The organism is Kitasatospora sp. SC0581, assembly GCF_048159585.1.
GTDB lineage: Bacteria > Actinomycetota > Actinomycetes > Streptomycetales > Streptomycetaceae > Kitasatospora.
The window spans coordinates 1-57,133 of record NZ_JBLRWA010000042.1; the positions used below are offsets into that span (position 1 = coordinate 1).

General features: G+C 72.8%; 47 protein-coding genes and 1 pseudogene (1 of these 48 cut by a window edge). 28 read left to right on the forward strand and 20 right to left on the reverse strand.

What is annotated here, in order from left to right; translation table 11 throughout:
• The first annotated feature begins 489 nt into the window (after nt 1-489).
• The 10 genes and pseudogenes from ACLWS4_RS35000 to ACLWS4_RS35045 all read left to right on the forward strand — a co-directional run bounded on the left by ACLWS4_RS35000 (nt 490) and on the right by ACLWS4_RS35045 (nt 14,791).
• The gene (locus ACLWS4_RS35000) at nt 490-2,439 is read left to right on the forward strand and encodes an FtsX-like permease family protein (RefSeq protein ID WP_416876247.1); all 1,950 of its coding nucleotides are present in this window, start codon (nt 490-492) and stop codon (nt 2,437-2,439) included.
• Nucleotides 2,436-3,710, forward strand: coding sequence for an MFS transporter (locus ACLWS4_RS35005; RefSeq protein ID WP_049659081.1), 1,275 nt, complete (start codon nt 2,436-2,438; stop codon nt 3,708-3,710). The genes ACLWS4_RS35000 and ACLWS4_RS35005 overlap by 4 nt, the downstream gene beginning before the upstream one ends.
• Complete coding sequence (locus ACLWS4_RS35010) at nt 3,703-5,796, forward strand: prolyl oligopeptidase family serine peptidase (RefSeq protein WP_416876248.1); 2,094 nt, start codon at nt 3,703-3,705, stop codon at nt 5,794-5,796. The genes ACLWS4_RS35005 and ACLWS4_RS35010 overlap by 8 nt, the downstream gene beginning before the upstream one ends.
• Before the next feature lie 35 nt (nt 5,797-5,831).
• Entirely contained in the window at nt 5,832-6,659 is an 828-nt protein-coding gene (locus ACLWS4_RS35015; RefSeq protein WP_079271858.1) for an ABC transporter ATP-binding protein, read from the forward strand.
• Nucleotides 6,660-6,699: 40 nt separating this feature from the next.
• Nucleotides 6,700-6,858 (forward strand): annotated as a pseudogene (locus ACLWS4_RS35020) (DUF255 domain-containing protein); the annotation flags it as partial.
• A 504-nt stretch (nt 6,859-7,362) separates the two neighbouring features.
• Complete coding sequence (locus ACLWS4_RS35025; protein ID WP_416876249.1) at nt 7,363-8,625, forward strand: DUF3696 domain-containing protein; 1,263 nt, start codon at nt 7,363-7,365, stop codon at nt 8,623-8,625.
• Nucleotides 8,615-9,640 carry a hypothetical protein gene (locus ACLWS4_RS35030; protein ID WP_416876250.1) on the forward strand — a complete coding sequence of 342 codons (1,026 nt, stop codon included), beginning with the start codon at nt 8,615-8,617 and terminating at the stop codon, nt 9,638-9,640. Before ACLWS4_RS35025 ends, ACLWS4_RS35030 begins: the two co-directional genes overlap by 11 nt.
• A 38-nt stretch (nt 9,641-9,678) precedes the next feature.
• On the forward strand, nt 9,679-11,316 hold the full coding sequence (locus ACLWS4_RS35035; RefSeq protein WP_416876251.1) for a DUF262 domain-containing protein: 1,638 nt from the start codon (nt 9,679-9,681) through the stop codon (nt 11,314-11,316).
• A gap of 465 nt (nt 11,317-11,781) precedes the next feature.
• Nucleotides 11,782-13,821 carry a thioredoxin domain-containing protein gene (locus ACLWS4_RS35040; protein WP_416876252.1) on the forward strand — a complete coding sequence of 680 codons (2,040 nt, stop codon included), beginning with the start codon at nt 11,782-11,784 and terminating at the stop codon, nt 13,819-13,821.
• A gap of 109 nt (nt 13,822-13,930) precedes the next feature.
• Nucleotides 13,931-14,791 (forward strand): GNAT family N-acetyltransferase, encoded by an 861-nt coding sequence (locus ACLWS4_RS35045; protein WP_416876253.1) that lies wholly within the window; start codon nt 13,931-13,933, stop codon nt 14,789-14,791.
• Nucleotides 14,792-14,796: 5 nt separating this feature from the next.
• Here the strand turns inward: ACLWS4_RS35045 and ACLWS4_RS35050 are convergent, their stop codons facing one another.
• On the reverse strand, nt 14,797-15,165 hold the full coding sequence (locus ACLWS4_RS35050) for a hypothetical protein (protein ID WP_416876254.1): 369 nt from the start codon (nt 15,163-15,165) through the stop codon (nt 14,797-14,799).
• Nucleotides 15,166-15,233: 68 nt separating this feature from the next.
• Here ACLWS4_RS35050 and ACLWS4_RS35055 point away from each other — a divergent pair, with 68 nt between their 5' ends.
• A complete protein-coding gene (locus tag ACLWS4_RS35055) occupies nt 15,234-16,961 on the forward strand; it encodes an alpha/beta hydrolase (protein ID WP_416876255.1) in 1,728 nt (575 codons plus the stop codon).
• The gene (locus ACLWS4_RS35060) at nt 16,958-17,578 is read left to right on the forward strand and encodes a hypothetical protein (protein WP_416876256.1); all 621 of its coding nucleotides are present in this window, start codon (nt 16,958-16,960) and stop codon (nt 17,576-17,578) included. Before ACLWS4_RS35055 ends, ACLWS4_RS35060 begins: the two co-directional genes overlap by 4 nt.
• Nucleotides 17,579-17,589: 11 nt before the next feature.
• Here the strand turns inward: ACLWS4_RS35060 and ACLWS4_RS35065 are convergent, their stop codons facing one another.
• The gene (locus tag ACLWS4_RS35065) at nt 17,590-18,522 is read right to left on the reverse strand and encodes a hypothetical protein (protein WP_049658495.1); all 933 of its coding nucleotides are present in this window, start codon (nt 18,520-18,522) and stop codon (nt 17,590-17,592) included.
• A 284-nt stretch (nt 18,523-18,806) separates the two neighbouring features.
• Here ACLWS4_RS35065 and ACLWS4_RS35070 point away from each other — a divergent pair, with 284 nt between their 5' ends.
• From ACLWS4_RS35070 to ACLWS4_RS35080, 3 genes are all read left to right on the forward strand, one after another.
• Nucleotides 18,807-19,547: a papain-like cysteine protease family protein gene (locus tag ACLWS4_RS35070; protein WP_416876257.1), complete on the forward strand. Its 741-nt coding sequence runs from the start codon at nt 18,807-18,809 to the stop codon at nt 19,545-19,547.
• 8 nt (nt 19,548-19,555) lie between these two features.
• Entirely contained in the window at nt 19,556-20,476 is a 921-nt protein-coding gene (locus tag ACLWS4_RS35075; protein ID WP_380779144.1) for a hypothetical protein, read from the forward strand.
• A 283-nt stretch (nt 20,477-20,759) separates the two neighbouring features.
• Complete coding sequence (locus ACLWS4_RS35080; protein ID WP_074001321.1) at nt 20,760-21,401, forward strand: hypothetical protein; 642 nt, start codon at nt 20,760-20,762, stop codon at nt 21,399-21,401.
• 60 nt (nt 21,402-21,461) lie between these two features.
• Here the strand turns inward: ACLWS4_RS35080 and trhA are convergent, their stop codons facing one another.
• On the reverse strand, nt 21,462-22,136 hold the full coding sequence (gene trhA, locus ACLWS4_RS35085; RefSeq protein WP_049659028.1) for a PAQR family membrane homeostasis protein TrhA: 675 nt from the start codon (nt 22,134-22,136) through the stop codon (nt 21,462-21,464).
• Nucleotides 22,137-22,420: 284 nt separating this feature from the next.
• Here trhA and ACLWS4_RS35090 point away from each other — a divergent pair, with 284 nt between their 5' ends.
• Nucleotides 22,421-24,247, forward strand: a complete 1,827-nt coding sequence (locus tag ACLWS4_RS35090; RefSeq protein WP_049659026.1) for a phosphoenolpyruvate carboxykinase (GTP) — start codon at nt 22,421-22,423, stop codon at nt 24,245-24,247.
• Between the two features lie 202 nt (nt 24,248-24,449).
• Here the strand turns inward: ACLWS4_RS35090 and ACLWS4_RS35095 are convergent, their stop codons facing one another.
• Nucleotides 24,450-25,664, reverse strand: coding sequence for a pyridoxal phosphate-dependent aminotransferase (locus ACLWS4_RS35095; protein ID WP_416876258.1), 1,215 nt, complete (start codon nt 25,662-25,664; stop codon nt 24,450-24,452).
• 249 nt (nt 25,665-25,913) lie between these two features.
• On the opposite strand from ACLWS4_RS35095, the gene ACLWS4_RS35100 reads away from it, so the two are divergent.
• A complete protein-coding gene (locus tag ACLWS4_RS35100) occupies nt 25,914-26,633 on the forward strand; it encodes a hypothetical protein (protein WP_079271861.1) in 720 nt (239 codons plus the stop codon).
• A 242-nt stretch (nt 26,634-26,875) separates the two neighbouring features.
• Here the strand turns inward: ACLWS4_RS35100 and ACLWS4_RS35105 are convergent, their stop codons facing one another.
• Entirely contained in the window at nt 26,876-28,489 is a 1,614-nt protein-coding gene (locus tag ACLWS4_RS35105) for a chitinase (protein ID WP_416876259.1), read from the reverse strand.
• A 410-nt stretch (nt 28,490-28,899) separates the two neighbouring features.
• Here ACLWS4_RS35105 and ACLWS4_RS35110 point away from each other — a divergent pair, with 410 nt between their 5' ends.
• From ACLWS4_RS35110 to ACLWS4_RS35125, 4 genes are all read left to right on the forward strand, one after another.
• Entirely contained in the window at nt 28,900-29,694 is a 795-nt protein-coding gene (locus tag ACLWS4_RS35110) for an isoprenyl transferase (RefSeq protein WP_181970663.1), read from the forward strand.
• 329 nt (nt 29,695-30,023) lie between these two features.
• Nucleotides 30,024-31,358: a PhoH family protein gene (locus ACLWS4_RS35115; protein ID WP_049657856.1), complete on the forward strand. Its 1,335-nt coding sequence runs from the start codon at nt 30,024-30,026 to the stop codon at nt 31,356-31,358.
• A 431-nt stretch (nt 31,359-31,789) separates the two neighbouring features.
• The gene (locus tag ACLWS4_RS35120; protein ID WP_181970664.1) at nt 31,790-32,548 is read left to right on the forward strand and encodes a transglycosylase SLT domain-containing protein; all 759 of its coding nucleotides are present in this window, start codon (nt 31,790-31,792) and stop codon (nt 32,546-32,548) included.
• Between the two features lie 532 nt (nt 32,549-33,080).
• The gene (locus ACLWS4_RS35125; RefSeq protein WP_416876260.1) at nt 33,081-34,634 is read left to right on the forward strand and encodes an AI-2E family transporter; all 1,554 of its coding nucleotides are present in this window, start codon (nt 33,081-33,083) and stop codon (nt 34,632-34,634) included.
• Nucleotides 34,635-34,730: 96 nt separating this feature from the next.
• Here ACLWS4_RS35125 and ACLWS4_RS35130 read toward each other — a convergent pair whose 3' ends face one another.
• Together ACLWS4_RS35130 and ACLWS4_RS35135 are read right to left on the reverse strand one after the other, a co-directional pair.
• A complete protein-coding gene (locus ACLWS4_RS35130) occupies nt 34,731-35,273 on the reverse strand; it encodes an alkyl hydroperoxide reductase (RefSeq protein ID WP_049659817.1) in 543 nt (180 codons plus the stop codon).
• A gap of 3 nt (nt 35,274-35,276) precedes the next feature.
• Nucleotides 35,277-35,828, reverse strand: a complete 552-nt coding sequence (locus ACLWS4_RS35135) for a peroxiredoxin (RefSeq protein ID WP_074001325.1) — start codon at nt 35,826-35,828, stop codon at nt 35,277-35,279.
• Between the two features lie 191 nt (nt 35,829-36,019).
• Between ACLWS4_RS35135 and ACLWS4_RS35140 the strand changes: the two genes are divergently transcribed.
• Entirely contained in the window at nt 36,020-36,970 is a 951-nt protein-coding gene (locus ACLWS4_RS35140; protein ID WP_082346232.1) for a LysR substrate-binding domain-containing protein, read from the forward strand.
• Between the two features lie 13 nt (nt 36,971-36,983).
• Here ACLWS4_RS35140 and ACLWS4_RS35145 read toward each other — a convergent pair whose 3' ends face one another.
• Nucleotides 36,984-37,643, reverse strand: coding sequence for a TetR/AcrR family transcriptional regulator (locus ACLWS4_RS35145; protein WP_074001327.1), 660 nt, complete (start codon nt 37,641-37,643; stop codon nt 36,984-36,986).
• A gap of 124 nt (nt 37,644-37,767) precedes the next feature.
• Between ACLWS4_RS35145 and ACLWS4_RS35150 the strand changes: the two genes are divergently transcribed.
• Complete coding sequence (locus ACLWS4_RS35150; RefSeq protein ID WP_416876261.1) at nt 37,768-39,951, forward strand: MMPL family transporter; 2,184 nt, start codon at nt 37,768-37,770, stop codon at nt 39,949-39,951.
• A 51-nt stretch (nt 39,952-40,002) separates the two neighbouring features.
• On the opposite strand, the gene ACLWS4_RS35155 is transcribed toward ACLWS4_RS35150, so the two are convergent.
• From ACLWS4_RS35155 to ACLWS4_RS35165, 3 genes are all read right to left on the reverse strand, one after another.
• Nucleotides 40,003-41,727: an ATP-binding SpoIIE family protein phosphatase gene (locus tag ACLWS4_RS35155; RefSeq protein ID WP_416876265.1), complete on the reverse strand. Its 1,725-nt coding sequence runs from the start codon at nt 41,725-41,727 to the stop codon at nt 40,003-40,005.
• Between the two features lie 269 nt (nt 41,728-41,996).
• On the reverse strand, nt 41,997-42,668 hold the full coding sequence (locus ACLWS4_RS35160) for a class I SAM-dependent methyltransferase (protein ID WP_380737674.1): 672 nt from the start codon (nt 42,666-42,668) through the stop codon (nt 41,997-41,999).
• A gap of 573 nt (nt 42,669-43,241) precedes the next feature.
• Entirely contained in the window at nt 43,242-46,196 is a 2,955-nt protein-coding gene (locus ACLWS4_RS35165) for an AfsR/SARP family transcriptional regulator (RefSeq protein ID WP_049651713.1), read from the reverse strand.
• A 214-nt stretch (nt 46,197-46,410) separates the two neighbouring features.
• On the opposite strand from ACLWS4_RS35165, the gene ACLWS4_RS35170 reads away from it, so the two are divergent.
• Nucleotides 46,411-46,695 (forward strand): hypothetical protein, encoded by a 285-nt coding sequence (locus ACLWS4_RS35170; RefSeq protein ID WP_416876262.1) that lies wholly within the window; start codon nt 46,411-46,413, stop codon nt 46,693-46,695.
• 253 nt (nt 46,696-46,948) lie between these two features.
• On the opposite strand, the gene ACLWS4_RS35175 is transcribed toward ACLWS4_RS35170, so the two are convergent.
• Nucleotides 46,949-47,152 (reverse strand): hypothetical protein, encoded by a 204-nt coding sequence (locus ACLWS4_RS35175; protein WP_416876263.1) that lies wholly within the window; start codon nt 47,150-47,152, stop codon nt 46,949-46,951.
• Between the two features lie 137 nt (nt 47,153-47,289).
• On the opposite strand from ACLWS4_RS35175, the gene ACLWS4_RS35180 reads away from it, so the two are divergent.
• Nucleotides 47,290-48,048, forward strand: a complete 759-nt coding sequence (locus ACLWS4_RS35180; RefSeq protein ID WP_049651716.1) for a GntR family transcriptional regulator — start codon at nt 47,290-47,292, stop codon at nt 48,046-48,048.
• Between the two features lie 24 nt (nt 48,049-48,072).
• Here ACLWS4_RS35180 and ACLWS4_RS35185 read toward each other — a convergent pair whose 3' ends face one another.
• The 3 genes from ACLWS4_RS35185 to ACLWS4_RS35195 all read right to left on the reverse strand — a co-directional run bounded on the left by ACLWS4_RS35185 (nt 48,073) and on the right by ACLWS4_RS35195 (nt 50,420).
• Entirely contained in the window at nt 48,073-48,333 is a 261-nt protein-coding gene (locus ACLWS4_RS35185; RefSeq protein WP_049651717.1) for a Txe/YoeB family addiction module toxin, read from the reverse strand.
• Nucleotides 48,330-48,602, reverse strand: a complete 273-nt coding sequence (locus ACLWS4_RS35190; RefSeq protein WP_387968461.1) for a type II toxin-antitoxin system Phd/YefM family antitoxin — start codon at nt 48,600-48,602, stop codon at nt 48,330-48,332. Before ACLWS4_RS35190 ends, ACLWS4_RS35185 begins: the two co-directional genes overlap by 4 nt.
• 150 nt (nt 48,603-48,752) lie before the next feature.
• Complete coding sequence (locus ACLWS4_RS35195) at nt 48,753-50,420, reverse strand: fumarate hydratase (RefSeq protein ID WP_049651719.1); 1,668 nt, start codon at nt 50,418-50,420, stop codon at nt 48,753-48,755.
• A gap of 146 nt (nt 50,421-50,566) precedes the next feature.
• Between ACLWS4_RS35195 and ACLWS4_RS35200 the strand changes: the two genes are divergently transcribed.
• Complete coding sequence (locus tag ACLWS4_RS35200; protein WP_234348375.1) at nt 50,567-51,337, forward strand: DUF1707 SHOCT-like domain-containing protein; 771 nt, start codon at nt 50,567-50,569, stop codon at nt 51,335-51,337.
• A 316-nt stretch (nt 51,338-51,653) separates the two neighbouring features.
• Nucleotides 51,654-52,031 (forward strand): WhiB family transcriptional regulator, encoded by a 378-nt coding sequence (locus ACLWS4_RS35205; RefSeq protein WP_049651731.1) that lies wholly within the window; start codon nt 51,654-51,656, stop codon nt 52,029-52,031.
• Between the two features lie 131 nt (nt 52,032-52,162).
• Here ACLWS4_RS35205 and glpX read toward each other — a convergent pair whose 3' ends face one another.
• Entirely contained in the window at nt 52,163-53,203 is a 1,041-nt protein-coding gene (glpX, locus tag ACLWS4_RS35210; RefSeq protein WP_049651720.1) for a class II fructose-bisphosphatase, read from the reverse strand.
• Between the two features lie 215 nt (nt 53,204-53,418).
• Here glpX and ACLWS4_RS35215 point away from each other — a divergent pair, with 215 nt between their 5' ends.
• Entirely contained in the window at nt 53,419-53,955 is a 537-nt protein-coding gene (locus ACLWS4_RS35215) for a DUF4245 domain-containing protein (RefSeq protein WP_338016246.1), read from the forward strand.
• A gap of 106 nt (nt 53,956-54,061) precedes the next feature.
• Here ACLWS4_RS35215 and ACLWS4_RS35220 read toward each other — a convergent pair whose 3' ends face one another.
• The 4 genes from ACLWS4_RS35220 to ACLWS4_RS35235 all read right to left on the reverse strand — a co-directional run.
• Nucleotides 54,062-54,664 (reverse strand): malonic semialdehyde reductase, encoded by a 603-nt coding sequence (locus tag ACLWS4_RS35220; RefSeq protein ID WP_049651722.1) that lies wholly within the window; start codon nt 54,662-54,664, stop codon nt 54,062-54,064.
• A 110-nt stretch (nt 54,665-54,774) separates the two neighbouring features.
• Nucleotides 54,775-55,032 (reverse strand): exodeoxyribonuclease VII small subunit, encoded by a 258-nt coding sequence (locus ACLWS4_RS35225; RefSeq protein ID WP_049651723.1) that lies wholly within the window; start codon nt 55,030-55,032, stop codon nt 54,775-54,777.
• Between the two features lie 32 nt (nt 55,033-55,064).
• The gene (gene xseA, locus ACLWS4_RS35230; RefSeq protein WP_387968459.1) at nt 55,065-56,279 is read right to left on the reverse strand and encodes an exodeoxyribonuclease VII large subunit; all 1,215 of its coding nucleotides are present in this window, start codon (nt 56,277-56,279) and stop codon (nt 55,065-55,067) included.
• A gap of 99 nt (nt 56,280-56,378) precedes the next feature.
• A protein-coding gene (locus ACLWS4_RS35235) for an APC family permease (RefSeq protein ID WP_416876264.1) crosses the window boundary here: on the reverse strand, nt 56,379-57,133 show its 3' portion. 622 nt of this gene lie beyond the right edge of the window; the window shows 755 of its 1,377 coding nt (coding positions 623-1,377); its start codon lies off the right edge, out of view — the gene reads right to left on this strand; its stop codon occupies nt 56,379-56,381.

The following is a 57,133-nucleotide window of genomic DNA, read 5'->3' on the forward strand; positions in this document are numbered from 1 at the left end:
AGGTGATTGTGATGGCCGACATTCTGGCGCTTCAGGAGCTCGACGAGGAGATCGTCGTCGACGCCCCGTTCAGCTCGCTCAGCTACTGGAGCTGCTGATCCCGGCAGCCCGGTGCCGTGTACCGGCGAGGCGGTGAGGAGGAGGTGATTGTGATGGCCGACATCCTGGCGCTTCAGGAGCTCGACGAGGAGATCGTCGTCGACGCCCCGTTCAGCTCGTACAGCGCGTTCAACTGCTGACCCCTGTGGCCCGGTGCCGCGTTCCGGCGAGGCGGTGAGGAGGAGGTGATTGTGATGGCCGACATTCTGGCGCTTCAGGAGCTCGACGAGGAGATCGTCGTCGACGCCCCGTTCAGCTCGTACAGCGTGTTCAGCTGCTGACCCCCTGGGTCCGGCAGTACCGGGTGACAGAGAGGGGAAGGCCGCGGCACATGCGGCCTTCCCCGGCTCTGCATTCTGTTTACCGTTTTGGGGTGAGTTAACCGTGGCCGTGGCATCAGAACCGACTACCCGTCCGAGCGGACCGCTCGGCGCGCTGCGACTGTGCGTCGCCGAGGTACGGGCGTACCCGGGGCGGGTCATAGGTGTCGCGGTCGCCTGCGCGCTCACCGCCACCGGCGTGGGCGCCTGCCTGCTGCTGCTCGCGGCGGTCAGCGGCCCGTCCTACCCGGAGGGTTCGTCCGCCGCGGCGGCGGCCAAGGACGCGCAGAACCTGCTGGGCCTGCTGCTGACGATGCTGCTGATGTCGGCGGTGCTGGTGACGGGGTCGACGGTCGCGCTCTGGACCAACCAGCGGCTCGGGCAGTTCGCCGTGCTGCGCGCCCTCGGGGTGACGGCCGGCCGGCTGCGGGCCCTGGTCGTCGCGGACGTCGCGCTGGTCGCGCTGGCCCCCTCCGCCGTCGCCGCGGTGGCCGGGACGGTCCCGGTGGCCGGGTTCGGCCGGCGCCTGCTGATCGAGCGCGAGCTGTTCCCCGCCGCGGTCGACCTGCCCTCCGCCGGGCAGACCTGGGCGATCGCGGTCGGCGCCTGCCTCGGCACCTGCGCGGTCGCGGTGCTGGCCGCGCTGGCCAGCGTGCTGGCGGCCGGCCGGGTCCAGCCGATCGACCTCCTCAAGGACCAGTCGCTGGCCCTGGCCCCGCCCCGCCGCAACGTCGGCCGACTGGTGGCGGGCATCGCCATGGTCCTGATGCTCTGCGGGCCGCTCGTGGCCCTGATGGTCGTGATGGACCTGCCGCCGGTGCTCCAGGGCGCGCTGGTGATGGGCCTGGCCACGGCCGTCATCCCCACGCTCGCGGTGCTCGCGCCCTGGTTCGTGCCGCTGCTCGTCGGCCCCTGCTGCGCGGTGCTGCTGCTGCTCGACCGCAAGGCCGGCCGGATCGCCGCCGCGGGGCTGCGGGCCGCGCCCGCCCGGACGGCCGCGATCGCGGTGCCCGTCCTGCTGGCCGTCGGCACCGTGGTCTGCCTGCTCGGTTCGGGAGCCACCATCGGGGCCGCCGTGCAGCAGCAGACCGAGCAGGCACTGCGGGCCGACGCGGTGGTGACGGCCGAGCCGGGCCGCCAGCTGCCCGCCCGGCCCGCCGGCCTGCCCGGCGGGACGGCCGTCGCGCCGATCGCGACCAAGGTGACCGCGCCGCCCAGCTTCTACGACGACAAGCCCAAGCCCACCCGCGCCTGGGGCGTCGACGGGGCGGCCCTGCGGAGCGCCCTGGACCTCGGCGAACAGCAGGGCCGGCTGGACGAGTTGGCTCCCGGCACGTTCGCCGCGGGCAGCACCGAGGCCACCGCGCGCCACTGGAAGCTCGGCCAGGACGTCACCTTCACGCTCGCCGACGGACAGCAGGCGCAGCTGCGGCTCGTCGCCGTCTACCAGCGGGACCTGGCCTTCCCCTCGTACGTCCTCCCCGTCGACCTCGCCCTCGAGCACACCCCGGCCCCGTACGCCGACCGGGTGCTGCTCCGCGGTGACCCGGGCGCCTGGGAGCTCCGGCCCGGCCAGCGGCTCGCCACGCGGGCCGACTACCTGGCCCACCTGCGGCCGCGCAACGTGCAGGACGACATGGCCTCCCGGCTGATCGTCGCCGTGGTGGGCGGGTACGCGCTGCTCGCCCTCGCCAACACCTGCGCCATCGCCCAGCGGGACCGCCGTTCCCAGCGCGCCCACCTGCGGGCCCTCGGCCTCGGCCGCGGGCAGCTGCTGCGCTGCGTGGTGTACGAGGTGCTGGCCTCGGCGCTGGTCGGGACGGTCCTGGCGGTGGCGACGGCCGGGATCTGCCTGGTGCCGCTGGCCCGGGCCGTCGGGCAGGGGGTGCTGCCCGCCCTGGACGTGCCGTGGACGGTCGGCGTCCTGGTCGGGGTGCTGGTCGCCACCGCCGTCCCGGCGGCGCTGGCGGCCCGTCCGCTGCGCGGCATCCGGCGACAGTTCGCGACGGGGTCGGCGTGAGCGCGGCGGCCGCCGGAGGGCTGGGGCGGTCGTTCTGGCTGCTCTACGGCGGCGAGTCCGCCTCGGCCCTGGGCACCGCCGCCTCGGTGATCGCCCTCCCGGTGGTCGCGCTGCGGGCCGGCGGTGACATCCGGCAGGCCGGACTGGCCGGTACGGCGCTCTCCGTCGGGGTGCTGCTGGCCCGGCTGCCGGCCGGCGTCCTCGCCGACCGCCGCGAGCGGCGGACGGTGCTGCTGACCGGCAACGCGGCCGGCGCACTCGTCCTGGCCGCGCTGGCCCTGTCGGCCTCCGGCGGCATGCCGCCGCTGTGGGCGGTGCTGGTCGCCGCCCTGCTGCTCGGCGCGGTGGGCAGCACCCTGGCACCCGTCGAGAACGTGGTGGTGCGGTGCTTCGTGCGGCCCGAGCACCTTCCCCGCGCGGTCGGCCTGCTGCAGAGCAGGACGGCCGTCGCGGCGATGGCCGGCCCGGTGGCCGGCGGTGCGCTGCTGGCCGTCCACCCGTCCTGGGTGTTCGCCGTCGACGCCGGCAGCTACCTGGCGGCCGTCTGCTGCGTGGCACTGCTGCCGAAGGGCAGGCGGGAGCGCCCCGGGGACGAGCCGGCCGCGCCCGGCGTCCGGGCCGCGCTGGCCGAAGGCGTCCGGTTCATCTGGCGGGTGCCCTTCCTGCGCTACGCGGTGGTCAACGCGGCCGTGCTCAACCTGGTGTTCAACGGGCTGCTGATCGTGGTGGTGGCCTCGGGCGGGGGCGCCGTGCACATCGGGGTGCTGACCGCGGCCCTGGGCACCGGCGGGCTGGCCGGATCGCTGCTCGCACCGGCGCTGGCCCGGCGGCTGCCGCCCGCCCGGGGCATCGCCCTCGGCACGGCCGTGGTCGCGCTCGCCCTGCCCGGCTTCACCCTGGCCCAGGGGCACTGGACGGCGGTCCTTCCGCTGGCCCTCGCCGCGGCTGCCGGGCCGGTGGTCACCGTGCTGATCGCGGTCACCCAGATGGAGGTGACCCCGCCGGGTCTGCAGGGCCGGGTGCACAGCGGCATCGGCTTCCTCGCCCAACTGGTCGCGCCCGCCGGGCCGACCCTCGCGGGCCTGTGCGCCCACGCGTTCGGACTGACCGGCACGGTGGCCGGCGCGGCCGTGGTCGTGGTGGTCCTCGCCGCAGTCGGGCTGGCCGCCACCGCGGGCCGGACCGGTGGTGGGCCCGCCGCCGGTCCGACCGGGGCCGGGGGTGCCCCGGAACGACGGAACGACAACCCCGCGGAGGCCGTCCATGGCTGACCTCGCCCACCGGGCCGCGCCCCCCGGGCCGGCGGCGCCGAACCCCGCGCCGGCGGACCCGCACCTCACGCCGGCGGACCCGTACCGCTGGCTGGAGGAGGCGGATACCCCGCGCACCCGGGCCTGGCTCGCCGAGCAGCGGCGCCTGCTGGCCGCCCGCCCGCAGCGCTCCGACGAGCCCGCCTGGGCCGCCCTGCTCGACCGGGTGGAACGGGAGGCGCCCGACCGGACGCCCACCCCGCCCGCCGAGGCCGGCGGCCTGCTCTTCCGCCACGAACGCGGCCCGGACGGCGACGTCCTGACCGTCCGGCACCCCGACGGCACCCGTCGGACGCCCACCGAGGGCGTCATCGGCCCCGGCGACCGGATCGCCGGCTGGCAGCCCGAGCCGCACGGCCGGTTCATCGCCGTCCAACTGCACCGGGACGGAGCCGAGAACGGCGGACTGCACCTGCTCCCCACCCGCCCGGGCGACCGGCCCCACCACCTGCCCGACGCGGCCCCGTACGCCACCCTCGCCTTCACCGGCGAGGCGCTGGTGTACACCGCCGGCACCCGCACCGAGCACACCCTGGCGGCCCGCCACCCGGACGGCGGCCCGGCCCGCCGGCTCGCCCTGCCGGTGCCCGGCCCGGTCCGGCTCACCCTCCACGGCGGTCCCGGCGGGAACCTGCTGCTGCGCACCCGCCCGCAGCCGTCCGGCCCGGTGCGCTGGTGGGCCACCCGGTGGACCGGCCGGGCGGTGCCCGACTGGCAGCCGCTCGACCTCGACGGGCGGCGGGTCACCGCCCTGGACCTGAACGAGACGGTCTGCTTCCTCGCCGCCGACGAGCTGCTCGCGCTGGACCTGGACGAGCTGGCCCGGGGCGCCACCCGCGGGCCCGCCGTGGTCGCGCCGCTCGCCGTCGGTGAACCGCCCGCCGCCGGTGAAGCACAGGCGGGCCCGGTCACCGCCCTGCGGGTGCTCGGCCCCGGCCGGAGGCCCGGCCTGGCGCTGCTCCGCCGGCTGGGGACCACCCACCGGCTCGACCTGCACCAGCCGGGCGGGGCGCCGGGCGAGGCACCTGGCGGCGGAGCCACCGCACTGCACTGGCCCGCCCGGCTGCGCCTCGGCGCCACCCCGTACGACCGGCACGGGCGGGTCGGCGGGTCGGTCTGGCTGCTCGCCGACGACCCCCGGTACGGCACCTGGACCAGGAGCCTGGACGGCTCCGGCCCGGTCGAACCCCCCGAGCGCCGCGCCGCGCTGCGCACCCTCACCGCCGTCGGCCGGGACGGCGCGCCCGTCCCGGTGACGGTCTGCGACCCCGGGCCGCGGGACCGCGGCCGCCCCGCGCCCACCCTGCTCACCGTCTACGGGGGCTTCGGCCTCCCGCTGGAACCCTCCTGGGACCCGGCCATGGAGGCCTGGCTGCGGGCCGGCGGCCGGATCGCCTGGGTGCACGCGCGCGGCGGCGGCGAGCTCGGCCCCGCCTGGGCGGCCGCCGGCCGGGGCCCCGGCAAGAGCGCCACCGTGGACGACTTCCGGGCCGCCGCCGCGATGCTGGTCGAACACGGCGAGGCCCCGGCCGGCGGGCTGGGCGCACTGGCCGCCAGCAACGGGGCGCTGGTGGTCGCCGCCGCGCTCACCCGGGAGCCCGGTCTGCTGTCCGCCGCGGTGTGCGTGGCCCCGCTCACCGACCTGGCCCGCTACCAGGTCGGCGGCCTCGGCCGGCTCTGGGCGGAGGAGTACGGCGATCCGGCCGACCCGCGGGCGCTGCGGGCGCTGCTCGACTACTCCCCGTACCACCGGGTGGTGCCAGGGACGGCCTACCCGGCGGTGCTGCTCGCCACCGGGGCGAACGACGCGCGGGTGCCGCCCTGGCACGCCTGGAAGCTCTGCGCGGCGCTCGGACAGGCCTCCACCGGGGCGGCGCCGGTCCTGCTCGACCACCACGACAGCGGCGGCCACCAGGGCCGTCCGGCCGCGGCCGGACGGGAGCTCGCGGTCCGCTCCCTCGCCCTGCTGGCCGCCGGCACCGGCCTGCTGCCACCCGCCGACCTGCCCGCCGGTCCGCCCGGCCCCCGGCCCAGACCGCAGTCCTGACCTCAGCCCGTGTCCAACCGAGGAGAGCACCACCGATGACCGAGCCCCAGTCCCTCGCGGGAGGCCCGTCCCGTCCCGGAGGCCCCCGGGCCGCCGCGAACCACGCCCCGGCCGCCGCGTCGGCCGTCGACCTGACCAAGGTGCACGGGTCGGGCGACGCCCGGGTGGTGGCACTGGAGCGGGTCTCGGTGTCCTTCCGGGAGGGGGAGTTCGCGGCGATCATGGGCCCGTCCGGCTCCGGCAAGTCCACCCTGCTCCAGTGCCTCGCCGGACTGGAGTCCTGCACCTCGGGCGCCGCCCGGATCGGCGACACGGACCTCACCCGGCTGAGCGACGGCCAGCTGACCAGGCTCCGCCGCGACCACGTGGGCTTCGTCTTCCAGGCCTTCCACCTGATCCCCACCCTGACGGTGTCGGAGAACATCGCCCTGCCGCTGACGCTGGCCGGCCGCACCCCCGACCGGCAGTGGCTGGACACCCTGGTCGAGGCGGCCGGCCTCGGCGCCCGGCTCGGCCACCGCCCGGCCCAGCTCTCCGGCGGCCAGCAGCAGCGCGTCGCCTGCGTCCGGGCGCTGGCCGGCCGGCCCCGGATCGTCTTCGCCGACGAACCGACCGGCAACCTGGACTCCCGCTCCGCCGCCGAGATCCTCGCGCTGCTGCGCCGGTGCGTCCGGGAACTCGGCCAGACCGTCGTGATGGTCACCCACGACCCGGTGGCGGCCTCGTACGCCGACCGCGTCGTCTTCCTCGCCGACGGCCGCATCGTCGACGAACTCCTCGGCCCGACCCCCGACCAGGTGCTCGGGCGGATGCGCACCTTCGACGCCAACCTCGGCATCAGCTACTGGTCCGGACCGGCCTGACCTGCCGCACGCCGACCCCCGGATGCGCGAGGATGGGGGCATGCCGAACCGTCTCGCGGACGCGACCTCGCCGTACCTGCTCCAGCACGCCGACAACCCCGTGGACTGGTGGCCCTGGGGAGCGGAGGCTTTCGAGGAAGCAGGGCGGCGCAATGTGCCCGTTCTGCTGTCGGTCGGTTACGCCGCATGTCACTGGTGCCAGTGACCTCGTCAACCGAGTAGTCCGCAGCTCTCGCGTCCGTCTGAGACGCGGGGCGACATACTCAGGAGGTGGCGGCCACCCGGAGGTGGACATGCTGAGCCCAAGCGGACCGCAAGTTGACGGATGTGGCAAGGCAATTCGACGCAAGCCGCATCAAGGGGGCGGAGCTGTTGCTGGCTGCAGGTGATGACGACCGTGCCCTTACCGGGAGGTCCAAGGGTCGGGCCCGGCCGCGGTCCCGGGAAAGCTGATCGGCCCGCTGCCCTTCCTGGCGCTCAGGCCCACAGCTGCGCGCAGCACCTCTGCCGCCCAGGGGTTGTTGTGTGGAGGCTCACGGTCTCGCCGGATAGCTGGACTCCGAGGCGGACCTCGGGTAACTCCGCAGCGGGAAGAGCGAAACTCGGGTGCCGAGCTTCCACCGTCTGAGAGTATTGCCGCAGCTACGCCGACGCGCCGCTGGGGCGGTGTGCGCCGGACATGGTGTGAGCGAACGGAGCCCAGGTGTCATTGGAGAGGTTCTCGCTGGAGAACTATCGCTGCTTCAGAGAGAAGCAGGAGGTGGAGCTCGGCAAGATCACCATCGTCCTCGGCCGGAACAACTCCGGCAAGAGCGCCGTCGTACGAGCGCTCCCGCTCCTCTCCATCGGTATCCGCGGCGACTCCCCGTGCCCGCTGGACCTGGACCTGATCCAGGGCTTCACACCTTCGTTCGCCGATCTGATCCACGGCTCATCACCCCATGGGCACATCCGCCTGGGCGCATCGATCGGGTGCGAGGACGGCGAGGCCGTCAGCGCCACCGCCGAGGTCCAGAACATCGCCAACCAGGGCATGCAGCTGGTCTCCTCGCTGCAGATCTCCTCTGGGGAGGAAGTCGCGAACCTCTCCTGGATCCCCGGCGCCGACGCCTACTCTCCCGAGAAGCGCGCGTATCTCGTCGACGGCCATGAGGGCAAAGTCGGATTCCGCGGGCTGCTGCCCGATCCGGCCGACTGGACGGACTCCGTCGGCGGTGTCAGCGGAGTCACCGCGCTCATTCGGGAAGGCCTGGACGAGATCCGGTATCTGGGTCCGTTCCGGAAGAGCCCGGAGCGGTTCTTCCGGTCTCCGGCCAGAACCCTGGGCAGCGTCGGCTATCGGGGCGAGAAGGCCCTCGGCATGCTCGCCGCGGACGAGATGTACGGGCGCGGTCTGATCGGCCGTGAGGTGAACACCCTGCTGGAAAGCATCCTGCCCGGGTGGCGCCTCGAAGTCACCGACGTCGGCTCCGGGATGTACATCCCCAAGCTGCGTTCCCTGCGCGACCCCGATCTCGTCGTCCACATCGATGACGTCGGCACCGGTGTGGTCCAGTTCCTGCCGATAGTGATCCAGCGTGCCGCGGACCGCGTGGAACCGCCCGCCGGACCTGTGATCGAGATCGTGGAGGAGCCCGAACTCCATCTCCACCCGTCCGCGCACGCCGCGATCGCCGATCTCTATGTCGACGCCGTGCAGGAGTCGCAGGTGCGCTTCCTGGTGGAGACGCACAGCGAGAACTTCCTCCTCCGGCTGCGCCGGCGGGTCGCGGAGCGAAAGCTGGCGCCGGAGGACGTGAAGATCTACTTCGTCGAGCAGATCGAGGGCGCCGCCACCCTGCGAAAGATCGAAGTGGATGCCCTCGGCAACCTCGACTACTGGCCGCGGGGGGTCTTCGCGGAGGACTTCGAGGAGGTGCGCGCCCTCGCGGACGCGCAGGCGAATCGGATCGACGATGCGCGTTGAGATTCCGATCGACCTGCTGACGGACCGCCAGGGCGACCAGAACGCCGAGCTCATATTGAAGCTGATCGCGTTCTTCAGGGAGGCGCGGCACGAGTGGATCATCTCCCCGCGTGATGTGGACGCCGTCCATGCGTTCCTGGAGCGTCACGTCCCGGTCCTGTCGCCGATCTACCTGCTGCTCGCACAGAAGGCGAGCATGGCGCAGGCCTGGGCGCCGCACGGGGGGACCACGGGCGTGCTCAGGGTGGCTGGCGAGACGCTGGCGGCGGACATCCGCGACCTGGAGCGGCCGGCCGTACTGGTCGTGGAGAACGCGGTCTACGACTGGCAGATGATCGAGGCGCTCGCGCGCCTGCTGGGCTGCCAGGACGTCATCGACGCCAAGGAGGGCAGCCGCCTCGGCCTGTACAACGGAGGCGGCAAGGACGGCGCGACCCGGCATGCGGTCGACCAGGCCGCGCAGTTCTCCAGGACCAAGCGTGTGGTCCTCGTCATCGACAGCGACAGCTTCCACCCCACGGACCGGACCGGGAATCACGAGAAGGCCGAAGCCGCGGCCCGCGAAGGCGTGAGTTCGCACGTCCTCAGCTTCCGGGAGATGGAGAACTACATTCCCAACCGGGTCCTGGCCCGCCAGCCGAAGAAGACCGTCGGAATGGCCTCCATGGCCAAGCGCCTGGAGTCCCTCAAGACCTTCTCGCCCGAGCAGCGCGCCCACTTCGACATGAAGCACGGATTCAAGGGGAAGCCGCAGAGGGGCGCCGACCAGAAGGGGCGGCACTCCGGGAAGGCGGGGACGACCTACGTCATCCCCCCGCGCCACGGCGATCTGTACGACGAAGTGGCGGAGCAGGATCTCATCACCCTCCAGGAGGGATTCGGAACGGACTTGCCGGATCTGTTCCTGAAAGAGGTGCTGAGCGGCGGCATATCGGAACGGGACCTGGACGGTCTGGGCCCCGGAGCGAAACAGGAATTGCGATCGATGTTCGAAAAGATTCGGGGCGTGATCTGATCATGGGAGATGTTGAGGTGGCCAAGGATATCTCGGTGGTGCCGGAGGTCTATTTCCTGGAGCGGGTCCTGGAGCTGATTGCACAGGGTGAGCTGCGGGTGCCGAAGTTCCAGCGCCCGTTCCTGTGGCGCCCCGAGCAGATGCTGCAGCTCTTCGACAGCATGGAGCGCGGCTATCCCATGGGAAGCCTGCTCATCTGGGAAACCACCATGAAACTCGAAAGCCTCGACACCATCGGTGGGCGCAGCATCCCGCCGGCACCGGAGGGCGCGAAAGTCGCCTACGTGCTGGACGGTCATCAGCGGCTCTCGACGCTCTTCGGCGTCCTCCACCGCTCGGCCGACGCCCCGCGGTCCACGCGGCAGGAGGACTGGATGTGGTGGGTCTACCGCCCGCTCGTCCGGTCGGAGCATGACAGCGCGCGCTACCGCCACTGGAAGAGCGGCGAGGAGGTGCCCAGCAATTTCCTGCCCATGCGGTCCGTGCTGGGGACCCTGGACTTCCTCGAGTACGCACGGACGCTGTCCGATGTCTCCCCGTCCCGCGAGGAGGCCGACAGCCTCACCAAGGAGAGCGAGCGCATCGCGAAGCGGGTGAAGAACTACAAGGTCTCCGTGGTGCGCATGGAGGGCGGCACTCTCCAGCAGGCCATCGAGGTCTTCTCCAGGATCAACAGCAGCGGCCAGAAGATGCGTCCCGACCAGATGGTCTCCGCGCTGACCTACGGGACCATCGGCTCCGAGACGCTCAGCGACAAGATGGAGGAGATCAAGGCGCGGATCGCGGCTTCGGGCTTCGGCGAGATTCCGATCATGACGATCTTCCAGACCGTCCTCGCGCTGTCCGGCGAGGAGGACGTGCAGCGGGACACGTCCTGGGAGACGATGGCCCGCAAGGTCCAGGGCAAGCTCATGACCGCGGTGGAGGACACCGACCGGATCCTCCAGCAGGTGGTCGAGTTCCTGCGGGACGAGGTCAAGGTTCCGCTGGCCCGCCTGGTTCCGTACAACATCCAGATCATGCTGCTCGCCGTCTTCTTCCACTTCTCCGACAAGGTCGAAGCGGAGCAGCGGGTCAAGCTCCGGCACTGGTTCTGGACCACGTCGCTGGCCGGCACCTTCGCCGGGTCCACCACTACCCAGGTCCGGAACTTCATCACGGAGATGAAGGCCTTCGCCCGGGGCAACGGTGGGCTCAGCTACTCCGGCGAGCGGGCCCGGTCCTTCCCCGAGCGCTTCGACCTGCGCAGCGCGCGCGTGCGCGCCTACCTCCTCTGGGACCTGCAGACGTTCCCGGAGCGGAAGAACCTCGACGGCAGCACCGCCAACGTGCTGGAGCAACTGGCGACGGCGCACAGCGAGACCTATCGACACGTCATCACCCAGAGCGGGGTCCCGGGGGCGTCCAGCCCGGCCAACCGCATCGTCATGACGACGCCGCCGGGTGTGTCGATCCGGCAGGCGCTCATCAGGCTCGCGGAGGAGGGCAGGACCGACATCTTGGACTCCCACGGAGTCAGTCTCGCGTCCATCGAACACCTCAAGGCCGACGACTTCACCGACTTCATCCTTGCGCGCCAGCACGAGTTGGCCGCGCGGGAGCGGCAGTTCATCGAGAGCCTGGGCATCAAGTCGGCGGACAAGGAGGTCGGGGAGGCCGACATCGACACCGAGTGAGGGGGCAGCGGGTCCAGGCTTGTGCAGCCTCGAAGGCGCAACGCGGCTTTCCCGCCCTGGACTCGACGATCAGTGGCACAACACGATCCCGTGTGTTCGCGTCACTCTGCCATCGTGTCGGTGCCCCGGGGGACGTGGCAGGAAGCGAGGACAACTGGGAAACCACTCACCTCCTCCTCGGTGTCCAGGGCTGGTTTGCTGATTTCGGCGCGGCGCTCGTCCTGTCTTTCTGGAGCGCTGCTGCCGGGCTGCCGCGGCCGTGCGGCGAGACGAACGCCTGGCTCTGACGCCGGAGATACATGATGTCGTCGCGCACCATGTCTCCGGCATCGTGGTGCACACCCATGCTGCCCCCCCTGGGCTGGAAATGACCTCATGCCGCGACGGCGGATGGGCGCACATCGACCAAGCGGACGGGCGTGCGGGTTCCACAGGCAAGACGGGGTGGTGTGAGAGTCTAGGCACATGAATCGGCTGGCTGGTGTGACCTCGCCTTATCTGCTTCAGCACGCTGACAATCCGGTTGACTGGTGGCCCTGGGGAGCGGAGGCTTTCGAGGAAGCAGGGCGGCGCAATGTGCCCGTCCTGCTGTCGGTCGGTTACGCCGCGTGTCACTGGTGTCATGTCATGGCTCACGAGAGCTTCGAGGACGCCGGGCTCGCCGAGTACCTCAACGAGCGGTTCGTCCCGGTCAAGGTGGACCGGGAGGAGCGGCCGGACGTCGACGCCGTGTACATGGAGGCGGTGCAGGCCGCGACCGGGCAGGGCGGGTGGCCGATGACGGTGTTCCTCACGCCCGACAAGGAGCCGTTCTACTTCGGCACCTACTTCCCGCCGCAGCCCCGGCACGGGATGCCGTCCTTCCGGCAGGTGCTGGAGGGTGTGGAGGCCGCCTGGCGGGACCGGCGGGAGGAGGTCGGCGAGGTCGCCGGACGGATCCGGGCCGACCTCGCCCAGCGGGCCGCCGTGTACTCGGCCGGTGCCCACAACCCGCCCGGCGAGGCGGACCTGCACCAGGCGCTGGTGGCCCTCAGCCGGGACTTCGACCAGAGCCGCGGCGGCTTCGGTGGCGCGCCGAAGTTCCCGCCGGCCATGGTGCTGGAGTTCCTGCTGCGCCACCACGCCCGGACCGGCTCGGAGGCGGCCCTGGAGATGGCCGTCCGCACCGGTGAGGCGATGGCCCGCGGCGGCATCCACGACCAGCTCGGCGGCGGCTTCGCCCGGTACGCGGTGGACGCCGGCTGGGTGGTGCCGCACTTCGAGAAGATGCTGTACGACAACGCCCTGCTGCTGCGCGCCTACCTGCACCTGTGGCGGGCCACCGGATCGGCCCTGGCCCGCCGGGTCGCGCTCTCCACGGCGGACTTCCTGCTGCGCGAACTCCGCACGCCCGAGGGCGCGTTCGCCTCCGCCCTGGACGCCGACAGCCTGGACGAGGAGACCGGGCAGTCCGCCGAGGGCGCGTACTACGTGTGGGAGCCCGGCCAGCTGGTCGACCTGCTCGGCCCCGCCGACGCGGCCACCGCCGCCCGGCTGTTCACCGTCACCGCCGAGGGCACCTTCGAACACGGCACCTCGGTGCTCCAACTCCTCGCCGACCCCGAGGACTTCGCCGAGTACGAGACGATCCGGGCGCGGCTGGCCGAGGCCCGGGCGGCCCGCCCCGCCCCGGCCCGGGACGACAAGGTGGTCGCCGCCTGGAACGGCCTGGCCGTCGCCGCGCTCGCCGAGACCGGCGCGCTGCTGGACCGCCCCGACCTGGTCGAGGCCGCCGAACGCGCCGCCGACCTGCTGCTGGCCGTCCACCTCACCCCCGACGGCCGGCTGCTGCGCACCTCCCGGGACGGCCGGGCCGGTGCCAACGCCGGCGTGCTGGAGGACTACGCGGACACCGCCGAGGGCTTCCTCGCGCTGTACGCCGTCACCGGCGATGCCTCCTGGCTCCAGCTGGCGGGCGGCCTGCTCGACACCGTGCTCAAGCACTTCACCGACGAGGCCTCCGGCGCGCTCTACGACACCGCCGACGACGCCGAGGAGCTGATCCGCCGCCCGCAGGACCCGACCGACAACGCCACCCCGTCCGGCTGGACGGCCGCCGCCGGCGCCCTGCTCACGTACGCCGCGTACACCGGCTCCGACCGGCACCGCACGGCCGCCGAACGGGCCCTCGGCGTGGTCGGCGCCCTCGCCGGCCGGGCGCCGCGGTTCATCGGCTGGGGCCTCGCCGTCGCCGAGGCGCTGCTCGACGGGCCGCGCGAGGTCGCCGTGGTCGGCCCGGACGGCGACCCGGCCACGGCGGCGCTGCGACGGGCCGCGCTGCTCGGGACGGCGCCGGGAGCGGTGGTCGCGGTCGGCGCGCCCGGGGAGCCCGAGGTGCCGCTGCTGGCCGACCGGCCGCTGGTCGGCGGCGCCCCCGCGGCGTACGTCTGCCGGCACTTCGCCTGCGACGCCCCGACCACCGATCCGGCGGAACTGGCCGGGAAGCTGGGCGTGGCGGTCGAGTAGCGGGCGCCCCGGCGGGGGCGGGCAAGCCGTCGACGGTGGGGCGGGCAGGGGTTCGGCGGCGGCCGGATAATCGTTGGCGAGCGGGGTCCGGCCGGGTCCACCATGGGCCATGACCTGGACTTTCAGCACCTCCCTCGACGAGTTCCGCGACCGGGCGGGCGCCTTCCTGGCCGCCCGCCCCGCCGAGAACACCGTCCTGCTCACCATCGCGCACCGGCTGGCCGAGTCCGGCCTGACGGTGTTCGGCGAGCCGCCGGTCTTCGGCTGGTGGCGGGCCGAGCAGGGAGGTCCGGTCGCGGGCGCCTTCCTCCAGACGCCGCCGTTCGCCCCCCGGCTCTCCTTCATGCCGCCGGCCGCGGCCGCCGAACTGGCGACCGGCCTGGCCGCCGCCGGAGCCGGGTTCACCACGGTGACCGGGGTCGGCGGGGGAGCGGAAGCGGTCCGCGCCTTCGCCGCCGCCTGGACGGCGGCCACCGGCACCGAACAGTCCGTCCGCGTCGACGAACGGCTCTACCGGCTCGGCGAGTTGACCGACCCGCCGCGCCCGCCCGCAGGCCGCCACCGGCTGGCCGAACCGGCCGACCGCGAACTGGCGATCCGCTGGTACCAGGAGTTCCTGGCCGAGGTCGAGGTCGAACTCCCCGACGTCCCAAGGGCGGTGGACGAGCGGACCGCGAACGGCTGCCTGCACCTGTGGGAGGACGACGGCCGCCCGGTCGCCCTGGCCGGCAGCAGCCCGGTGCTCGCCGGCATGTCCCGCATCGGCCCGGTCTACACCCCCGCCGAAAGCCGCGGCCACGGCTACGGCACCGCCGTCACCGCCGCCGTCTCGGCCCACCTCCTCGCCCACGGCGCCACCGAGGTCCTGCTCTACACCGACCTCGCCAACCCGACCAGCAACTCCATCTACCAGCAGATCGGCTACCTGCCGGTGGAGGACTCCCTGATCGTGGACTTCCGGCCCCGGTAACGGAGTTACGCGTCCCTGGTCAGATGCACACCCGTCACCCCGGCCACCTTCGTGCCGAAGGGATCGGTGGCGGCCGCCGCGGTGGCGGGCGCGGGCAACCGGTCGGCGCTGAGGTACGTCTGCGCGCAGGTGAGAAGGTTGCCGCCGGCCGACTTCATGTCGCCGGCGAGCCCGTCCAGCAGCGACTTCCAGGCGGTGCCGCACCCCTGCAACGCCGCCCCGCTCTGCCACCCCGCCAGCCCCCCGGCCGCCTTGTCGCCCGGCTCCGCGAGCTTCGCCGTCTCCTCCGGAACCTTCCCGGCCACCGCCAGCGCGTTGTTCCCGGCGGCGGTCAACTCGCCTGGTTTGACAGTGAATCCCTTGCCGTCACCCATCGCTCTTCCCCCAATGCCGCTGTGGCAGACGTGGGTTATGGTAGCGGTGAGTATCGGGGGGAGCACTCATGGCTGATCCGGATCAGCGGGCCGGCGCGGGCCGACTCGACTTCGCGAGCCTGAAGAACGCCAGACCGGCGGACCTCCACGCGGCCGGCGACGCGTACGACGCGCTCCACAAGGCGTTCGCGCAGCACACCGCCGACTGGAAGCGCGGCACCACCGACCGGGTCCACGGGTCGGGCTGGAGCGGACCGGCAGCCGACGCCGCGATCCCCTCACTGGACGGCACGACCACCCAACTGCACGCCGCCGAAACCGAACTGGCCGCACTCGGCCAGACCCTGCGGGACTACGCCGACCTCTTCGGACTCGCCCAGTCGAAACTCCGGCAGGCCGTCGTCGACGCCGGCGCCAAGGGCCTGACCGTCAGCGACAACGGCACGGTGAGCTGGCCCGCGCCCACCGGCCCGGTGGACGCGAACTGGGAGACCAAGCAGAAGGCGGCGGCCGAGGAGATCGCCAAGCGGATCACCGCCGCCCTCACCGAGGCCGGCACGGCCGACCAGACCCTTGCCGGGCTGCTCAGGGGCTTCACCCAGCACGCCACCAGCAAGTCGGGCCTGACCCTCGCGGTCGCCGAGGCCGACCAGCGGACGGCGAACGAGTCGAGCGCCCCGTACCTGAGGGACATGCCGGCCGTGGGAGCGCCGCCCACCGAGGTCAACAGCTGGTGGAACGGCCTCGACCCGGCGGGCCGGCAGTGGTTCATCGACCACCACCCGGAGAAGGTCGGGAACCTGGACGGGATCCCGGCGGACGTGCGGGACCAGGTCAACCGGAGCTACCTGGACAAGCGGCTGAGCGAGCTCAAGGGCAAGCAGCGGACGAAGGAAGAGGAGGCGGAGCTCAAGAAGCTGCAGCCCATCTGGGACCGCCTCGATCAGGACGGCGGGGCGACGGACGGTCGTCCCCGCACGTATCTGATCGGTATCGGTGCCGAAGGCCAGGGACGCGCGATCCTCTCCTACGGGAACCCGGACACCGCCACCGACATCGCCGCCTATGTTCCCGGCGTCACCACGGATCCCAGTTCTCTCGGCCCGGCCAAGCACGGGGACACGCCGGGCACCAACGAGTCGGAGAACGCGCTGAACATCTGGCGCGAGGCCAACAAGAAGGTCAAGCCCGGCGGTTCGGTGGCCTCGATCGTCTGGCTGGGCTACGACCCGCCCGGCGAGGACCTGAACGCGGCCGACCCGAAGGCGGCGGTCAAGGGCGCACCCGACTACGCGAGGTTCGTCACCGGGCTCCGGACGACCAACAGCAGCGGCCAGTGCCCGCACATCACCTCGATCGGACACAGCTACGGCTCGGTCGTGGTCGGACTGGCGACGAAGGCGGCCACGCACCAGGGGAACTACACGCCACCGGATGATGTGGTGTTCATCGGAAGCCCCGGCACCGGTGTGGATCGCGCCTCGGAGCTCCGGCTGCCCGGGCACGTCTGGGCCGGTGCGGCGGACAACGACGTCGTCACCCACGCCTCGTCGCCCCGAGGTCTCGTCCCGTGGCCCCTCGGCGCTCACCCGGACGAGAACTGGTACGGACGGGATCCGGCGAGCGAGTCCTTCGGTGGCAAGCGCTTCACGGTCTCCGAGTACAGCCAGGGGGCGAACCTCGTGGGTGCGCACACCAAGTACCTCACCCCGGAGTTCGGTGGCCCCTCGCTGGGCAACATCGCCTCCATCGTCACGGGCAAGGGCGGCGACGTCCATGTGACGGGTGGCCGATGAGGGCCCGCTGGAAGCTGGTCGGATCGGTCGTGCTGGCCTTCGCCGTCGTGGTGACCGCCTGTTCGGTGCTGTTCTTCAACGGGTACGGACCGCTGGCGTTGGCCGATCGGCGGTCGCGGCTGTCACCCGGAGCGGCGAAGGTGCGGATCGACCATGCCCTGCGCACCACGATGGGGGCGGTCTCTCCGTCGTTGGCCTTCGCGGGTGCCTATTTCGAGGTGCGCAGGGAACGGGACCGCTGGGACGGCGAGCCGAGCATGGTGTCGGCGGTCACCGAGGTCGTCGTCGGTCGGACCGCGGTCGCGAGTACGAGGCTGCCGGCCCTGATGGACCAGGTGACCCAGGCCTGGCAGGGACTCGGAAGCACCGTGGTCCATCGGTCGAACCCCTCCGACGAGATCCAGTCCTTGCACGGGGTCGGGGAAGCGGGCGGCGAGACGTTCCTCCTGTTCCTTGCGGCGGCACAGCCGGACTCGACGTACCGGGTGAAGTTCCTGGTGGAGGCCTACGGGGTGCTGTACCAGCCCGCCCACGAATACGAGCCGGTGTCCCCACTCGCCAGGACATCGCTCGCCGCGATGGGCGACCCCGTCGACGACCCGTACTGGTCGCACTGACCCCCACCCCCTCACTCCCAGTCCCACCGGATCCCCAGGAGGCACGGCCGTACCGCCGTCGCCACCAGGTGGACGCAGTGGTGCCCGTCGAGGGTGAGTTCCTCGGTCTCGTACGGGGCGGCGCCCGGCGAGTGCAGTGCGAAGCGGTGGCAGCGGACGGGGAGGGCGGCGGGGTGGAAGGTGACCTGGAGGACGTACTGGCCGGCGCCGGAGTTGAAGCCGCGGACGTACTCGCAGCTGGGGTCGGGGGAGGGGGCGTCGTCGAAGCCGTAGCCGAGCAGGTGGGTGTCGCCGGCGCGTAGGCGGCGGTCGAGGAGGAGTTCGGCGGCGAGCAGGTGGTGGGCCTGGTCGCGGCGGATGCGGCCGGGGCGGCAGTTCTCCTCGGCGCGGACGCCGACGCGGGTGATGTCGCTGCCGGGGTCGCCCTGGTAGAGGGCGAGGTAGCGGTCGATGCCGTCGCGGTGGGCGCGCAGGGCGTGCTGGGAGTCGCGGCGGGCGAGTTGGCGGTCGGGGCCGACGCGGATGCGTTCGATGTGGGTGATGGTGTGCAGTCCGGTGTCGCGCGGGCCGGCGAGGGTGGCGAGCAGGTCGTCGACGGCGACGGCGGGGGAGATGAGGTCGCGGTAGGGGCGGACGGGCGGGCCGGCGGGGGCGGGGCCGGCGGCGCGGCGGGGGCCGAGCAGCCGGGTGAGGGAGTGTTCGGGCAGGTCGAGGACCTCTTCCAGGGCGGCGACGGCGCGCAGTGACTCGGTGCGTTCGGGGCGGCGGCGGCCCTGCTGCCAGTAACTGAGGCTGGTGAGGCCGACGGTGACGCCGCGCAGGGCGAGGTGGCGGCGGATGCGGTGGAGGGCGAGGCCCCGGGCGGAGATCGCGGTGCGCAGGGCGAGGTGGAAGGGGCCGGTGCGCAGGGCGGCGGCGAGGTCGGCTGGGTCGCTCTTGTGGATGGCGGCCTCCTGGGGGACGGGCGGACCGGCGTGCGGGCGGCTCGGACGGAGCGGCGTTTGACCGTGAATATTCACATCGGTGCGGTGGTTTGTCACCGGTCCGGGCCTGCTGCGCGGTGGTTCTCCGGGCGCCGTTCACATCCGCTTCGGCCCGTTCACACCTCGGTCCGGGCCCCGCGGAGGGCCGTTGACCTGTCCCTGACGAGGCGCGATGCTCGGGGCGCGATCCGGACCGCGCCCCCACACAGCACCTCGCTCCACTCGTGCAAGGAGGCTTTCCCGCCATGCCAGTTCCACGAATACGGCTGCGCCGCGCGGTCTCGCTGCTCGCCCTCGGCGTGCTGGGCCCGGCGCTCACCGCCGCGGTGGCGGCGCCCGCGATCGCCGCCCCGGCCGGGCAGCAGACCCAGGCCCAGTACCAGGACCAGGACCGGACCCAGGCCCAGACGCAGGCCCAGACGCAGGCCCAGACGCAGGCCCAGGACCGGGCCGCGCACCAGGTCCGCCAGGCCGCCGCGCCCGGCAGCACGGCCGACCTGGCCGGCACCTTCAAGAAGCTCAACATCACCATGCAGCAGCAACAGCAGACCAACTGGTGCTGGGCGGCGAGCGGGAACACCATCGCCACCTGGTTCGGCTACAACTACAGCCAGAACCAGTTCTGCAACGCGGCATTCGGCCGCTCGGCCAACTCCAGCTGCCCCAACAGCCAGGCCACGCTGGGCGACGTGCAGAACGGGCTGAACTGGGTCGGCATCAACCCGGGCTCGTACGTCAACGGGTACCTGAACTACGGCACCGTGCAGTCCGAGGTGAACGCGGACCGCCCGATCGAGACGCGCATCCAGTGGAGTTCGGGCGGCGGCCACATGCACGTCCTGTACGGCTACGACACGTCGAGCAACTGGGTCTACTGGGGCGATCCGTGGCCCTCCAACTACCGCTACAACTGGGCGGATTACGGGTACTACGTGAACAACAACACGTTCTCGTGGACCCACTCCCTGTACCGGATCGGCGCGTGAGGGCGGCCATGACCGAGACCAAGAGCCGCCGTCGGGCCGCCACCGCGACCGCCACCGCCCTGCTCGCCGCCGGCCTCGCGCTGGCGCTCGCCCCGGCCGCGCACGCGGACTCCCCGTCCGCCCCGGCCCCGGTGCCCGCCGCCGAGCTGGCGCAGGCCCGCGGCGCGGTCCAGGACCCGGCCGTCCTCGACAAGGTCGGCCACTTCTTCGCCCGCAAGGGCGTCCCGCCGACCCGGCAGCTGACCATCGGCGCCGCCGAGGAGGCCCGGGCGGCGGGCGAGGCCGCGCCGCGGCTGGTCGGCGACACCGTGCCGGTGTACGTCCTGGACCCCGGCTTCGTGGCCGGTACCCCCGGCGCACCGGTGGCGACGTCGGAGTTCACCGCCAGCAAGGTGGTCGCGGCGGACGGGCAGAGCGCCTCGGTCTGGACCGTCCGGCAGGGCGGCGGCTGGAAGGTGGTGAACATCGCCTCGGGCGGTGACGAGAGCGACTACGCGGCGAAGGCGGCGGGCAGCGGCGGCGGCACCGCCTTCCGCGAGCCGCAGGTCAACGCCTGGTACGTGCTGCGCGACGGCCGGGTGCTGCCGCTGGACGACGAGGCCCGGCGCTCGGTGGGCGCGGGCGGGGTCACGCTGGCCGCGTACCAGCAGCTGGTGCACCAGCGGTACGGGGACAAGCTGCCCGGCTCGGCGTACGACCGGGCGGGCAAGGGCGGCGGCTACGAGGCGGACGCCGCGCCGGAACTCGCGGCCGCGCCGCGGTCCGGGACGGCACCACAGCCCGGGGAGGGCCCGCAACTCGCGGTCGCACCGCGACCCGCGGGCGGCGGTTCGGCACTGCCGGCCGTGACGGCGGCCGCCGCCCTGGGGGCCACCGCCCTGGTGGGCGCGGGTGCCGTGCTGCGGCGGAGGGGCGTCCGCCGCGGCTGACGGCGGGCGGGGTCGCGAGAGGTTCACCGAGGCGCTCGGCCGGGTTCTCCCGGCCGGGCGCCTTGCCGTGGTCACGTTCCGTGATGTGTCCTGGAAGTGCTGCTTCCGCACAAGGAATTGACGCAACGTTGATCTGTCGTTCGCCGCCTGGGGGCGGTTGGCCATGACTGACGGTAGATACGATGTGGCAATCGGTCAGTGCTGGCCGACGCGTGCCGAGAGCGGAGAAGAGGTGGGGCGGCGGGAGCCGACCACGAGCCCGGCACCGGGAAAGGGGACCGAGGTGGCCGACGCGGACGACAAGCAGATGAGCTCCCAGGTGTGGGGCTCGGCGGTGGTGGTGGGCTCTGCGCTGGCCGTGGTGGCGGCCTATCTGATCAAGGGTGCCCCACTGGTCCTGGCGGTCGCCGGGGTGGAGACCCTGCTGCTGATGGTCTACGTCGCCCGCCGCTGGCGCGCGATGCGCGGCGGGCCGGCCCCGGTGCGGCACCGTCCGCGCCGCGGCATCCCGGACGCCGCGCACTGCGAGCGCTGCCGCCGGGCCCGCGAGGCGTTGGACGCCCGGCAGGCGCGGGGCCGTGCGGTCGGCGCGGTGCGGTGGCCCGAGCCCGAGGCGCTCCCGGCGCCGGCCTGGCCTCCGCGCGAGCCCCACCGGGAGTCGCACGGGGAGCAGCACCACGCGCACGGCGGGCAGCAGCACCACGGGTACGGCGAGCAGCACCACGCGCACGGGCCGCTGCAGGATCCGGGCCCGCAGCCGGAGGCCGGCGCTGCCGACCACGCGGCCTACCCGCGCCGCCCGCAGCTCCGGGCCCCGTACGAGCGGCCCTGGACGGCGGAACGGGCGGCCGTCCGGTCCGTGGACCGTTCGACCGCCCGTCGGGGTGCGCCGGGATCGACCGGCCGTGCCGTGCGCCACCAGTGATCATCCGACCGTGCCGTACGCCACCGGTGGCCGACCGGCCGTGGCGTACGGCACCGGTGTTCACCCGGTGGTGCTGTAGGCCACCAGCGAGACGCCGACGTACTGGACGATGAACGCCCCCAGGGTGAAGGCGTGGAACACCTCGTGAAACCCGAACCAGCGCGGTGAGGGGTTGGGCCGCTTGAGCCCGTACACCACGCCGCCGATGCTGTAGAGCACCCCGCCGACGATCATCAGCACCAGGACGGCGACCCCGCCGGCGCGCAGGAAGTCCGGCAGGAAGAAGGCGGCGGCCCAGCCCAGCGCGAGGTACACCGGTGTGTACAGCCAGCGCGGCGCGCCGACCCAGAACACCCGGAACGCGATCCCGGCCAGCGCGCCGCCCCAGGCCACCCAGAGCAGGACCTGCTGGTCGGCGCCCTTGAGCAGCAGCATGGTGAACGGCGTGTAGGTGCCCGCGATGATCAGGAAGATGTTCGCGTGGTCCAGCCGGCGCAGTACGGCGTCTCCGCGCGGCCCCCAGTTGAAACGGTGGTACACCGCGCTGACCCCGAACAGCAGCCAGGCGCTGACCGAGTAGATCGCGCAGGCGATCTTGGCGGGCGTGGAGTCGGCCAGGCAGATCAGCACGATCCCGGCGGCCACCGTGGCGGGGAACATTCCGGCGTGCAGCCAGCCGCGCCACTTCGGCTTGCTCTCCGTGAGTGCACTCTCCGCGAGCGCAGCAGCAGTCATGCGCAGCATGCTACCCGTTACCTACGGCTCCGTAGGTTACTCGTGCGTAGGAAGTGGCGATCGTCACTCTTAGACGTTTTGGAGTATTTGGAGTGTGGCGCCGCGCACTCCGTCGCGGGGTCGGTCGGTATGTTACCGATGAGTAATCATACTGGCTGTAGTAAAGGGTGCGTCAATTTCGACGCTTCGCCGCGTTCTGGCCTTGAGTCCGGAGCTACGCTGCAAGCACCCTCAGACCCCCGCGACGCCATCTCCACGCCGAGATGGCGTGAAACGGAGCGATCGTGTCGTACGAGATCTCTGCTCTCAGCGCATCCGCGCCCACCCGCCACAAGCAGCTGCTCGCTTGGGTGAGCGAGATCGCCGAGCTCACCCAGCCGGACCGCATCGAGTGGTGCGACGGTTCCGACGAGGAGTACCAGCGCCTCGCGGACCTGCTGGTGGCGCAGGGCACCTTCAAGAAGCTCAACGAGGAGAAGCGCCCCAACTCCTACTACGCCGCCTCGGACCCGTCCGACGTGGCGCGCGTGGAGGACCGCACCTTCATCTGCTCCGAGCAGGAGAAGGACGCCGGACCGACCAACCACTGGAAGGCCCCCGCCGAGATGCGGGAGATCTTCCAGGGCGAGCAGGGCCTCTTCCGCGGCGCGATGAAGGGCCGCACGATGTACGTCGTGCCCTTCTCGATGGGCCCGGTCGGTTCCCCGCTGGCCGCGTACGGCGTCGAGATCACCGACTCCGCCTACGTCGCCGTCTCCATGCGCGTGATGACCCGCATGGGTCAGGCCGTGCTGGACCAGCTCGGCGAGGACGGCGACTTCGTCAAGGCCGTGCACACCGTCGGCGCCCCGCTCGCCGAGGGCCAGGCGGACGTGCCGTGGCCGTGCAACAGCACCAAGTTCATCTCGCACTTCCCGGAGACCAAGGAGATCTGGTCCTTCGGCTCGGGCTACGGCGGCAACGCCCTGCTCGGCAAGAAGTGCTACGCGCTGCGCATCGCCTCGACCATGGCCCGCGACGAGGGCTGGCTGGCCGAGCACATGCTCATCCTGAAGCTCACCCCGCCGAGCGGCGAGGTCAAGTACGTCGCGGCGGCCTTCCCCTCGGCCTGCGGCAAGACCAACCTGGCCATGCTCCAGCCGACCGTCCCGGGCTGGAAGGTCGAGACGATCGGCGACGACATCGCCTGGATGCGTTTCGGCGCCGACGGCCGCCTGTACGCCATCAACCCCGAGGCCGGCTTCTTCGGCGTCGCCCCCGGCACCGGCGTGGACACCAACGCCAACGCCATCGAGACGCTCTGGGGCAACACCGTCTTCACCAACGTCGCCCTCACCGACGACGGCGACGTGTGGTGGGAGGGCCTCACCGACGAGCCCCCGGCGCACCTGACCGACTGGCGCGGCAACGACTGGACCCCCGAGTCCGGCACCCCGGCCGCCCACCCGAACGCCCGCTTCGCCGTCCCGGCCGCGCAGTGCCCGACCATCGCCCCGGAGTGGGAGGACCAGGCGGGCGTGCCGATCTCGGCGATCCTGTTCGGCGGCCGCCGCGCCACCGCCGTCCCGCTGGTGACCGAGTCCTTCGACTGGCAGCACGGCGTCTTCCTGGGCGCCAACATCGCCTCCGAGAAGACCGCCGCCGCCGAGGGCACCGTCGGCGAGCTGCGCCGCGACCCGTTCGCGATGCTGCCGTTCTGCGGCTACAACATGGGCGACTACTTCGCCCACTGGCTGAAGGTCGGCGCCCAGGCGGACGCCGCCAAGCTGCCGAAGATCTACTACGTCAACTGGTTCCGCAAGGACGCCGAGGGCAAGTTCGTCTGGCCCGGCTACGGCGAGAACAGCCGCGTGCTCAAGTGGATCGTCGAGCGCCTGGAGGGCACCGGCGAGGGCGTCGAGACCCCGATCGGCGTGCTGCCGACCGTCGAGGGCTTCGACCTCGGCGACCTGGACCTCTCCAAGGAGGACCTCGACCTGCTCTTCACCGTGGACGCCGACATCTGGCGCCAGGAGGCCGCGCTCGTGCCGGCCCACCTGGAGACCTTCGGCGACCACACCCCGAAGGAGCTGTGGGACGAGTACCGGAACCTCGTCGCGCGCCTCGGCTGAGCCTGAGCCTCAGTCGCGGTAGCGGCGGGCGCGCGGCACGAACCGCGCGCCCCGCCGAGCGGCAGGACGGCCGGAGTTCCGCCGGGCGATTTTCCCCCGACCAAGGAGATCGCCCGGGCCGGAACTCCGGCCGTAGTGTTTTTCCGGGAGCCGTCCCAGGAGCCGTCCCGGGAGCCGTTCCGGGTGTCGTCGGGCCCGGTGGCTACGGCTGGACGTAGCCGCTCAGGAAGTCGCCGATCCGGGTCACCGCGTCGGTGATCTCCTCCGGCCGGGGCAGCGTGACCAGCCGGAAGTGGTCCGGCTCGGGCCAGTTGAAGCCGGTGCCCTGGACCAGCAGGATGCGCTGGGAGCGCAGCAGGTCGAGCACCATCCGGGCGTCGTCCTTGATCTTGTGGACCTTGGGGTCCAGTCGGGGGAAGGCGTACAGCGCGCCCTTGGGCTTGACGCAGCTGACCCCGGGGATGTCGTTGAGCAGCTTGTACGCGGCGTCGCGCGAGGCGTGCAGCCGGCCGCCGGGCAGCACCAGGTCGCGGATCGACTGCCGCCCGCCGAGCGCGGCGGCCACCGCGTGCTGGGCGGGCATGTTGGCGCAGAGCCGCATCGAGGCGAGCACGGTCAGGCCCTCGATGTAGCTGCGGGCCCGGTGCCGGTCGCCGGACAGCACCATCCAGCCGGAGCGGAAGCCCGCGACCCGGTACGCCTTGGACAGCCCGTTGAAGGTGACGCAGAAGAGGTCCGGGGCCAGGGTGGCCAGCGGGACGTGCTCGGCGTCGTCGTAGAGGATCTTGTCGTAGATCTCGTCCGCGTAGACCACCAGGTCGTGCCGACGGGCGATCTCCGCGATGCCCTCCAGCACCTCGCGCGGGTAGACCGCGCCGGTCGGGTTGTTCGGGTTGATCACCACGATGGCCCTGGTGCGGTCGGTGACCTTGGCCTCGATGTCGGCGAGGTCCGGGTACCACTCGGACTGCTCGTCGCAGCGGTAGTGCACGGCGGTGCCGCCGGCCAGCGAGACCGAGGCGGTCCACAGCGGGTAGTCCGGGGCCGGGACGAGCACCTCGTCGCCGTCGTCCAGCAGCGCGGTCATGGCCAGCTGGATCAGTTCGGAGACGCCGTTGCCGAGGAAGACGTCGTCGACGGAGAGGCCGTGCAGCCCGCGGTCCTCGTAGTGCATGACCACCGCGCGGCGGGCGGAGAGCAGGCCCTTGGAGTCGCCGTAGCCGTGCGCGGTGGCGAGGTTGCGCAGGATGTCCTGGAGGATCTCCGGGGGCGCCTCGAAACCGAAGGTGGCCGGGTTGCCGGTGTTGAGCTTGAGGATGCGGTTGCCCTGTTCCTCCAGCCGCATCGCCTCGTCGAGTACCGGTCCGCGGATGTCGTAGCAGACATTGGCGAGCTTGCTGGACTGGATGACCTGCATGTCCGCCTACTTTAGGGGTACGGAGCGGCCGTGCGGCGGGTCTCCGCGGGGGTGCTTCGGAGGGTCGGAACGGCCCCCTTGGATCGGCAGGCGAGGGCGGCGGGCGGCCTTGTGAACCGGCAGTCGAATGTCCGGAATGCTCCTGTATGCGAGGAGCGCCGCCGCGCCGTTCCGTGGAACGAGACGGACGGCACACACCCGGCGCGGGAGGATGTGGCCGGTCGTGTCGGTCGAGGAGGGGGTGCGCCGGTGGTCCCGGTCGTGGTCGCGGCGGTGCTGGTCGGTCTCCTGGCGGCTCCGCCGCTGCGCGGGCGGATCGCCCGCTTCGCGGTGCCGGAGGGCGAGCCCTGGTGCGAGGCCTGCCCGTCCTGCGGGCGCGCGGTGCGGCTGCTGCCGCCGACCGGGCGCTGCCCGGGCTGCCGGGAGCGGCTGGGCGCCGGCCCCTGGACGGTGGAGGCGGTCGCGGCGGCGGTCGCGGTCGCGGTGGCGTACGCGGCGGACCGCCTGGTGGTGGTGACCCTGGCCCTGGGCTGGGCGGCGGCGCTCGGCGTGGCGCTCGGCTTCGTCGACGCGCGGGTGCGCCGGCTGCCGTACGGGCTGACCGTGCCGCTGCTCGGCGGGGTGGCGGCGCTGCTGCTGGTCGCGGCGCAGGCCGAGCGGGACCCGGGTGCGCTGCTGCGCTGCCTGCTGGTCGCGCTGGCGGTCGGGGGCGTCCTCGAACTGGCCGTCTGGCTGGGCGCGTTGGGCCCCGGGGATTCTCCGCTCGGGCTCGCCCTGGGCGGGCTGCTCGGCTGGTTCGGCTGGTCGGTGGCGCTCGGCGGGCTGTTCGCCGCGATGGTGCTCGCCGGGCTGTGGGGCACCCTGCGGGCCGCCGCCGCGCTGGCCCGCCGCCGCCCGGTGCGCGGGCTCGACCTCCCGGTCGGCCCGTTCCTGCTGCTCGGCGCGCTCACCGCGGTCCTGGCGCGGTGAGCGGAGCCGTACCAGACGACGACCGGGAGTCGCCCCGGCCTCCGGTCCACCCCGCTCCCGGTCCCCGGGGGACCCCGCCACCGCCCCTTCCGGACCCCGCCCCTAATAGAGGGGACAGGGGAAACGGAAGGGCCCGCCGTACCGGTCGGTACGACGGGCCCCGCCGCCGACGCGCGGGCCCCACCCTCAAGGAGCGGCGCGCCGGGGGAGTTGGGCTCTAGGGGGTCACGGCCTCCCGGCCGTCACGGCATCTTGTGGACGAACGGGCCGACCGTGTTGGAGAACGCGTTGCCGTTGTTGGCGTCCCAGTTGGTCGACCAGGTCATCGCGCCGCGGATGGTCGGCCACTTGGCCGGCGGCACGAAGCTGCCGCAGTTGTTACCGGTGGCCAGGCAGTCCAGCGCGTTGTTCACCACGGTCGGCGAGACGTAGCCGCCGCCCGCCGCCCGGCTGGAGGCCGGGACGCCGATGCCGACCTGGTCCGGCCGCAGGCCGCCCTGGATCTGGGTGCAGACCTGCGCGGTGATGAAGTCGATGGTGCCCTGGTTGTAGACCTTGCCGTCGCAGCCGTTCATGCCGCCCGAGTTGTAGAACTGGGTGTTGACGACGGTGAGGATGTCCTTGGTCTTCAGCGCCAGCTGGAAGTAGGCGCCGGAGGTGTTGTACATCCCGATGGTCTCGGGGGCCATGGTCAAGACGAAGCCGGGGCCGACCTTGGCCTGCAGGGCGTGCAGCGCGTCGCCGAGCGGACCGGCCTGGACGCCGTTCTCCAGGTCGACGTCGATGCCGTCGAAGCCGTAGTCCTTGATGATCGCGTAGGCGCTGTTGGTGAAGTTGGCGCCGGCGGTGGCGTCCCCGACGGTGATCGCGCCGTTCTGGCCGCCGATGGAGAGGATGACCTTCTTGCCGGCCGCCTGCTTGGCCTTGACGTCGGCGCGGAACTGGGCGTCGGTGTAGCCGCCGAGGGCCTTGGACAGGCCCGGGTCCAGGGTGAAGCTGATCGCGCCGGTCCTGGTCGGCACGGCGTCGGCGAAGGACACCGCGATGATGTCGTACGCGCTCTGGACGTCGCTCAGCCGCTGCGCGGTCGAGCCGTTGTCGAAGTTCTGCCAGTAGCCGGTGACCGCGTGGGCGGGCAGGCCGGTGACCGGCGGGGTGGTGCTGGTCGGCGTGGCGGTGGGGGTCGCCGTCGGGGTCTGGGTGGGCGTCCCGGTGGGGGTCGGGGTCGCCGTCTGGGTGGGCGTCGCGGTGGCCGTGGGGGAGGCGGTGGCCGTCGGCGTCGGGGTCGGCGTGGGGGTCGCGGTCGGCGACGGGGTGCCGGTGCCGCCGGGGCCGACCAGTGCGACGTCGTCGGCGAGGTAGGCGCTCTGGCCGTACCAGCCGTGCAGGTAGACGGTGACGCTGGTGGCGTTCGCCCCGGTGGTGAAGGTGGTGGACAGCTGGTTCCAGCTGTTCTGGTTCGACCACACGGACGGGTCGGTGCCGCCGGTGCCGCGCGCGCCGAGGTAGACGTACGGGCCCTGGACCCACGCGCTCAGCGTGTAGCTGGTGTTGGGCAGCACGCTGATGGTCTGGGCGCACTCGGCGGTGTCGCCGGCGCCCGGGGTGGCCTGGAGCGCGCCGGTGCCGGAGTGGACCGGGGAGGACACCGTGGTCACGGCGCCGGTGCAGGTCCAGCCGCCGAGCCCGCCGTCGAAGCCGCCGTTGGCGACCAGGTTGCCGACCGCCGCGCTGGCGCCGCCGGCGAAGAGGGCGAGGCCGCCGCCGGCCAGGGCGAGGGCGGTGGCGCCGGCCGCGACGGCCGGGAGGGGGCTGCGCCGGCGCTTGTGCGAAGGCTGGTTCAGCGTACGGGCCATGGGGTGACGCTCCTGGGGGAGGAGCGGCCGCCGCGGTGGGGGGCGCGGCGGCCGCGTGTGGGGGAGGGGAGGTCCGAAGTGAGCCTGCGGGGCGGAGCAGGAGGATCGTTCCGTCCCGGATCAAAAGCTGGACTAGACCATTGCTGGTCGTCAAGCATCGGAAGAACGGCTTACGGTTCCGTTAAGGATTCGGAGACCGTTCCGTGTCCGCGCCCGGGAGGCCCTGCGGCGGCCCCGCGGAGACCCCGCCACCCGTCCGGAGGACCCCCGACACGCCCGTCGGGACAGACTTCGTACAGGACCGTGACCAGACCGCTACCTGCGGCTTTACTGTGCACCTGCGCGCCGGAGTAGGCTGCGCCGGGGGCGGAGACGCACCAGTTGCAACGAGCACGGAGGGGCCGGGAAACATGGGTCTGCGCGATGTCGCCGAACGGACGCCGGGGCTGCGCACCCTGCTCGGCGGGATGTACGGGCTCTACGGGCGACGGGTCGAGGTCCACCTCGCGAGCACCCCGCGCCACATCGGCGTGATCCTGGACGGCAACCGCCGCTGGGCCAAGGCGGCGGGCGGCTCCACCGCGTACGGCCACCAGCGCGGCGCCGACAAGATCAGCGAGTTCCTCGGCTGGTGCGACGAGACCCACGTCAAGGTCGTCACCCTCTGGATGCTCTCCACCGACAACCTGGACCGCCCGGCCGACGAGCTCGTCCCGCTGCTCGGCATCATCGAGGACGCCGTCACCGGCCTGGCCGCCGCCCGCCGCTGGCGGGTCAACCCGGTCGGCGCGCTGGACCTGCTGCCCCAGCACACCGCCGACGTGCTCAAGCGGGCCGCCGACCAGACCGCCGACATCGACGGGATAACGGTCAACGTCGCGGTCGGCTACGGCGGTCGGCACGAGATCGCCGACGCCGTCCGCTCGCTGCTCCAGGAGCAGGCCGGACGCGGCACCTCGATCGAGGAACTGGCCGAGGTCCTGACCGTCGAGCACATCGCCGAGCACCTGTACACCCGCAACCAGCCCGACCCGGACCTGATCATCCGCACCTCGGGCGAGCAGCGGCTGTCCGGCTTCCTGCTCTGGCAGAGCGCGCACAGCGAGTTCTACTTCTGCGAGGCGTACTGGCCGGCCTTCCGCAAGGTCGACTTCCTGCGCGCGCTGCGCGCCTACGAGCAGCGCCACCGGCGGCTGGGGCTGTAGTCCCGGATCGGCCGGTTCCGGCCCGGCGTCCCCGGGCCGGTGCCCCGCGTTCCCGGGGCCGTGTCCCGCGCCCTCGGGGGCGGTGACCCCGTGTCCGGGGGCCGTCGTCCCAGGTCCGGCCGTCCGGAGGAAATGACCGCCGTAGGCCTGGCCTACCCGGCGCCCGGGCGAGGCCAAACGTTCACCGGCAATGATCCGTCAGTTCGCCGGGGGCGCGAATGCACCGTTCCCCGCCTGGGAATACTCCAGTCAGTCCGGTCCCGAGGCCACCGGGGCAGCGGGGGCCGGCTTGCCGCGGATGACGCAGGGTCATCCGCTCTGGAGGCCTAGTGGTCAGTTCCAAGAGCCGCCGGACACCAGACCGGCGCACGTACGTTCTCGACACCAGCGTGCTCCTGGCGGACCCGCTCGCCATGACCCGCTTCGAGGAGCACGAGGTCGTCCTCCCGGTGGTGGTCGTCACCGAGCTGGAGGCCAAGCGGCACCACCCGGAGCTGGGCTACTTCGCCCGCCAGGCGCTGCGGCTGCTCGACGACTACCGCATCCGGCACGGCCGGCTCGACGAGCCGATCCCGGTCGGCGAGCTCGGCGGCACCATCCGGGTCGAGCTCAACCACTCCGACGTGTCGATACTGCCGGTCGGCTACCGGGCCGGCGGCGGTGAGGCGGACACCCGGATCCTCGCGGTCGCCCGCAACCTCCAGGCCGAGGGCTACGACGTCACCGTCGTGTCCAAGGACCTGCCGCTGCGGATCAAGGCCAGTTCGGTGGGCCTGCTCGCCGAGGAGTACCGGGCCGAGCTGGCGATCACCTCCGGCTGGACGGGTATGACCGAGCTGCACGTCCCGGCCGATCAGGTGGACGCGCTCTTCTCGGTCGGCCACGACGCGGGGGTGGACGTCGACGGGGCCGCCGAGCTGCCGGTCCACACCGGACTGGTGCTGACCTCGGAGCGCGGCCGCGCGCTCGGCCGGGTCACCGGCGACGGCCGGGTGCGGCTGGTGCGCGGGGAGCGCGAGGCGTTCGGGCTGCGCGGGCGCAGCGCCGAGCAGCGGGTGGCGCTGGACCTGCTGCTCGACCCGGAGATCGGGATCGTCTCGATGGGCGGCCGGGCCGGCACCGGGAAGTCGGCGCTGGCGCTGTGCGCGGGGCTGGAAGCGGTGCTGGAGCGGAGGCAGCACCGCAAGGTGATGGTCTTCCGGCCGCTGTACGCGGTCGGCGGGCAGGAGCTGGGCTACCTGCCCGGTTCCGAGGCGGAGAAGATGGGCCCCTGGGCGCAGGCGGTCTTCGACACCCTCTCCGCCGTCACCACCCCGGACGTGATCGAGGAGGTCATCTCCCGCGGGATGCTGGAGGTGCTGCCGCTGACCCACATCCGGGGGCGCTCGCTGCACGACGCCTTCGTGATCGTGGACGAGGCGCAGTCGCTGGAGCGGAACGTCCTGCTGACGGTGCTGTCCCGGATCGGCCAGGGCTCGCGGGTGGTGCTCACCCACGACGTGGCGCAGCGGGACAACCTCCGGGTGGGCCGCTACGACGGCGTGGTGGCGGTGGTGGAGAAGCTGAAGGGTCATCCGCTCTTCGCCCACATCACGCTCACCCGCTCGGAGCGTTCGCCGATCGCGGCGCTGGTCACGGAGATGCTGGAGGACATCCACCCGTGATCCGCCCTCCGAGGGCATAGTCGGACAATACGGTCAACTCATGGCCGGGGGCCCGCTCCTGAGGGAGCGGGCCCCGTCCGTTTCATCACATCGAGTGCTTTCCGTCCGGGGAACTGCCGTGCGGTGAATGTGACATGCGCCACGCGGGCGGGAATTGCGTCGACCGTACCCGGTGCGGCATGGTGAGGGTTCTGTCAGGCCCCGCGTACGGCGCGGCAGGGCTTCCGGCCACCGGAGGTCAGGCCCCGGAAGGTCCACCAACTCCGGTCGGTGGACGCACAATTGAAGAACGTTGAGCCGTACGCCGCCCGATTCCAACGCCTGGTCGACTCACCTCGGCCGGACGCCGGGCCAGCACCTCCCGTGACCAGTGCACCGTGCGGAGGTCAGTGTCAAGGGGCATGTTGCGCCCGTACGGTCACGCGTGGGCGATGCTGGAAGGAATCCATGTGACTCGGATCTCGGTCCGGGGAGTCGCTGTGGCCTCCGCCACCGCCGTCACCGCTGTCGGTGCCGTCGTGGGCATGGCCTCGGGCAGCGAGGGCAAGACGACGCAGACGGTCGACGTCGCGGGCGCGACCCTGCTTGCCGAAGTCCCCTCTGGCGCCCAGGCGCAGACCATCAGTGACAACATCGGCCAGCAGGCATCCGCCCAGCAGGCCTCCGCCGACGCCGCCGCCAAGGCCGCCGCGGAGCAGAAGGCCGCCGAGGAGGCCGCGCGCCAGCAGGCCGCCGCGGACGCCCAGGCGAAGGCCGACGCCCAGGCCAAGGCCGACGCGGAGAAGGCCGCCAAGGCCGCGGACGACAAGCGCAAGGCCGACGAGGCCGCCGCGAACCGTTCCAAGTCCCGCTCCGCGATGAGCGCAGTGGAGGACAGCGCGCCGCCCGTCTCGGTCAGCCCCGGCTCGGTCCAGGACCTGGCCCGGCAGATCGTCGGCAACGACGCGCAGTTCCAGTGCTTCAGTCAGATCGTGAAGCGCGAGAGCGGCTGGGACTACACCGCGACCAACAAGAGCTCCGGTGCCTACGGTCTGGTCCAGGCGCTGCCCGGCACCAAGATGGCCTCGGCCGGTGCCGACTGGCGCACCAACCCGGCCACCCAGATCAAGTGGGGCGTCGGCTACATGAACTCCCGCTACGGCAGCCCCTGCGGTGCGTGGTCGTTCTGGCAGGCGCACAACTGGTACTAGGAAACGGCTGCCGCTCCGGCGGCGCGGTTCCACCCGGCCCCCGGCCGTTCGCCCTCCTCGGGCGAGCGACCGGGGGCCGTGGCGTTCTCCGGCCAGGACGTTCTCCGGTTCGCGGCCAGGCCGTTCTCCGGCTCGGCGGTTCTCCGGTTCGCGGCGAGGGGGCGGACCGCGCCGCCCGGGCGGCGCTGACCAGTGCGCCCTCGGGCGGTGCGGCCCCGGTTGCGGACGCGGGGCGCGGGGAGGGGTCCTGGTTGCTCCCCGCACCGGCCGGTCCGCCGGCGGTTGGCCGTGGGGCGACCTCGGCGGCTGGGCTCCGGGGTCTCGTCCCGACTCCTCCCCGGTGAACCGTGTCCGAAACCGCATGGAACCTTGCGTTTTGTCCGGTTCATCGGGATGGACGGTTCGAGTCGAACGGACCGGCGACCGGACTCGCCGCTCCTCCGGCGGGTAGCGTCATCCCTGACGGCCGCGGCAGGACCCGCGGCGTACCGCCGGACACGGCGGGTTCGGCAGGGGAGCGGTGGTAGCGAGGATGGCGCGGGGCGGAAAGGCCTTCAAGGCCGTGGCCAAGGGCATGGCCGTGGTGGCGAGCGCGGCCGCCGTGATCGAACGGCGCCGGCGTGCCGCGATGGCGGCCGACCCGCACGAACCGGCACTCCCGGCACTGGCCGAAGGGCCGGTGCCGGCGCTCGTGGACGGGCACGTCCCGGCACTCGTCGAGGCGCCGGGCCCCGTCCCGGTCCCGCGGGCCGTTCCGGTGCCGCAGGCCGACCCGGCCCCGGCGGCCGAGCCGGTCCCGCCGTCCGCCGCGCCGGCCCCGACGGCTCCGGTGGCCCAACCGGCCCCGGCCGCCCCGGCCGCGCACGTCGGGCTCGGGCGGGAGTACCACCCCGGCCGCCCGGCCACGCCCGCCGAGGCGGTGCCGTGGGGCCTGCGGGTGGCCGCCGAGTCGACCTGGCGGCTGCTGCTGCTCGGCGCCGCGCTCTACGTCGTCTTCTACGTGGTCGACATGCTGCGGCTGGTGGCCTTCTCGGTGCTGGCCTCGCTGCTGATCACCGCGCTGCTGGAGCCCTCGGTCTCCTGGCTGCGCCGGCACGGGGTGCCGCGCTCGCTGGCGGCGGGCGGGGTCTTCCTCAGCGGTCTGGCCGGGATCGGGCTGGTCGGCTGGTTCGTCGTCTGGCAGGTGTCGACCAACCTCTCGGACGTCACCACCCAGGTGAAGACCGGCGTCAACCAGCTGCGGGACTGGCTGGTCACCGGACCGCTGCACCTGACCCAGCAGCAGATCACCGACTTCGCCAACCAGATCACCAAGGCCATCACCACCAACACCGATCAGCTCACCTCGGCCTCGATCACCGGCGCGCAGATCGCCGTCGAGGTGCTGACCGCGCTGCTGATGACCTTCTTCACCACCTTCTTCTTCCTCTACGACGGCGCGAAGATCTGGAACTGGGCGCTGCGCGGCCTGCCCCGGCACTCCCGGTTCGCGATGGCCGGGGCCGGTCCGAAGGCCTGGGCGACGCTCACCGCCTACGTGCGCGGCACGGTGTGCGTGGCCTTCATCGACGCGCTCTGCATCGGCATCGGCGTCGACCTGCTGGGCGTGCCGCTGGCGCTGCCGCTGGCCGTGATCATCTTCCTGGGCGCCTTCGTCCCGCTGGTCGGCGCGCTGATCACCGGCACCGTGGCGGTGCTGATCGCGCTGGTCACCCAGGGGCCGTGGACGGCGCTGATGGTGCTGGTGGTGCTGGTCGCGGTGATGCAGGTGGAGAGCCACATCCTCCAGCCGCTGATCCTCGGCCGGGCCGTCCGGGTCCACCCGCTCGGCGTCGTCCTCGGCGTCGCGGCCGGCGGCATCATCGGCGGCATCGGCGGCGCGGTGGTCGCCGTCCCGCTGATCGCCGTCACCAACACCGTGGTCGCCCACCTGCGCCGCCGCAACGAGGCCGGCCAGGCCGTCTTCACCGCGCTCGAAGCCGCCCGTGAGGCCGCCGAGCGTACGGCGGGGCGCGCGGCCGAACCCGCCGCCGAGCGCACTGCGGCCGCCCGCACCGCCCCGTCGGCCGCACCCGCCACCGACTGACCCCTTCCCGGGCCGGGGCGACCGGCGCGGGAGAACGACGACGGGCCCCTCCCGGACATGGTGTCCGGGAGGGGCCCGTCGGGGTGCCGGGGTGCGTCAGGCGGTGACGTCCGCCAGGGCGGCCTCGGAGTCGAGGACGCCGGCCACGGCCTGGAGGACGGCGGCGATCTTCATCGAGGCCTGGACGACCTCGCGCTCGACGCCGGCCTTGCGCAGCACGGCCTCGTGCGAGTCGAGGCACTGGCCGCAGCCGTTGATGGCCGAGACCGCGAAGCACCAGAGCTCGAAGTCGACCTTCTCGACGCCCGGGGTGCCGATGATGTTCATCCGCAGACCGGCCCGCATCGTGCTGTACTCCTTGTCGGAGAGCAGGTGCAGCGTCCGGTAGTAGACGTTGTTCATCCCCATGATCGCGGCCGCGCCCTTGGCGGCGGTGTACGCCTCCGGGGAGAGGTTGGCCTTGGCCTCGGGCTCCAGCTCACGCAGCAGGCCGGGGCTGCGGGTGGCCATCGCGCAGGACAGCACGGTGCCCCAGAGCTGCTGGGCGGGGAGGTCGGAGTTGCCGATGACCGAGCCCAGGTTGAGCTTGAGGTCCTTGGCGTAGTCCGGGAGGGCGGCCTTCAGGTCGTCGAGAGCCATGGGTCAGCCCGCCAGCAGGGCCTGGGCGTCGAGGGTGTCCTCGCCCTTGTTCCAGTTGCACGGGCACAGCTCGTCGGTCTGCAGGGCGTCCAGCACCCGCAGGACCTCCTTGGGGTTACGGCCGACGGAGCCGGCGGTGACCATGACGAACTGGATCTCGTTGTTCGGGTCGACGATGAAGACGGCGCGCTGGGCGGTGCCGTCCTCGCCCTCGACGCCGCAGGCGCGCATCAGCTCGTGCTTGATGTCGGCCAGCATCGGGAAGGGCAGGTCGCGCAGGTCCTTGTGGTCCTTGCGCCAGGCGTGGTGCACGAACTCGGAGTCGCCGGAGACGCCGAGGATCTGGGCGTCGCGGTCGGCGAACTCGTCGTTCAGCTTGCCGAACGCGGCGATCTCGGTCGGGCAGACGAAGGTGAAGTCCATCGGCCAGAAGAAGACGACCTTCCACTTGCCCTCGTAGGACTTGTGGTCGATGTCGGCGAAGGCGCTCGCGGCATCCAGGTCGACACAGGCCTTGAGGTCGAACTCGGGGAACTTGTCACCGATCGTGAGCACGTTCGCTTCTCCTGAAGTGAGATGAGGGGAGCTTTGTCCGGAATCCGGACACCGCTCACAGTTCCACATCGTGGACTGATCAGGGAAATAGCTACACTGGATGTGTCTGATCGGAGATTGTTATCAGTAACGAATCCCCCACGTCGCGGCCGGGTTCCCGCAGGAACGGCGGCACGAAGGCCGACCCGACTGTGGCGAGCGCCACAGTCCGCAGCCCTCGCACCCCGACCGTCGCCCAGCTGCGGGCCTTCGTCGCGGTGGCCGAGCACCGGCACTTCCGGGAGGCCGCCGCCGCCACCGGGACCAGCCAGCCCGCGCTGTCCGGGGCGGTCGCGGCGCTGGAGGAGTCGCTGGGCGCACAACTGGTCGAGCGTACGACGCGCAAGGTGATTGTCACCCCATTGGGGGAGCGCGTGCACCAGCACGCCCGCCGGGTGCTCGCCTCGCTGCAGGCCCTCACCGAGGAGGTCGAGGCCGCCCGCCGCCCGTTCACCGGGCCGCTGCACCTGGGCGTCATCCCGACCGTCGCGCCCTACCTGCTGCCCACCGTGCTGCGGCTGGTCCGCGACCGCTTCCCGGACCTGGAGCCGCACGTCCACGAGGAGCGCACCCCCTCGCTGCTGGAGGGCCTGGCCGCCGGCCGGCTGGACGTCCTGCTGCTCGCGCTGCCGGCCGGCGGGACCTCGCCGACCAGGGACATCCCGCTGTTCGACGAGGACTTCGTCCTGCTCACGCCGCCCACCCACCCGCTCGCCGGTCGGATCGACGTACCGCGCGACGTGCTGCTCGACCTGGAGGTCCTGCTACTGGAGGAGGGCCACTGCCTGCGCGACCAGGCGCTCGACATCTGCCGCGAGGTCGGCGCCGACCCGGCGGGCTCGACTACCCGGGCGGCCGGCCTGTCCACCCTGGTCCAGCTGGTCGCCGGCGGCCTCGGGGTGACCCTGCTGCCCGCCACCGCACTGGACGTCGAGGCCGGGCGCACCGACCGGCTGGCCGCCGTCCGCTTCGCCGCCCCGGCGCCCGGCCGCCGGATCGGGCTGGCCGTCCGGCCGGGCTCGGCCCGCAGCGCCGAGTACGAGCGCTTCGCGGCCGCGCTGCGCGAGGTGCTGGTCGAGCTGCCGGTCCGGATCGTGTCCTAGGGCCAGTCCCGGCTCAGAGCCCGTCCCGGTCCCCGTGCCAGCCCGGCTCGGGGCGGGCGGCCGGGGTGCCCAGGCAGAGTCCGACCGTCGTGGCGACCAGCAGCTCCAGCGCCTCCAGGGTGTCCGGGTCGGGCCGGTCGCCGGGGTTGCGCAGGGTCAGGTGGCGGGCCGTCAGGCCGTCGAAGCCGCCGAGGAAGTGGACGGCGATCCGGCGGGCGGGCAGTGCCAGGGTCAGGCCGTGGGCGGCCGCGAGGGCGTCGAGCATCTCGACGGCGGTGCCCTCGATGTCGTGCTGCATCTCCAGCATGATCTCCCGCATGTCCGGGTCGCGCAGTGCCAGCGCCCCGAACTCGCTCAGCAGCACGCAGTGCCCGTGCTCGCCGGTGGCGGCCTCCCAGAGCGCCTGCACCAGGGTGCGGACCTGCTCGCCGAACGCGCCGTCGCCCGGGGAGGCGGCGCGCACCTCGCCGACGAAGTCGGAGGTCAGCCGCTCGACGATCGCCCGGTAGAGGTCCTTCTTGGTGCCGAAGGTGTAGTGCACCGTCGCCTGCGCCACGCCCAGCTCGGCCGCGATCGCGCGGGTGCTGCCGGCCGCGATCCCCTCCCTGGTCATCAGGTCGATGGCGGCCTGGACCAGTTGCGGTCGGCGTTCGGAGGCGGGGACGTGTGCCATCCCGCCAGGGTAGCGCCATGGTCGGGCAACTGTGTCGCACGATCTTGTCGGCCAACTTTGTCACCCGACAAAGTTCGGTCTACGGTGGGACGCGACCTGCCCTGACCGACCCGAGGGACCGCCGATGGCCACGTACCTGTACCGACTGGGCCGCTTCTGCTTCCGGCGACGGCGGGCCGTCGTCGCCGTCTGGATCGCCCTGCTCATCGCCGTCGGCGGGGCCGCGGGCGCCTTCGCCGGCAAGACCACCGACGAGTTCAAGGTCCCGGGCACCGAGGCGCAGGCCACCCTGGACCGGATCAAGGACACCTTCCCGGCGCAGGGCCACGGCTCCGCGCAGGTCGTCTTCGCCGCCGGCGCCCCCGGCGGCATCGGGACGCCCGAGGCGGGCCGGGCGGTCGGCGAGGCCGTCGCCCGGATGGCCCAGGTGCCGGGCGTGGCCGCGGTGCCCGACCCGTACGCCACCGGCGCGCTCTCGCCGGACGGGAAGGTCGCGATCGCCCTGGTCTCCTTCGACCACAAGCTCGCCGACGTCACCGACGGGCAGCGCGAGGCCGTGAAGGCCGCCGCCGAGCCGGCCCGCGCGGCCGGCCTGGAGGTGGCCTTCGGCGGCGACGCCTACAACACCATGGCCCAGATCGAGGGCGCCGCCGAGGCGATCGGCCTGGTGATGGCCGGGGTGGTCCTGGTGGTCACCCTCGGCACGCTGGTCGCCGCCGGGCTGCCGCTGCTGACCGCGCTGGTCGGCGTCGGCGTGACGATGGCCGGCCTGCTGGCGCTCACCGGCTCCTTCGAGATCATCACCACCGCGCCGGTGCTGGCCCTGATGGTCGGCCTCGCGGTCGGCATCGACTACGCGCTGTTCATCCTCTTCCGGTACCGCCGCCACCTGGACGAGGGCCTGGCGCCGGAGGAGTCCGCCGCCCGGGCCACCGCGACCGCCGGCAGCGCCGTCGTCTTCGCCGGTCTGACCGTGGTCGTCGCGCTCGCCGGGCTCTCCGTCGCGGGCGTCCCCTTCCTCACCGTGATGGGCCTGGCCGCCTCCGCGGCCGTCGTGGTGGCCGTCCTGGTCGCGATCACGCTGCTGCCCGCCGTGCTGGGCTTCACCGGCCGCGCCATCGACCGGCTGCCGGTCTGGAAGCGGGCCCTGGCCACCAACGGCCGCACCACCCTGGGCGAGCGCTGGGGCCGCTTCGTGGTCCGCCGCCCGCTGCCCGTCCTGCTGGTCGGGCTGGCCGGACTGGGCGCCCTGGCGGTGCCCGCCGCGAGCCTGAACCTCGGCCTGCCGAGCGGCGGTTCGCAGGCCGCCGGGACGGACGCGCGCAAGGCGTACGACCTGGTGGGCGAGGCCTTCGGGCCGGGCTTCAACGCGCCGCTGGTGGTCGTGGTGGACGCCCACGGCGCGCCGCGGCCCGAGCAGGCGGTGCAGGGCGTGGCCGCGAAGCTCCAGACCCTCGACGGCGTGGCGACGCTGCTGCCGCCGACCGTCGACCAGGCGAGCGGCACCGCGCTGGTGACCGTCATCCCGCGGACCGGCCCGGACCACGAGGACACCAAGGCGCTGGTCAACGAGATCCGCGGCCAGAAGGCGGAGCTCAGGGCGGCGACCGGCGCGGACATCGCCGTCACCGGCACCACCGCCGCCAACATCGACGTCTCCACCAAGCTCGGCCAGGCGCTGCCGCCGTTCCTCGCGGTGATCGTCGGGATCGCGCTGGTGCTGCTGGCGCTGGCGTTCCGCTCGGTGCTCGTCCCGCTCAAGGCGGTGGCCGGCTTCCTGCTCAGCATCACCGCCTCGCTCGGCGCGGTGGTCGCGGTCTACCAGTGGGGCTGGCTGGACGGGCTGATCGACGTGCCCAAGGTCGGGCCGGTGGTGAGCTTCGTGCCGATCCTGCTGATCGGCGTGCTGTTCGGGCTGGCGATGGACTACGAGCTGTTCCTGGTCTCCGGGATGAAGGAGCAGCACGTCCACGGGGCGGCGCCGCGCGAGGCGGTCGTCGGCGGGGTGAAGAACGGGGCCCGGGTGGTCACGGCGGCCGCGCTGATCATGGTGGCGGTGTTCGGCTCGTTCGTCTTCGGCCACGACCCGATCGTCCAGCCGATCGGCTTCGCCCTCGCGGTGGGCGTGCTGGTGGACGCCTTCGTGGTGCGGATGGCGCTGGTGCCGGCCGCGATGGCGCTGTTCGGCCGGGCCGCCTGGTGGTTCCCGAAGCGGCTGGAGAAGGTCGTGCCGAAGGTCGACATGGAGGGCGAGCAGCTGATCGCCGAGCTGGAGAAGGGGCCGGCGCGGGAGCCCGCCCGGGTCTGAGACCCGGGGGCAGTCCGGGCGTCCGGCGGGACCCGTTCCCGCCGGGCGCCGTCAGGTCTGGACGGGCAGCCGCTGCTCGAACCAGACCACCTTGCCGGTGCCCAGCCTGGTCGCGCCCCAGCGGTCCGCGCACCGGGCGACTATCTGCAGCCCGCGCCCGCGTTCGTCCTCCGGCCCGGTGCGGCGCGGGCGCGGCAGCAGCGGGCTGTCGTCGCCGACCTCGCAGCGCAGCCGGGTGGTGCGCACCAGGCTCAGGGTGACCGGCCGGGTCGCGTGCTGGACGGCGTTGGTCACCAGCTCGCTGACCATCAGCTCGGTCGCCTCGCTGAGCTCGTCCAGCCCCCAGCGGCGCAGCGTGTGCGCGGCCAGCCGGCGGGCCCGGCCCGGCGTCTCGTTGCGCGGCTGGAGGTACCAGTGCGCGACGTCCCCGGCCGGGATGCCGTCGAAGCAGGCGCCGAGCAGCGCGATGTCGTCGCCCCGGTCGCCGGGCGGCAGGATCCGCAGCGCCTCCTGGCACAGCTGCTCGGGGGACTGCCAGCGGGCGGCGGCGATCCGGGCGCGCAGCACCTCCAGGCCGTCGCTGATCGGGCGGGTGCGGGTCTCCACCAGGCCGTCGGTGAACAGCAGCAGCGCCGAGCCGGGCGGCGCGGGCAGTTCGACGGAGTTGAAGTCCACCCCGCCGACGCCGATCGGCGCCCCGGAGTCCAGCTCGACCAGCTCGGCGGTGCCGTCCGGGCGGACCAGCACCGGCGGGACGTGCCCGGCGTTGGCCATCACCACCCGGTTGGCGATCGGGTCGTACACCGCGTAGACGCAGGTGGCCAGGTGCTGTTCGCGGCCGAGCCGCTGGGCCTGCTCGTCCAGGTGGTAGAGCACCTCGTGCGGCGGCAGGTCGAGGGCGGCCAGGGTCTGGGCGCTGGTGCGCAGCTGGCCCATGATGGCGGCCGAGGTGAGCGAGTGGCCCATCACGTCGCCGACGATCAGGGCGACCCGGTTGCCGGGCAGCGGGACGGCGTCGTACCAGTCCCCGCCGACCTGCGCGCCGCGCTCACCGGGCAGGTAGCGCTGGGCGATCCGGACCCCGTGCGACTGCGGCAGGCGCAGCGGCAGCATGCTGCGCTGGAGCTCGTTGGCGATCTCCCACTCGCGGGCGTAGCGCAGCGCGGTGTCCACGGCCAGCCCGGCCTGGGTGGCGAGGTGCGCCGCGGTCGCGGTGTCCGCGGCGTCGAAGACCGGGCGGCCGGTGCGTTCGGGAGGGCGGCGGATCAGTATCAGCAGCCCGAGCACGGCCTTGCGGCCGCGCAGCGGCAGGGCGAGGACGGAGGTGCCGGCGGCCAGCCGGGCCACCCCGCGGGTGCCGTACAGCTCGCGCAGCAGCGTCTCGGCGCGCTCGGCGGAGGGGGTGCCGAGGACGGCGGGGTCGGCGGGGCGGCGGCTCAGCAGGGCGTGGGCGAGCGCCCCGCCGCGGGTCACCGGGGTGGCCGGGCCGCCGTCGGCGGTCGAGCGGGCGCCGTAGCGGGAGCGGCGCCGGTCGTCCATGCCGCTCGGGCGGCCGCGGCGGCCGATCCGGGTGCCGGTGCTGTGGTGTATCCGCAGCTCCTCCGGGAACCCGGGTTCGCGTTCGACGTTGGGCAGCGGGTCGCGCAGGTGGATGACGGCGGCGTCGGCGAGCGTCGGGACCAGCACCCGGCCGATGTTGCGCAGCGTCGCGGCGAGGTCGAGGGCGCTGTTGATCCGCCGGGTCGCCGAGTCGAGGTACGCCAGGCGGTCCGCCATCTCGGTGCGCTCCGGTCGTGCGCCCGTCCGTCGCGCGGCGGCCGGGGCCGCTGCCGGGGCCGGGACCGGGGCCGCCGTCAGGCCCGGGGCCGGCGGTGTCGGGCCCGCTGTCGCGGCCGGGACCTGGCGGCGCTGGCCCGGGACGGCGGGCGGCTGCTCCGCCTCGGTCTTGAGCTGGTCGCGCACGGCTGCCTGTCCTGGATTCGGTGTGGTCGGTGAGCTGTTCTGTTGCGTCGGCCACGGGTGCGGCCGGTCCTGTCCCGGTTCGATCAGCCGACGCGTCGACAGCACAGGAACAGCTGTTCCTCCGGCGGCAGCGAGGTACTGGCCGGTGCGTACGGATGCCCCGAGCACTCCTCGACGGCGAAGCCGGCCGAGACCAGAACCCGCTCCAGATCCTCCCTCAGATACCCACTGATCCGCAGCTCTCTGCCAAGGAACGGAAGCGGAACGTGATCCAGGTCCGCCTCGACCATACCGAGCGCCAGCAGTCCGGCCGGCCGCAGGAGTTCGCGCAGCTGCCCCAGCACGGTCGGGATCTCGTCCTGCGGCAGCAGGATCAGCGAGAAGAACGCGGTGATCGCGGCGAAGCGGCCCCGGCCCTCCGACCCCAGGTCGGGGGCGTTCCAGACCCGGTCCGCCCGCTCGGTGGCCAGATCGTACAGGTCGATCCGATGGAACACTGGCGCAAACCCGCCCGGGAAGACGGTCCGCCGGGCCAGCGTCAGCATCCCGTCGGAGAGGTCCGCGCCGGTCACCCGCAGACCGGCCGCGGCCAGCTGGCGGACGGTCGGGTCACCGGTGCCGCAGCCGACGTCCAGCACCCGGGCGCCCGGTTCGAGCTCAGCGACCAGCCGACGGCCGCAGGCCAGCTGGCCGTCCTTGGCCGGGAAGGCCTCGCCGTACCCGGCGCCGATGGTGTCGAAGGCGACCGCCTGCAGCGCCCGGGCCGCCCGCCGCCGCCGTACCTCGGGCTCGTCGTCGCCGGCGTCCTCGCCGACGGGGAACGGGTCGGATATCTGTCCGGTCGTCACGTTGCGAGGCACCCTTCCACCCGTGGCCTCCGGTGGCTCCTCCGCGGCCCCGGGGGCCGCTGCCGGTGGCGGTACGTCACGCTCTCCGCACCACACGGACGGACTGCACCCCGACGCGTTTCCGGCCGACACTCGTGTGCGTACTGGCATCTGAGAATATGCGTGATCACTGCGCCATGGGGTCCGTTTCCGGCCAACTCGCCGTGCTTGGGCCGTTGTGGCCCGGGTTGCGGAAGCACGAGGGTGCGGACGGGGTTGTGCGCGCGGCCCCGCACGCCGGACGATGCGCCCGGGGAAGGTCGATGACCTGCGGTTTTGTCCATCCGCGGGCTGACTATCGGACGTTTATCGAACGTCAATCGGCGCGGTGCACAGTGGAGTCCAGCGCCGGGGAAGCGTTGAGGGCGCTCCCGCAGCCGGGGGGCTGCGGGGGCGCCGACGCGCGGAACGGGGGAGGTTGTCCGTGGGGGAGCGGAAGCCTTACGGCGCGGGGGGAGAGAAGGGCTCGGTGTGCTGCTGGGAGATGAGGTCCGCCACGGGGGAGGCCTCAGGCACACCGAGCCGTGTGAAGATCGCATGGGCCTCTTGGAGGCAGGCGAGTCCACGAGCCGGCTGGGCGAGCGCCAACAGGGCCTCGCCCAGTGCGGCGTTCGCCAGGCCCTGGCAGTAGGCGGAGTCCATCTCCTGCCCGAGCGCCAGTGACTCGCCGGCCGCCGAGGCCGCCTCGGCGTGCTGGTCGGCGACGAGCAGGGCGGAGGCCAGCCGGGCCAGGGTGAAGCCCTCCCAGAGGGGGTTCTGCTGCGACCGGTAGAGCCGGTGCGCCTCCCGCAGGTGCGGGACGGCCTCGCCGCCGGCGAGCACCACGCCCAGCTGGTAGAGGGTCTGGGCGAGCAGCGGGCCGCTGTTGGACTGCCGCGCGGCGGCGACGCCCTCGCCGGCCGACCGGATCGCCGTCTCGGTCATGCCGAGCCGGTGCTGCACCCGGGCCATGTTGCTGACGACCCGGGCCTCCAGGATCGGCGCGGCCACGGCCCGGCTGGTGGCACGGGCCTGTTCGAGGAACTGCAGGGCCTCGGCCGGCCGGTTGCCGAGGTTCAGGATCACGCCCAGCATGTTGGCGGTGGCCAGCAGCAGGAAGGTCGGCTCGTCCGGGGCCTGGTGCTCCAGGCTCCGGCGGAAGGACTGCTCGGACCCCTGGAAGTCGCTGGTGACGGACTGCAGGGTGCCGAGGGCGACGTGGACCCGGGCGAGCGCGGCGCGGTCGCCGCAGCGCTCCGCCTCGCCGCCGATGGTCTCCAGGATCTGCCGCCCCTGAGGGCCGTGGGTGGGGTCCGGGCCGAGACCGTACAACAGGATCATCAGGTCCATCGCCGCGTGCCGTGAGGCGCGGGGGCCGTCCGCCGCCGCGGCCGCGGCGCTGAGCAGCAGGGCGCCCTCGGTCCGGAGCCAGTCCTGGGCGGAGCCGCTGGTCGGCAGGCCGATCCCGGCCGAGACGGGGGTGGTGAGCAGCTCGGGCAGCGGGTCGTCCGGCTCGATGAGCTGGGTCGCGGTGCGGAGGGTCGGGATCAGCAGGTCGAGCAGCCGTCGGACGGCGCGCTCCTGCTCCTCGGTGTCGCCGATCCGCTCGTTCTGCCGCTGGGCGTAGAGCCGGAGCAGGTCGTGGTACCGGTAGCGGCCGGGCGTGAAGCACTCCAGCATGTTCGCCTCGACCAGCGCCTCGGCGAGGTCCTCGGCGGTGTACTCGTCCACCCCGAGCAGCGCGGCGGCGGACGCCAGCGGGATGTCGGGGGAGTCGATCAGGGCGAGCAGCCGAAAGGCGCGGGCCTCGGGCACGGACAGCTGTCCGTACCCGAGCCCGATGGTGGTCTCGACGGCGAGGTTGCCGAGCTGGAGCTCGTCCAGGCGACGGCGCTGGTCGGCTAACCGACTGGCCAGGTCGGAGACGCTCCACCGCGGCCGGCTGGCCAGCCGGGCGGCGGCGATGCGGACCGCCAGCGGCAGGAAGCCGCAGGCGGTGACGACCGCCATGGCCGCCTCCGGCTCGGCGGCGACCCGCTGCTCCCCGACGATGGCCGAGAACAGCGCCAGCGCCTCCTGCGGGGTCAGCTCCTCGACGTCGAACAGCTGGGCGCCGGGGATGCCGGCCAGCCGGGACCGGCTGGTGGCGAGCACCGCGCAGCCGGAGACCCCGGGGATGAGCGGTCGGATCTGGTCGGCGTCGCGCGCGTTGTCCAGCAGGATCAGCATCCGCCGGCTGGCGAGCAGCGAGCGGTAGAGGGCGGCGCGCTGCTCCAGCGAGTCGGGGCTCTCGGTGACGCCGAGCGCGTGCAGGAAGTCGCCCAGGACGCCCACCGGGTCGGCGGGCGAGGCACCGGCTCCGCGCAGGTCGACGTACAGCTGCCCGTCCGGGAACTCGGCGCGGACGCGGTGGGCGACGTGCACGGCGAGGGTGGTCTTGCCGACCCCGCCGATCCCGGCCAGCGAGGTCACCACCACGGCCTGGCCGGTGGCGTTCATCAGGACCGTCGAGAGGTCGCCCACCAGCTCGGTGCGACCGCTGAAGTCCGAGACGTCCGCCGGGAGTTGGGCCGGAGGCGCGGCCGGACCCTCCTCGCGGGCGGCCGGAGCGGACACCGCGGGAGGGGCCAGGTCGGGATCGGCGGCGAGGATGCGGGTGTGCATCGCGGACAGCCCCGCGCCGGGCTCGACCCCGAGTTCCTCGATCAGCAGCTTGCGGGTGTCGGTGTAGACGCCGAGCGCCTCGGCCTGGCGGCCGCAGCGGTACAGCGCCAGCATCAGCAGTTCGCGCAGCCGCTCGCGCAGCGGGTGCTCGGCCGTCAGGTTGTTGAGCTCGCCGACGATCTCGGCGTGCAGGCCGATGTCGAGCGCGGCGGCGCACAGTTCCTCCGCGGCGGCCACCTGGCGTTCGGCCAGCCGGAGCCGCTGGGCGTCGGCGTAGGGGCCCGGGATGCCGGTGAGCGGACGGCCGCTGAACAGGTCCAGCGCCCGCACCAGCAGACGGTGCGCCTCGCGCTTGTCGCCGGCGGTCCGGGCGGCTGCGGCCTCGCCGGCGAGCCGCTCGAAGACCGTCAGGTCGAGGGCCTCGCCCGGGATGCGCAGCGCGTAGCCGTCGGCGACCGAGACCAGCAGCTCGGCGGGCCGGCGCACCTCGCGCCGGGGCTCGATGACGGAGCGCAGGCGGGAGACGTACGTGCGTAGCGCCGCCACCGCCTGGGCCGGGGGCCGCTCGCCCCAGAGCGCGTTCACGAGGTCCTGGGTGGTGACCGGGCGTCCGGAGTGCAGCAGGAGCGTGGTCAGAACGGCTTGTTGCTGGGGGGATCCGAGGGACAGGGGTTTCCCGTCGAGCCAGGCCTGGACCGGACCGAGGACTTGGAAGCGCAGCGCAGGGTTCTGCGGCGTCTCCAGAAACTCCATGAAGTCCCCCGATGGCCTGTGGTGTCGATTCCGTGAAAGGGCGCTCGGCGGTCCGCCGCGGTGGTTCAGCTTAGGCGGACGCCCGACTCTGCCGGACGGTGCCGCAAGCCGCACGATGTTTATCGGACATTTAATCAACCCTACGATACTGTCCGCGCGCCCGTGCCACAGAGGTCGGGCTGAAGACAATTGATGACCGAAAGGCGGCCTCCCAATGGCCAACGACCAGAGCGAGACCCCGGCGCCGTCCACGCCCGAGAACGCGGCGAAGACCGAGGCCCCGGCCGCCGCTGTGGAGGCGGGCAAGGCTGTGGAGGGCGCGGTGACCGCGTCCTCGAACCCGGCCGAGTACACGGCGCCGACCGACGCGGAGAAGGACGCGTTCGAGAACGCCGCCTTCGGTGACGAGGGCCAGTACATCGAGGAGCCCGACCACCGGGCCGGTGGCAAGCCGGGCGGCCCGTACGAGCCGGAGACCCTCGTCGGCGGCCACCCGTAAGCCGTTCCGACCGTGCGCCCCCGTGCCCCCGTCCGGGCGCGGGGGCGCTGTTGGTTATGCGCGCGCCAATTCGTGTGCGGGTGCATCGCGGTGGCCGATTCCCGCCCATGGTGCACGCATGGTGACCGGCGTTATCCGTAACGTGCCCGGCGTCGGGCGCCGCACGTTCCGGAATTCCGGATTCACCAGGGGGATTGCCCGGTCCTGATTGTTGTGGTTTGCGTGGATTTTTCCGCAATTCCCGATGCCGATCTCAATCAGCCGAATCGCGGGTCTCGGAGGCGGGGGCGACGTGGTGCGGTTCCGCGGCCCATTCCCGGCCGCCGCCCTCGGGGCGCAGGTAGTGCTCGCCGCCGATGGTGTCCATGTAGATGCCGGTGCGTCCGGTCCTCCGGTCGAGGACGAGTTCACCCACGTGGGGCCGGTAGGCCGGGGCGTTGCGCTGTCGGGTGCTCACCGTGCTGCTCCTCGCTCTGGTCGGCGACTGGCCAGCATCTCTAGAGAAGCTAATATCTCTAGAGATGTCAACGGTCGTATCTCCTTACCGGCGACCGCGGGCACGCCTACGATTTGTCCCAGGCAGAGGGAGCGGCGATGACCGGCAGCAATGGCGACAAGCAGCCCAAGTACCAGCGGATCGCCGAAGCGCTGAAGGAGGCCATCGACACCGGCCGGTACCGCGCGGGCGACCGCCTGCCCGGCGAGAACGACCTCATGGACGAGTACGGCGTGGCCCGGATGACCGCCCGCCAGGCGCTGGGCGTGCTGCAGAGCGAGGGCATCGCCGAGGCCCGGCGCGGCGCCGGGGTGTTCGTCCGGGACTTCCGGCCGCTGCGCCGGCGCGGCATCCAGCGGCTGGCGCAGGGGCAGTGGGGGTCCGGCCGGTCGATATGGTCGGCGGACATCGACAACCGCAGCCTGGTGGTCGACCAGGTGTCCGTCACCGAGCGGGGCGCGCCCGAGCACGTGGCCCGGGTGCTCGGGGTCGACCCGGGCGCCCCGATGTGCGTGCGCCACCGCCGTTTCGTCCTGGACGGCAAGCCGGTGCTGCTCTCGACCTCCTACCTGCCCGCCGTGCTGGTCTCCGGCACCGCCATCACCCGCGAGGACACCGGCCCCGGCGGCACCTACGCCCGGCTCGCCGAGATCGGCGCCAAGCCCGTGCACTTCCGCGAGGAGGTCCGCTCCCGGATGCCCGGCGCCGACGAGTCCGCCCGCCTGGAGCTGTCCGCCGGCACCCCGGTCATCCTGATCTGCCGCACCGCCTTCGCCGACGAGGGCCAGGTCGTCGAGCTCAACGAGATGATCCTGGACGCCGCCTCCTACGTCCTGGAGTACGACTTCGACGCCTGAGCTGGGTGGGTCGGCCCGCGGTTGCTACTGGTAGTGGTAGCGGGCCTTGAGGATCTTCACCTCCTTCTCGTCCGCCCGGTACACCAGCCGGTGTTCGTCGTCGATCCGCCGCGACCAGTAGCCCGCCAGGTCGCCCTTCAGCGGCTCGGGCTTCCCGATGCCGTCGAAGGGGTCCCGCTGGATCTCGCCGATCAGGCGGGTGATCCGCTGAGCCATCTTCCGGTTGGACCCGAGCCAGAACAGGAAGTCCTCCCAGCCGTCGGGGTCGAAATGGACGCTCCTCACACCTCACCCGCCAGCGCTTCCAGTTCCTCCATGGTCCTGGTGACGCCGGGGTGGCCGGCCCTGTCGCGGGCGACGGCCTCCATGAGCCGCTGCGCGTTGGCGGGGGAGCGCAGGAGGTAGATCGTCTCCTGCCAGGAGTCGTAGTCCTCCGCGGACATCAGCACGGCGTCCCCGCCCTTGGAGGTGATCCTTATCGGCGCGTGGTCGTCGTTGACCTTCTTGATCAACGGGAAGAGCTGCGTGCGCGCCTCGCTCGCACTGATCGCCATGGGACGGCCTTCCACTCGGGTACCGGATGTCCGTACCGCAATGGTACGAGTCTCCGGTACCGGATGCCATGCGACAGGCGAACGAAGACCGCCCCGGGCGCGGGGCGGCCGGGGCGGTTCAGGGGCGTGCGGGGTTGGTCCCGCGCGGGGTTACTCCTTGGAGCGGACGCGCAGGCTGGTGATCAGCGGGCCCTCGGTGGTCTCGCGGAAGAAGTCGTTGCCCTTGTCGTCGACGACGATGAAGGCCGGGAAGTCCTCGACCTCGATGCGCCAGACCGCCTCCATGCCGAGCTCGGCGTACTCCAGCACCTCGACCTTCTTGATGCAGTCCTGGGCGAGGCGGGCGGCCGGGCCGCCGATCGAGCCGAGGTAGAAGCCGCCGTGCTGGGCGCAGGCGTCGGTGACCTGCTTGCTGCGGTTGCCCTTGGCGAGCATGACCATCGAGCCGCCGGCCGCCTGGAACTGGTCGACGTAGGAGTCCATCCGGCCGGCCGTGGTGGGGCCGAAGGAGCCGGAGGCGTAGCCCTCGGGGGTCTTGGCCGGGCCCGCGTAGTAGACCGGGTGGTCCTGGAGGTACTTGGGCATGCCCTGGCCGGCGTCCAGGCGCTCCTTGATCTTGGCGTGGGCGATGTCGCGGGCGACCACCAGGGTGCCGGTGAGCGAGAGCCGGGTCTTCACCGGGTACTTGGAGAGTTCGGCGCGGATCGCGGACATCGGCTGGTCGAGGTCGACGCGCACCACGTCGTCGTCCAGGTGCTCGTCGGTGGTGTCCGGCAGGTACTTCGCCGGGTCGGTCTCCAGCTGCTCCAGGAAGACGCCCTCGGCGGTGATCTTGCCGAGCGCCTGGCGGTCGGCGGAGCAGGAGACCGCCATCGCGACCGGCAGCGAGGCGCCGTGGCGGGGCAGGCGGACCACGCGCACGTCGTGGCAGAAGTACTTGCCGCCGAACTGGGCGCCGATGCCGATCTTCTGGGTCAGCTCGGTGACCTTGGCCTCCAGCTCCAGGTCGCGGAAGCCGTGGCCGGTCTTGGCGTCGCCCGAGGTCGGCAGGTTGTCCAGGTAGTGCGCCGAGGCGTACTTGGCGGTCTTCAGCGCGAACTCGGCGCTGGTGCCGCCGATCACGATGGCCAGGTGGTACGGCGGGCAGGCCGCGGTGCCCAGCGAGCGGATCTTCTGCTCCAGGAACGAGAGCATGCTCGCCTCGTTCAGGATGGCCTTGGTCTCCTGGTACAGGTACGACTTGTTGGCGGAGCCGCCGCCCTTGGCCATGAACAGGAACTTGTACGCGTCGCCGTCGGTGGCGTACAGCTCGATCTGGGCCGGCAGGTTGTTGCCGGTGTTCTTCTCGTCCCACATGGTCACCGGGGCCATCTGGGAGTAGCGCAGGTTGAGCTTGGTGTAGGCGTCGTACACGCCGCGCGCGATGGCGGAGTCGTCGCCGCCGGAGGTCAGCACGTTCTGGCCGCGCTTGCCCATGACGATCGCGGTGCCGGTGTCCTGGCACATCGGGAGGATGCCGCCGGCCGAGATGTTGACGTTCTTCAGCAGGTCGAGCGCGACGAAGCGGTCGTTGGGGCTGGCCTCCGGGTCGTCCAGGATGCGGCGCAGCTGGGCGAGGTGGGCGGGGCGCAGGTAGTGCGAGATGTCGTGCATCGCCTCGGCCGTCAGCAGCCGCAGCGCCTCGGGCTCGACCTGGAGGAAGGTGCGACCGCCGGCCTCGAAGGTGGAGACGCCCTCGGAGGTGAGCTTGCGGTACGGGGTCGGGTCAGCGCCCAGGGGGAGCAGGTCGCTGTACTCGAAGTCTGGCGTGGGAGCCATCGGGGCGGTCCTTAGGGGTCCAGTGGTGCGGCTGCGTCGGCGAAGCACCATCCAGGGTAGGACCCGCCGGAAGTCGGCACGCGGACAGGGCAGCCTTGCGTGACCGGGCTCACTCGCGCAGGAGTGCGAGCGACTAGGCTGACCCCGTGGACAACTCGCCGTCGCACGACGATTCGGGGCAGCCGCCGGTGCCGGCGCCCGTACCGATGACCAAACCCGAACCCAAGTCAGAGAGCAGACCCGAACTCAGGCCCGAGGCCGGGGCCGCGGCGCGGCCGCACGCGCCGGCCGCGGAGGCGGAGCTGCGCGTCTCCGACGCCGACCGCGAGAAGGTCGCGGAGCTGCTGCGCGACGCCTACGCCGAGGGGCGCCTGGACGCGGACGAGCACGCCGAGCGGATCGAGGCCGCGTACGCCTCGAAGACCTTCGGCGACCTCGCGCCGCTGACCCGGGACCTGCCGGCCCGCCCGCTGTCCTTCGAGAAGCAGCCGTTGAGCGCCCCGCAGGGGCCGCCGCCGCAGCAGCCGGCGCGCCAGGAGGCCCCGACGGTGGTGGCGATCTTCGGCGGCGCGTCCCGCAAGGGCCGCTGGCGGGTGGGCTCGCACCTGAGCGCCTTCACCGCGTTCGGTGGCGTGGACATCGACCTGAGCGACGCCGTGTTCGAGTCCCCCGAGGTGGAGATCACGGTGACGGCGATCTTCGGCGGGGTCCAGATCCGGGTCCCGGAGAACGTGAGCCTCCAGGGGTCCGGCATCGGCATCTTCGGCGGTTTCGACGTCCGCGAGCAGACCGCGGCGGACCCGTACGCTCCGGTTGTCCGGGTCAAGGGCCTTGCGCTGTTCGGCGGTTGCGAGGCCAAGCCGCGCCGCGGCAAGAAGCTGAAGGAGTGGGTTCGCCGTCAACTCGGCACCGACTGACCGTCGTTGACCTGCACAGTGCCCGGCCGGGAGCCAACTCCCGGCCGGGCACTCGGCGTTGCGGTCAGTGCTCTGCGTAGTCGATTGCGTGCAGTGTGCATGAATCGCGGCCGAGCGGGGTAGTTCCTTCCGCACATCGCTTCTTGGACGGCTGCGCACCGGAGGCGGCCGAGCGGCCGTGCCGGGGTTGGACAGCGGGGGCTCGCAGCCGGCGGGGGAGCGAGGGGTCCCCGTGTCCGAGAGCCTCGTCAGGAGTACGGCCGTGCTGCATCCGATCGAGTCCCGCACCACCTCGCCAGTCGCCGCCGCGCAGGTCCTGGAGCGCCGCCCCGGCGTCCGGCCGCAGCCGCAGCCCCCGGGCGGCCCGGCGGGTTCCCCCGCGGGCGAGGACAATCCCTGGCACACCGGTGCCGCGTGTCGGCGGGACGAGGTGGGGCTGTTCTTCGCGCCCTCCAAGGAGCCGACGGCGGCCCGGCTGTCGCGCGAGGAGCAGGCCAAGCAGGTCTGCGCCCGCTGTCCGGTGCTGCTGGAGTGCCGCGAGCACGCGCTGGCCCAGCCGGAGCCGTACGGGGTCTGGGGCGGGCTGACGGCCGCCGAGCGGCGGGTGGTGCTGGCCCGGCGCCGCCGCCGGGACGCGGAGCTGCGCGAGGCGGCCCGGGTGACGGCGGCCGGTCGGCGCCGGATAGCCGGGTGAGGGCGGGCCCGAGAGCGGGAGGACGGTGCGCCGCGGCCCCGGCGGAGGGGGATTCCGCCGGGGCCGCGAAGCGCGTCGCCGCGGGGCCCGGCAGGCGGTAGCCCGGTCTGCCGGGCTGCCGCCTACCGGGCTCAGTTGGCGCGGTCGAAGTCGATCGCGCTGTACGCCCGCAGCTTCGAGAGCTTGTGGGTGGAGTTGATCTCGCGGATGGTGCCGCTCTTGGAGCGCATCACCAGCGAGCTGGTGGTGGCGGTCTCCGAGCGGTAGTGCACGCCGCGCAGCAGCTCGCCGTCGGTGATGCCGGTGGCGACGAAGAACACGTTCTCGCCGCTGACCAGGTCGTCCGTGGTGAGCACCCGGTCCAGGTCGTGGCCGGCGTCCAGGGCCTTCTGCCGTTCGGCGTCGTCCTTGGGCCACAGCCGGCCCTGGATCACGCCGCCCATGCACTTCATCGCGCAGGCCGCGATGATGCCCTCCGGGGTGCCGCCGACGCCCATCAGCAGGTCGACGCCGGTGCCCTCGCGGGCGGCCATGATGGCGCCGGCCACGTCGCCGTCCGAGATGAACTTGATCCGGGCGCCCGCCTCGCGGATCTCCCGGACCAGGCCGTCGTGGCGCGGGCGGTCGAGCACCACGACGGTGACGTCCTCGACGGCGCTGCCCTTGGCCTTGGCGACCCGGCGGATGTTGACCGCCGCCGGGGCGGTGATGTCGACGAACTCGGCCGCCTCCGGCCCGGCCACCAGCTTGTCCATGTAGAACACGGCGCTGGGGTCGAACATGGTGCCGCGGTCGGCGACGGCCAGTACGGCCACCGCGTTGTTCATGCCCTTGGCGGTCAGCGTGGTGCCGTCCACCGGGTCGACCGCGACGTCGCACTCGGCGCCGGTGCCGTCGCCGACCCGCTCGCCGTTGTAGAGCATCGGGGCTTCGTCCTTCTCGCCTTCGCCGATGACGACGACGCCGTTCATCGAGACGGTCGAGACGAGGGTGCGCATCGCCTTCACGGCGGCGCCGTCCGCGCCGTTCTTGTCACCCCGGCCGACCCACCGGCCGGCGGCCATCGCGGCCGCCTCGGTGACCCGGACGAGTTCGAGCGCGAGGTTCCGGTCCGGAGCCTCGGGCGCGACCTCCAGGGCACTGGGAAGCTGGTGCGGGTACTGCGTGGACATCGTCGTTACCTCTCTGTACGCGACGACCAGTGAGCGCCCGACTACTGCCAGGTCGAACGCCGTGGTGAGGGTATTGCGATCGTATCTGCCCACGAGATGACTGTCTGTGGCGCGGGTCGCTGCTCTGTGGCGGAAAACGCCTGTTCATCCCGTTTCACCCGGACGTGAATACCCCTGGTGACCGCCCCGGGATGTGGATGAGTCACCATGTGGGGGTGGCAGCAGACAACAAGGGCATGAGGGGCCGGCAGACCGTACGGGACATGGTCCTGTCGATGCTGGTGGTCGGTTTCGTCGTCTGGATCGGGTACCTGTTCCTCCCGCACGACGCCAACGGCGACCCGGTGCACGAGGTCGCGTACAAGGTGGAGACCTCCACCGCCAGGCGTGCGGCGCCGTATCCGGTGCTCTCCCCGGAGGGGCTGTCCGACAAGTGGCGGGCCACCTCGGTCAGCTACAAGCCGGCCGACCAGAACAACGGCAGGGGCAATGCCTGGCACCTGGGCTTCGTGACCCCCTCCGGCCAGTACGCGGCGGTCGAGCAGAGCGACGTGCCGCGCGACTCCCTGCTGGCCGCCTACGTGACGGGCGCCAAGCCGGACGGCACCGCCGAGGTGGCCGGCCGCGCCTGGGAGCGCGTGCAGGGCGACAAGGCCCGCGCGCTGACCGTGCAGACCGGCCCCGGGACCACCCTGCTCACCGGCACCGCCTCCTACGAGGAGCTGGCCGAACTGGCGCAGGCGCTCAAGTAGCCCGCCCCCGCTCCACCCCGCCCGGCACGTGCCGGAGCACCCTGGACGACGCCGAAGGGCCCCGCACCGGACGAACCGGTGCGGGGCCCTTGCGCGCGGGGGCGGATCAGACGGTGGTGACGACCTCGTCGTAGGCCAGGCGCGGCGAACGCGGGAACCAGGCGTCGTCGCCCGGCTTGCCGATGTTGACCACGGCCAGCACCGAGTGCTCGCCGTCGCCGAAGAACTCCTTGTTGATGCCCTCGGCGTCGTAGCCGGTCATCGGGCCGGCGGCCAGGCCGGCGGCGCGCACGCCGATGATGAAGTACGCGGCCTGCAGGGCGCCGTTCAGCGTGGCGGACTGCTCACGGACGCTGCGCTCCGAGAAGAAGACGTCCTTGGCCTGCGGGAAGTGCGGGAACTGGGTCGGCAGCTCCTCGTGGAACTCGTTGTCCGCGGCGAGGACGGCGACCAGCGGGGCGGCGGCGGTCTTGGCCTTGTTGCCGTCCGCGAGGTGCTGGACGAGGCGCTCGCGGCCCTCGGCCGAGCGGACCAGGACGACGCGCAGCGGCTGCTGGTTGAAGGCGGTCGGGCCGTACTTGACCAGCTCGTAGATGGCCTGGACCTGCTCCTCGGTGACCGGCTCGTCGGTGAAGGTGTTCGCGGTGCGGGCCTCGCGGAACAGCAGGTCCTGGGCGGCGGCGTCGAGTACCAGGGCGTCGGTGGTCATGCTTCTGCACCTCATGCGAAAGGGGGTTCGTCGGTATGATCGGCCGCAGCCGGTCACTTCATCCAACATAGGTGAAGTTTCAACGATTCCCCAAGCGAATGTGACCTGCCTCACTCCCCGCCCGGGCCCGCGCCCTCCTCGGCGGCCAGGGCGGCGTCCAGCCGGGCCCGGGCGCCGTCCAGCCAGCGCTGGCACACCTTCGCCAGCTGCTCGCCGCGCTCCCACAGGGCCAGCGACTCCTCCAGCGACGTCCCGCCGTTCTCCAGCTGCCGGACGACGTCCAGCAGCGCGTCCCGGGCGTGCTCGTAGCCCAGCGCGTCGTCCGGGTTCGGCGCCGCCGCGTCCTGCTGCTCCTGCTGCTCTGCCATGCGTGCCAGCGTAGGGGGTGCGGGTGACAGCGTCAGCCCGCGTCGGCCGCCGTGACGTCGAAGCCGCCGCCCGCCACCCGGGCGTGCAGCCCCTCGCCGGGCGCGACCTGCGCCGGGTCGGTCACCACCGTGCCGTCCGCCCGCTGGAGCACCGCGTAGCCGCGCTCCAGGGTGGCCGCCGGGGAGAGCGCCACCACCCGGGCCAGGGTGTGGCCGAGGTCGCTCTGCGCGTGGTCCAGCCGGTGCCGCAGGGTGCGCCGGGCCCGCTCCAGCAGGCCGTCCACCTCCTGCCCGCGCCCGTCCAGCATCCGGTGCGGGGCGGCCAGCGCCGGGCGGCTGCGCACCCCGTCCAGTCCGTGCTGCTCGCGGTCGACCCGGGACAGCACGTGCCGGCGGGCGCGGTCGCGCAGCTGACGGACCTTGGCCAGCTCCTCGCCGACGTCCGGAACCACCCGTTTGGCCGCATCGGTCGGGGTGGAGGCGCGCAGGTCGGCCACGAAGTCCAGCAGCGGCTGGTCCGGCTCGTGCCCGATCGCGCTCACCACCGGCGTACGGGCGGCCGCGACCAGCCGCACCAGCCCCTCGTCCGAGAACGGCAGCAGGTCCTCCACGCTGCCGCCGCCGCGGGCCACGATGATCACGTCCACCTCGGGGTGCTCGTCCAGCTCCCGCACCGCCGCGCTCACCCGCTCCACCGCGCTGACCCCCTGCACCGGGACGTTGCGCACCTCGAAGCGGACGGCCGGCCAGCGCCGCCGGGCGTTCTCCAGCACGTCCCGCTCGGCGGCCGAGCCGCGCCCGGTGACCAGCCCGACGCACTGCGGCAGGAACGGCAGCGGCCGCTTGCGCTCGGCCGCGAACAGGCCCTCCCCGGCGAGCCGCCGCTTCAGCTGCTCCAGCCGGGCCAGCAGCTCGCCGAGGCCCACCGGGCGGATCTCCGAGGCGCGCAGCGACAGCTGCCCGCGTGCCGCGTACCACTCCGGCTTGGCGTGCACGACGACCCGCGCGCCCTCCTGCACCACCTCCGCGACCTGGTCGAACACCGAGCGGAAGCAGGTCACCGTGAGCGACACGTCGGCCTGCGGGTCGCGCAGGGTCAGGAACACCACGCCCGCGCCGGGGCGCCGGCTGAGCTGGGTGATCTGCCCCTCCACCCAGACCGCGCCGAGCCGGTCGACCCAGCCGCCGATCAGCGCGGAGACCTTGCCGACCGGGAGCGGCGCTTCGGGGGAGCTGGTGTTGGCCATGCGTACGAGGCTAGCGGCGCGGGCCGACACGGCCGAGACCGCGTCGCCGCGGGCCGGCCCGGCCGGGACCGCGCCCGGCCCCGCGCGGCCCGACGGCGGTCACCGGGGAAGCCGGGGCGGCCGGCGCCCGTCGGCCCCGCCGCGGGCGGCGCCCTGGACGGTGAGCACCACCAGGCCGACCGCCAGCCAGACCAGCCCGACGATCTGCGCGGTGGTCGAGGCCTCGTACACCACCGCCCCGATCACCGCGATCCCCAGCGCCGGGACGACCACGTGCCGCAGCCACCGCCGCGAGCCGTGCCGCACCGCGTACCAGCCGATCACCGAGGCGTGCAGCAGCGCGAAGGCGGTCAGCGCGCCCACGTTGACCACCGAGGTGAGCTGGTCCAGCCCGTCGTCCCGGTCGGCCGCCCAGACCGCCGCCGCCATCGTGATCACCGCGGCCGCCAGCAGCGCCCGGCGCGGCACCGCGCTGCCCGGGTCGACCGAGCCGAGCAGCCGCGGCAGCCGGCCCTCCCGGCCCATCGCGAAGACCAGCCGCCCGGCCGCGGCCTGCCCGGCCAGGGCCGCGAAGGCCGCGCCGATCGCCTTGCTGGCCGCCACCAGCACGTGCAGCCAGTGCCCGACGCCGCTCTCCACGGTGTCGTAGAAGGCCGAGCCCTGCGCCGCCGGGTCGGCGGCCAGCTGCTGCGGGCCCAGCGGCTCCAGCAGTGCCGCCAGGTAGGTCTGGGCGACGAACAGCACCCCGGCCAGCGCCAGGCACCAGAGCACCGCCCGGGCCACCGCCGCCGAGGCGCCGACCGCCTCCTCCACGAAGGTGGCGATCGCGTCGAAGCCCAGGTAGGAGAGCACCG

Bases quoted from the DNA above. Each gene is read 5' to 3' on its own strand.
- ACLWS4_RS35010 (WP_416876248.1), top strand. From the start codon at position 3,703: ATGGCTGACCTCGCCCACCGGGCCGCGCCCCCCGGGCCGGCGGCGCCG.
- ACLWS4_RS35015 (WP_079271858.1), top strand. From the start codon at position 5,832: ATGACCGAGCCCCAGTCCCTCGCGGGAGGCCCGTCCCGTCCCGGAGGC.
- ACLWS4_RS35030 (WP_416876250.1), top strand. From the start codon at position 8,615: ATGCGCGTTGAGATTCCGATCGACCTGCTGACGGACCGCCAGGGCGAC.
- ACLWS4_RS35040 (WP_416876252.1), top strand. From the start codon at position 11,782: ATGAATCGGCTGGCTGGTGTGACCTCGCCTTATCTGCTTCAGCACGCT.
- ACLWS4_RS35045 (WP_416876253.1), top strand. From the start codon at position 13,931: ATGACCTGGACTTTCAGCACCTCCCTCGACGAGTTCCGCGACCGGGCG.
- ACLWS4_RS35050 (WP_416876254.1), bottom strand. From the start codon at position 15,165: ATGGGTGACGGCAAGGGATTCACTGTCAAACCAGGCGAGTTGACCGCC.
- ACLWS4_RS35055 (WP_416876255.1), top strand. From the start codon at position 15,234: ATGGCTGATCCGGATCAGCGGGCCGGCGCGGGCCGACTCGACTTCGCG.
- ACLWS4_RS35060 (WP_416876256.1), top strand. From the start codon at position 16,958: ATGAGGGCCCGCTGGAAGCTGGTCGGATCGGTCGTGCTGGCCTTCGCC.
- ACLWS4_RS35070 (WP_416876257.1), top strand. From the start codon at position 18,807: ATGCCAGTTCCACGAATACGGCTGCGCCGCGCGGTCTCGCTGCTCGCC.
- ACLWS4_RS35075 (WP_380779144.1), top strand. From the start codon at position 19,556: ATGACCGAGACCAAGAGCCGCCGTCGGGCCGCCACCGCGACCGCCACC.
- trhA (WP_049659028.1), bottom strand. From the start codon at position 22,136: ATGACTGCTGCTGCGCTCGCGGAGAGTGCACTCACGGAGAGCAAGCCG.
- ACLWS4_RS35095 (WP_416876258.1), bottom strand. From the start codon at position 25,664: ATGCAGGTCATCCAGTCCAGCAAGCTCGCCAATGTCTGCTACGACATC.
- ACLWS4_RS35105 (WP_416876259.1), bottom strand. From the start codon at position 28,489: ATGGCCCGTACGCTGAACCAGCCTTCGCACAAGCGCCGGCGCAGCCCC.
- ACLWS4_RS35110 (WP_181970663.1), top strand. From the start codon at position 28,900: ATGGGTCTGCGCGATGTCGCCGAACGGACGCCGGGGCTGCGCACCCTG.
- ACLWS4_RS35120 (WP_181970664.1), top strand. From the start codon at position 31,790: ATGCTGGAAGGAATCCATGTGACTCGGATCTCGGTCCGGGGAGTCGCT.
- ACLWS4_RS35125 (WP_416876260.1), top strand. From the start codon at position 33,081: ATGGCGCGGGGCGGAAAGGCCTTCAAGGCCGTGGCCAAGGGCATGGCC.
- ACLWS4_RS35130 (WP_049659817.1), bottom strand. From the start codon at position 35,273: ATGGCTCTCGACGACCTGAAGGCCGCCCTCCCGGACTACGCCAAGGAC.
- ACLWS4_RS35145 (WP_074001327.1), bottom strand. From the start codon at position 37,643: ATGGCACACGTCCCCGCCTCCGAACGCCGACCGCAACTGGTCCAGGCC.
- ACLWS4_RS35150 (WP_416876261.1), top strand. From the start codon at position 37,768: ATGGCCACGTACCTGTACCGACTGGGCCGCTTCTGCTTCCGGCGACGG.
- ACLWS4_RS35155 (WP_416876265.1), bottom strand. From the start codon at position 41,727: ATGGCGGACCGCCTGGCGTACCTCGACTCGGCGACCCGGCGGATCAAC.
- ACLWS4_RS35165 (WP_049651713.1), bottom strand. From the start codon at position 46,196: ATGGAGTTTCTGGAGACGCCGCAGAACCCTGCGCTGCGCTTCCAAGTC.
- ACLWS4_RS35170 (WP_416876262.1), top strand. From the start codon at position 46,411: ATGGCCAACGACCAGAGCGAGACCCCGGCGCCGTCCACGCCCGAGAAC.
- ACLWS4_RS35180 (WP_049651716.1), top strand. From the start codon at position 47,290: ATGACCGGCAGCAATGGCGACAAGCAGCCCAAGTACCAGCGGATCGCC.
- ACLWS4_RS35190 (WP_387968461.1), bottom strand. From the start codon at position 48,602: ATGGCGATCAGTGCGAGCGAGGCGCGCACGCAGCTCTTCCCGTTGATC.
- ACLWS4_RS35195 (WP_049651719.1), bottom strand. From the start codon at position 50,420: ATGGCTCCCACGCCAGACTTCGAGTACAGCGACCTGCTCCCCCTGGGC.
- glpX (WP_049651720.1), bottom strand. From the start codon at position 53,203: ATGTCCACGCAGTACCCGCACCAGCTTCCCAGTGCCCTGGAGGTCGCG.
- ACLWS4_RS35220 (WP_049651722.1), bottom strand. From the start codon at position 54,664: ATGACCACCGACGCCCTGGTACTCGACGCCGCCGCCCAGGACCTGCTG.
- ACLWS4_RS35225 (WP_049651723.1), bottom strand. From the start codon at position 55,032: ATGGCAGAGCAGCAGGAGCAGCAGGACGCGGCGGCGCCGAACCCGGAC.
- xseA (WP_387968459.1), bottom strand. From the start codon at position 56,279: ATGGCCAACACCAGCTCCCCCGAAGCGCCGCTCCCGGTCGGCAAGGTC.